The organism is Microcoleus sp. F4-D5 (assembly GCF_036704885.1).
Lineage (GTDB): Bacteria > Cyanobacteriota > Cyanobacteriia > Cyanobacteriales > Microcoleaceae > Microcoleus.
Genome location: NZ_JAUBSX010000036.1, coordinates 1 through 57,671 on the forward strand (window position 1 = coordinate 1; position 57,671 = coordinate 57,671).

General features: G+C 45.9%; 47 protein-coding genes, 1 tRNA gene and 2 pseudogenes (1 of these 50 running past the window's edge). 25 read left to right on the forward strand and 25 right to left on the reverse strand.

Annotation, left to right across the window (positions count from 1 at the left end; genetic code table 11):
* The first annotated feature begins 79 nt into the window (after positions 1–79).
* Complete coding sequence (locus QUA80_RS17830; RefSeq protein ID WP_333426500.1) at positions 80–646, forward strand: DUF981 domain-containing protein; 567 nt, start codon at positions 80–82, stop codon at positions 644–646.
* Positions 647–696: 50 nt separating this feature from the next.
* Here QUA80_RS17830 and QUA80_RS17835 read toward each other — a convergent pair whose 3' ends face one another.
* Positions 697–1,959: a serine hydrolase gene (locus tag QUA80_RS17835; protein ID WP_333426458.1), complete on the reverse strand. Its 1,263-nt coding sequence runs from the start codon at positions 1,957–1,959 to the stop codon at positions 697–699.
* Positions 1,960–2,201: 242 nt separating this feature from the next.
* Positions 2,202–2,657: a helix-turn-helix domain-containing protein gene (locus QUA80_RS17840; RefSeq protein ID WP_333239734.1), complete on the reverse strand. Its 456-nt coding sequence runs from the start codon at positions 2,655–2,657 to the stop codon at positions 2,202–2,204.
* 1,097 nt (positions 2,658–3,754) lie between these two features.
* Between QUA80_RS17840 and gatA the strand changes: the two genes are divergently transcribed.
* Together gatA and QUA80_RS17850 are read left to right on the forward strand one after the other, a co-directional pair.
* Entirely contained in the window at positions 3,755–5,215 is a 1,461-nt protein-coding gene (gene gatA / locus QUA80_RS17845) for an Asp-tRNA(Asn)/Glu-tRNA(Gln) amidotransferase subunit GatA (RefSeq protein WP_333426459.1), read from the forward strand.
* Between the two features lie 118 nt (positions 5,216–5,333).
* On the forward strand, positions 5,334–6,392 hold the full coding sequence (locus tag QUA80_RS17850) for an alpha/beta fold hydrolase (protein ID WP_333426460.1): 1,059 nt from the start codon (positions 5,334–5,336) through the stop codon (positions 6,390–6,392).
* Between the two features lie 108 nt (positions 6,393–6,500).
* On the opposite strand, the gene QUA80_RS17855 is transcribed toward QUA80_RS17850, so the two are convergent.
* Positions 6,501–7,244: a pentapeptide repeat-containing protein gene (locus tag QUA80_RS17855; protein WP_333426461.1), complete on the reverse strand. Its 744-nt coding sequence runs from the start codon at positions 7,242–7,244 to the stop codon at positions 6,501–6,503.
* A gap of 588 nt (positions 7,245–7,832) precedes the next feature.
* Here QUA80_RS17855 and QUA80_RS17860 point away from each other — a divergent pair.
* The 3 genes from QUA80_RS17860 (at position 7,833) to QUA80_RS17870 (ending at position 11,535) form a co-directional block, all read left to right on the forward strand.
* A complete protein-coding gene (locus QUA80_RS17860) occupies positions 7,833–8,483 on the forward strand; it encodes an ATP-binding protein (protein WP_333426462.1) in 651 nt (216 codons plus the stop codon).
* A gap of 297 nt (positions 8,484–8,780) precedes the next feature.
* Complete coding sequence (locus QUA80_RS17865) at positions 8,781–9,119, forward strand: DUF3593 domain-containing protein (RefSeq protein WP_333239724.1); 339 nt, start codon at positions 8,781–8,783, stop codon at positions 9,117–9,119.
* 325 nt (positions 9,120–9,444) lie between these two features.
* Positions 9,445–11,535, forward strand: coding sequence for a serine/threonine-protein kinase (locus QUA80_RS17870; RefSeq protein WP_333426463.1), 2,091 nt, complete (start codon positions 9,445–9,447; stop codon positions 11,533–11,535).
* On the opposite strand, the gene QUA80_RS17875 is transcribed toward QUA80_RS17870, so the two are convergent.
* The 3 genes from QUA80_RS17875 to QUA80_RS17885 are packed head-to-tail and all read right to left on the reverse strand — an operon-like array spanning position 11,512 to position 16,544.
* Complete coding sequence (locus QUA80_RS17875; protein WP_333426464.1) at positions 11,512–13,110, reverse strand: helix-hairpin-helix domain-containing protein; 1,599 nt, start codon at positions 13,108–13,110, stop codon at positions 11,512–11,514. The two genes, QUA80_RS17870 and QUA80_RS17875, sit on opposite strands and share 24 nt — an antisense overlap.
* A complete protein-coding gene (locus tag QUA80_RS17880) occupies positions 13,103–13,882 on the reverse strand; it encodes an LAGLIDADG family homing endonuclease (RefSeq protein ID WP_333426465.1) in 780 nt (259 codons plus the stop codon). The genes QUA80_RS17875 and QUA80_RS17880 overlap by 8 nt, the downstream gene beginning before the upstream one ends.
* Position 13,883: 1 nt before the next feature.
* Complete coding sequence (locus QUA80_RS17885) at positions 13,884–16,544, reverse strand: DNA polymerase III subunit alpha (protein WP_333426466.1); 2,661 nt, start codon at positions 16,542–16,544, stop codon at positions 13,884–13,886.
* A 263-nt stretch (positions 16,545–16,807) separates the two neighbouring features.
* On the opposite strand from QUA80_RS17885, the gene QUA80_RS17890 reads away from it, so the two are divergent.
* Positions 16,808–17,677, forward strand: a complete 870-nt coding sequence (locus QUA80_RS17890; protein ID WP_333426467.1) for a DUF4037 domain-containing protein — start codon at positions 16,808–16,810, stop codon at positions 17,675–17,677.
* An 87-nt stretch (positions 17,678–17,764) separates the two neighbouring features.
* On the opposite strand, the gene QUA80_RS17895 is transcribed toward QUA80_RS17890, so the two are convergent.
* Together QUA80_RS17895 and QUA80_RS17900 are read right to left on the reverse strand one after the other, a co-directional pair.
* Entirely contained in the window at positions 17,765–18,184 is a 420-nt protein-coding gene (locus tag QUA80_RS17895) for a lysozyme inhibitor LprI family protein (protein ID WP_333426468.1), read from the reverse strand.
* Between the two features lie 23 nt (positions 18,185–18,207).
* Positions 18,208–18,516, reverse strand: coding sequence for a DUF2499 domain-containing protein (locus QUA80_RS17900; RefSeq protein ID WP_333426469.1), 309 nt, complete (start codon positions 18,514–18,516; stop codon positions 18,208–18,210).
* Between the two features lie 413 nt (positions 18,517–18,929).
* On the opposite strand from QUA80_RS17900, the gene csaB reads away from it, so the two are divergent.
* The 3 genes from csaB to trmB all read left to right on the forward strand — a co-directional run bounded on the left by csaB (position 18,930) and on the right by trmB (position 21,555).
* Positions 18,930–19,973 (forward strand): polysaccharide pyruvyl transferase CsaB, encoded by a 1,044-nt coding sequence (gene csaB, locus QUA80_RS17905; protein WP_333426470.1) that lies wholly within the window; start codon positions 18,930–18,932, stop codon positions 19,971–19,973.
* A gap of 16 nt (positions 19,974–19,989) precedes the next feature.
* On the forward strand, positions 19,990–20,763 hold the full coding sequence (locus QUA80_RS17910) for a Uma2 family endonuclease (RefSeq protein WP_333426471.1): 774 nt from the start codon (positions 19,990–19,992) through the stop codon (positions 20,761–20,763).
* A gap of 159 nt (positions 20,764–20,922) precedes the next feature.
* A complete protein-coding gene (gene trmB, locus QUA80_RS17915) occupies positions 20,923–21,555 on the forward strand; it encodes a tRNA (guanosine(46)-N7)-methyltransferase TrmB (protein WP_333426472.1) in 633 nt (210 codons plus the stop codon).
* Between the two features lie 150 nt (positions 21,556–21,705).
* Here trmB and QUA80_RS17920 read toward each other — a convergent pair whose 3' ends face one another.
* On the reverse strand, positions 21,706–23,157 hold the full coding sequence (locus QUA80_RS17920; RefSeq protein ID WP_445302257.1) for a dolichyl-phosphate-mannose--protein mannosyltransferase: 1,452 nt from the start codon (positions 23,155–23,157) through the stop codon (positions 21,706–21,708).
* Between the two features lie 186 nt (positions 23,158–23,343).
* Here QUA80_RS17920 and QUA80_RS17925 point away from each other — a divergent pair, with 186 nt between their 5' ends.
* From QUA80_RS17925 to QUA80_RS17935, 3 genes are all read left to right on the forward strand, one after another.
* Positions 23,344–23,493, forward strand: a complete 150-nt coding sequence (locus QUA80_RS17925; protein ID WP_190274399.1) for a hypothetical protein — start codon at positions 23,344–23,346, stop codon at positions 23,491–23,493.
* Complete coding sequence (locus tag QUA80_RS17930; RefSeq protein ID WP_333426474.1) at positions 23,490–26,891, forward strand: CHAT domain-containing protein; 3,402 nt, start codon at positions 23,490–23,492, stop codon at positions 26,889–26,891. The genes QUA80_RS17925 and QUA80_RS17930 overlap by 4 nt, the downstream gene beginning before the upstream one ends.
* A gap of 330 nt (positions 26,892–27,221) precedes the next feature.
* On the forward strand, positions 27,222–30,599 hold the full coding sequence (locus QUA80_RS17935; protein WP_333426475.1) for a tetratricopeptide repeat protein: 3,378 nt from the start codon (positions 27,222–27,224) through the stop codon (positions 30,597–30,599).
* Between the two features lie 142 nt (positions 30,600–30,741).
* On the opposite strand, the gene acsF is transcribed toward QUA80_RS17935, so the two are convergent.
* Positions 30,742–31,818: a magnesium-protoporphyrin IX monomethyl ester (oxidative) cyclase gene (gene acsF, locus QUA80_RS17940; protein WP_015176603.1), complete on the reverse strand. Its 1,077-nt coding sequence runs from the start codon at positions 31,816–31,818 to the stop codon at positions 30,742–30,744.
* A gap of 393 nt (positions 31,819–32,211) precedes the next feature.
* On the opposite strand from acsF, the gene QUA80_RS17945 reads away from it, so the two are divergent.
* Complete coding sequence (locus QUA80_RS17945; protein ID WP_333426476.1) at positions 32,212–32,688, forward strand: TM2 domain-containing protein; 477 nt, start codon at positions 32,212–32,214, stop codon at positions 32,686–32,688.
* Between the two features lie 179 nt (positions 32,689–32,867).
* A complete protein-coding gene (gene rpmF / locus QUA80_RS17950; RefSeq protein WP_015176601.1) occupies positions 32,868–33,041 on the forward strand; it encodes a 50S ribosomal protein L32 in 174 nt (57 codons plus the stop codon).
* A gap of 42 nt (positions 33,042–33,083) precedes the next feature.
* Here rpmF and queA read toward each other — a convergent pair whose 3' ends face one another.
* On the reverse strand, positions 33,084–34,223 hold the full coding sequence (gene queA, locus QUA80_RS17955) for a tRNA preQ1(34) S-adenosylmethionine ribosyltransferase-isomerase QueA (protein ID WP_333426477.1): 1,140 nt from the start codon (positions 34,221–34,223) through the stop codon (positions 33,084–33,086).
* 148 nt (positions 34,224–34,371) lie between these two features.
* Between queA and QUA80_RS17960 the strand changes: the two genes are divergently transcribed.
* Positions 34,372–34,761, forward strand: a complete 390-nt coding sequence (locus QUA80_RS17960) for a hypothetical protein (protein ID WP_333030966.1) — start codon at positions 34,372–34,374, stop codon at positions 34,759–34,761.
* A 198-nt stretch (positions 34,762–34,959) separates the two neighbouring features.
* Here QUA80_RS17960 and QUA80_RS17965 read toward each other — a convergent pair whose 3' ends face one another.
* Positions 34,960–35,574 carry a YraN family protein gene (locus tag QUA80_RS17965; RefSeq protein ID WP_333426478.1) on the reverse strand — a complete coding sequence of 205 codons (615 nt, stop codon included), beginning with the start codon at positions 35,572–35,574 and terminating at the stop codon, positions 34,960–34,962.
* Positions 35,575–35,588: 14 nt separating this feature from the next.
* On the opposite strand from QUA80_RS17965, the gene QUA80_RS17970 reads away from it, so the two are divergent.
* The 3 genes from QUA80_RS17970 (at position 35,589) to QUA80_RS17980 (ending at position 37,944) form a co-directional block, all read left to right on the forward strand.
* Positions 35,589–36,104 carry a pentapeptide repeat-containing protein gene (locus tag QUA80_RS17970; RefSeq protein ID WP_333426479.1) on the forward strand — a complete coding sequence of 172 codons (516 nt, stop codon included), beginning with the start codon at positions 35,589–35,591 and terminating at the stop codon, positions 36,102–36,104.
* 295 nt (positions 36,105–36,399) lie between these two features.
* Positions 36,400–37,404 (forward strand): DMT family transporter, encoded by a 1,005-nt coding sequence (locus QUA80_RS17975; protein ID WP_333426480.1) that lies wholly within the window; start codon positions 36,400–36,402, stop codon positions 37,402–37,404.
* A 21-nt stretch (positions 37,405–37,425) separates the two neighbouring features.
* On the forward strand, positions 37,426–37,944 hold the full coding sequence (locus QUA80_RS17980) for an SET domain-containing methyltransferase (protein ID WP_333426481.1): 519 nt from the start codon (positions 37,426–37,428) through the stop codon (positions 37,942–37,944).
* Positions 37,945–38,475: 531 nt separating this feature from the next.
* Here the strand turns inward: QUA80_RS17980 and dnaG are convergent.
* A complete protein-coding gene (gene dnaG, locus QUA80_RS17985; protein WP_333426501.1) occupies positions 38,476–40,503 on the reverse strand; it encodes a DNA primase in 2,028 nt (675 codons plus the stop codon).
* A gap of 249 nt (positions 40,504–40,752) precedes the next feature.
* Here dnaG and QUA80_RS17990 point away from each other — a divergent pair, with 249 nt between their 5' ends.
* Positions 40,753–41,688 (forward strand): NAD-dependent epimerase/dehydratase family protein, encoded by a 936-nt coding sequence (locus QUA80_RS17990; protein WP_333426482.1) that lies wholly within the window; start codon positions 40,753–40,755, stop codon positions 41,686–41,688.
* 142 nt (positions 41,689–41,830) lie between these two features.
* On the opposite strand, the gene QUA80_RS17995 is transcribed toward QUA80_RS17990, so the two are convergent.
* From QUA80_RS17995 to rpsO, 7 genes and pseudogenes are all read right to left on the reverse strand, one after another.
* A complete protein-coding gene (locus QUA80_RS17995) occupies positions 41,831–42,607 on the reverse strand; it encodes an RNA methyltransferase (RefSeq protein WP_333426483.1) in 777 nt (258 codons plus the stop codon).
* 73 nt (positions 42,608–42,680) lie between these two features.
* Positions 42,681–42,762: transfer RNA gene (locus QUA80_RS18000), tRNA-Leu, on the reverse strand.
* Positions 42,763–43,115: 353 nt separating this feature from the next.
* Positions 43,116–44,119, reverse strand: a pseudogene (locus QUA80_RS18005) (IS630 family transposase).
* 234 nt (positions 44,120–44,353) lie between these two features.
* A pseudogene (locus QUA80_RS18010) lies at positions 44,354–44,914 on the reverse strand (Uma2 family endonuclease).
* A 180-nt stretch (positions 44,915–45,094) separates the two neighbouring features.
* Complete coding sequence (gene aroF / locus QUA80_RS18015; RefSeq protein ID WP_333426484.1) at positions 45,095–46,156, reverse strand: 3-deoxy-7-phosphoheptulonate synthase; 1,062 nt, start codon at positions 46,154–46,156, stop codon at positions 45,095–45,097.
* 206 nt (positions 46,157–46,362) lie between these two features.
* Entirely contained in the window at positions 46,363–46,839 is a 477-nt protein-coding gene (locus QUA80_RS18020; RefSeq protein ID WP_333426485.1) for a PAM68 family protein, read from the reverse strand.
* 95 nt (positions 46,840–46,934) lie between these two features.
* The gene (rpsO, locus tag QUA80_RS18025; RefSeq protein ID WP_172186986.1) at positions 46,935–47,204 is read right to left on the reverse strand and encodes a 30S ribosomal protein S15; all 270 of its coding nucleotides are present in this window, start codon (positions 47,202–47,204) and stop codon (positions 46,935–46,937) included.
* A 506-nt stretch (positions 47,205–47,710) separates the two neighbouring features.
* On the opposite strand from rpsO, the gene QUA80_RS18030 reads away from it, so the two are divergent.
* On the forward strand, positions 47,711–48,283 hold the full coding sequence (locus tag QUA80_RS18030; RefSeq protein ID WP_333426486.1) for a hypothetical protein: 573 nt from the start codon (positions 47,711–47,713) through the stop codon (positions 48,281–48,283).
* A gap of 109 nt (positions 48,284–48,392) precedes the next feature.
* Here QUA80_RS18030 and ruvA read toward each other — a convergent pair whose 3' ends face one another.
* The 4 genes from ruvA to QUA80_RS18050 all read right to left on the reverse strand — a co-directional run bounded on the left by ruvA (position 48,393) and on the right by QUA80_RS18050 (position 52,707).
* Positions 48,393–49,016: a Holliday junction branch migration protein RuvA gene (ruvA, locus tag QUA80_RS18035; protein WP_333426487.1), complete on the reverse strand. Its 624-nt coding sequence runs from the start codon at positions 49,014–49,016 to the stop codon at positions 48,393–48,395.
* Positions 49,017–49,037: 21 nt separating this feature from the next.
* Positions 49,038–49,403 (reverse strand): type II toxin-antitoxin system RelE/ParE family toxin, encoded by a 366-nt coding sequence (locus QUA80_RS18040; protein WP_333426488.1) that lies wholly within the window; start codon positions 49,401–49,403, stop codon positions 49,038–49,040.
* Complete coding sequence (locus QUA80_RS33845; RefSeq protein WP_445302255.1) at positions 49,393–49,860, reverse strand: type II toxin-antitoxin system RelN family antitoxin; 468 nt, start codon at positions 49,858–49,860, stop codon at positions 49,393–49,395. The genes QUA80_RS18040 and QUA80_RS33845 overlap by 11 nt, the downstream gene beginning before the upstream one ends.
* A 204-nt stretch (positions 49,861–50,064) precedes the next feature.
* Positions 50,065–52,707 (reverse strand): AAA-like domain-containing protein, encoded by a 2,643-nt coding sequence (locus tag QUA80_RS18050; protein WP_333426489.1) that lies wholly within the window; start codon positions 52,705–52,707, stop codon positions 50,065–50,067.
* A gap of 960 nt (positions 52,708–53,667) precedes the next feature.
* On the opposite strand from QUA80_RS18050, the gene QUA80_RS18055 reads away from it, so the two are divergent.
* From QUA80_RS18055 to QUA80_RS18070, 4 genes are all read left to right on the forward strand, one after another.
* Complete coding sequence (locus QUA80_RS18055; protein WP_333426490.1) at positions 53,668–53,877, forward strand: hypothetical protein; 210 nt, start codon at positions 53,668–53,670, stop codon at positions 53,875–53,877.
* Between the two features lie 241 nt (positions 53,878–54,118).
* The gene (locus QUA80_RS18060; RefSeq protein WP_333426491.1) at positions 54,119–54,691 is read left to right on the forward strand and encodes a hypothetical protein; all 573 of its coding nucleotides are present in this window, start codon (positions 54,119–54,121) and stop codon (positions 54,689–54,691) included.
* A 232-nt stretch (positions 54,692–54,923) separates the two neighbouring features.
* On the forward strand, positions 54,924–55,640 hold the full coding sequence (locus QUA80_RS18065; RefSeq protein WP_333426492.1) for a GUN4 N-terminal ARM-like repeat domain-containing protein: 717 nt from the start codon (positions 54,924–54,926) through the stop codon (positions 55,638–55,640).
* 203 nt (positions 55,641–55,843) lie between these two features.
* Positions 55,844–56,404, forward strand: a complete 561-nt coding sequence (locus QUA80_RS18070) for a Uma2 family endonuclease (protein ID WP_333426493.1) — start codon at positions 55,844–55,846, stop codon at positions 56,402–56,404.
* 167 nt (positions 56,405–56,571) lie between these two features.
* Here the strand turns inward: QUA80_RS18070 and QUA80_RS18075 are convergent, their stop codons facing one another.
* A protein-coding gene (locus tag QUA80_RS18075) for a dynamin family protein (RefSeq protein WP_333426494.1) crosses the window boundary here: on the reverse strand, positions 56,572–57,671 show its 3' end. It continues 1,504 nt past the right edge of the window; only the last 1,100 of its 2,604 coding nucleotides appear in the window; the start codon falls outside the window, past its right edge — the gene reads right to left on this strand; it ends in the stop codon at positions 56,572–56,574.

The following is a 57,671-nucleotide window of genomic DNA, read 5'->3' on the forward strand; positions in this document are numbered from 1 at the left end:
ATTTCACAGATTCAATTTCTCTATTCCTGACTCACCCTGATTTATACTTTTCCTCTGCCTAAAGTGACAAAACAGGGTTATTAACTACATCAGTTTGATGCCGATCAATATGGTGGCAGGGTTATTTATCCTCGCCTACTATGTCTATTCAGGTATTGACGGCACCGATCGAACACGGTGGATTCCCGGGTTTGGCATGAGTGGCGCGATCGCCCTGACAACAGGCTTGCACATGATCTTCACTTGGTCAGTTACAGGCAGCTTCAACATAGCCTTCGGGGAAATGTCAGTTTTGTTCGGTATCGTCTTCCTTGGTGCTGCTGTTGCCCTAGCTCAAAACTGGGAGTTGCTAACAGTTACGATTTACGCTTTTTTCGCAGGTGCGGCTGCTATTTTGATCGGTTTGCGGATTATCAATCTCGGTCTAACCACGCAGCCAATACTATCAGGTATGGGCTTAATCCTGTCGGGGATCGGTGGCGTCTGCGCGACGCCTGCGCTGTTGATGCCAACTAATCGCACTCTGCGACTGATTGGGGCGATCGTTCTAATAGCAGCGGGTCTGATCTGGGCTTTGACGGCGTGCATGGTATATTGGGAGCATCTCGCTAAATTCTCGAATTGGGTTCCCTACCCCATGCGCTGAAACCTGGCAACTTACCGCGATCGAAAATAAGTCGTTTTCGCAATATTCTCTTAAAAGCCTGGATTCCGGCTAATGTAATCGGCAATTTTAGAAATAGACTGGCGCATTTGTAGATCGCCGCTGCGGGTGTCAATCACAGTCATTACATAGGCCTCGTCGTCAATGCTCATCGCTAAAGTTGTGCCGAGCACAAGGGAATTTTGACCTGTTTTTTCGCCCAACCACTGAGCTTTAGTTCCTTGCAAGGCGGCAAATCCCAGAGCCCGATCGTACTGGCGGTTGAGAGTTTCTATTAATAGTTTAGCACCAGGTGTTTCGCCGTTGTAAATTTGCACCATCATTTCGGTGAGTTCGTTAGCAGTCAGGCGGTTGGGGCCAGAACCGGGGTTGGAAGGCATAATTTTTTCCCCCATTAATTTGAAGTTGACGCGGGTGACTTGGTAGCCGCGATTATCTAAAAATTGATTGATGTAATCGGCTCCCAAATAATCGATCAGTTGATTTGTGGCGGTATTGCTGCTGCGATCGATCATTTCTTCTAACAGTAGCTGTAGCGGGTAATTTTTAGGGGACAAAATCTGCGTCGATGAGTCTTCGGTAAAATTACCGCGATTGACAAATACTTCCTGCTTCAAACTTATTTTCTCTTTTTCCACTTTTTGCATCAGGGCGACAGCAATCGGCAATTTAATTAAGCTGGCAGGACTGACCGGAGGCACATCGCCGCGGAGGTTTACGCACTGTCTAGAAAGGTTGCAAACACCGATCGAAGCTTTCCCAGACAAGCCGCTTTCCCGGGCAACCGCAGCCAAAAAATCTGATTTTGCTTGCTGCACTTGAGAGGTGGCTGCTGTTAAATTTTCGCGGTATTCTTGAGTTTTTGAGGCAGTCAGGGAAGCTAAAAATGAATATTGAGGAACTTCCTGCAAGTTGTTGAGGGCCTGGTGCCAGAAAAATTGAGTTTGCTGCGAAGATTTGAGCGACTGATTTTGCTGCCGTTTAGTTTCTACGGCTCGGTTGGCTAAACGGACTGCTTGCTGTAAGTTGTCGTTAGCTCTCTGTTCTACTAATATTTGAGCTTCCACCGCTTGCAACTGCTGTAGCAGTTGTTCTTGAGGATTGGCGGCGAGGGGAACTAAGCGCGAGAGCAGGGTTGGTTCTGGGGAGGGAGAGGGGGGTTGTTCTAATTCGGTGACTAGCCGATCGCGAATTTTGTAGAGTTCGTCTAGCGAACGCGGGTTAGATGATTGAGAGAATGAATTTGCGATGGTTAACATCTGAACCAGTCCGATGCCGGCTACTACTGCCGCCATTTTGTTTGCGACCGACAAAAAAACATTCAACTCTCGCATATTCAACATCCTCAACACAACCAAATTCAATATAAGCAGCTATTGTTACAGGAGTCAAACGATTTTAGATTTTAGATTTTAGATTGCAGAACAAATCTACAATCTACAAGGTGAAATCGGAAAGTTAGATCGCAGCAAAATAACCAAAATAAAGGGAGCGATCGCACGAAGGCAATCAACCCCCTCTAAATATTGCGAACTATCTACTTTTTGCGCCGCCGCCGCCAGTCAGCACCCAACCGTTTGAGGTAATCCCAGCCGCGTTGAGGCCAGACATGAGCGCTATCGGTCTTTTCGGCAATCCAGCGAGCTACTTTGGGGCCTGTCCAGTCTCCGCCGTCGGGGGCAGATCCTTGCAGCGCTTGTCGCAGTTCTTCTTGCTGTTCTGGATTCAGCAATGATTTTGCAGGAGGGGGCTGACGGTCTCCGCTGCGGTTTCTCACAGAGTCTGGCCCTTCTCGGTTGTAGCGCTGGACAATTTCTTTGGCGTAGTCGTAGTTGAGGCCTACGACTTGGGCTGCTTGTTTGATAGTCCAATTTCGGGAAACTAAGAGTAGCAAGTGCCAGCGGCGCGACTCTGTGGTGTTTTGTGCCTGCCGGTAGCGAATTTTGAGTTCCTCTGCCGTCAGGTGGGATTCTAAGTGAGCTTTAGGTGGCATTCCTCCAACAGGGCATCGGGAACTTCTTACCATATATCTTTGGTTTTGGGGATAATTCCGGATGAAATTTTGATGCTGGGGATCGTTGGGGCAAATGCGTAGCTTTTTTGGTCGCAGATGCACGCAGCTAGTCGCACTTGAGGAAGGACTGCTGTTTTTTTGCAGGTGCGCGCAACAGGAGACCTCGGCGTGGCGGTGAGCGTTCCGAGCTTTTTTGTGAACCCCAGATTTCTGACAGGCTTTTTGACCTCTGGCACAATGGGCGTGGATCGGAAAAGGTCGCTTACTATTTTCTGCGATCGCGCAGCCACCATTAATTCACTCGGATGACTGATAACTTTCAGTCATTTTTGACGAAAAAAGTGCTCTTCATAATCTGACCCTAATTATTAGGGGATGTGCAGCCATAATCTAATATTTTATTATCATGATTTTCTATTTTCAGTTGATTTTTTTATTTTCAGGACGCGATTCATCTCGTCAAAAATCAGCTTTATATACTGCCCAGTATGCTTGTGAAAACAAATCATATCTAACAAAACTGGCAATTATTTGGCAACAAGAATTTTTAGAACAGTCTGAATGTTTCCCGGAATCAAGCAGTCACAATCTGGGATTATTTGATTTTTGATGCCATCTTTTTCTAGAATAAATCCTGGGTGCGTCTAAAAGAAGCTGGTTTCTAATATTTGAAAATTTAGATTACATAATTAGGAATGACTGATTTCTTAATGATTGCGATATTGCATACACATTCTTGGAGGCAGAACCTAGTTATCTAGGGGCCGCATTGCACACCTTACCCCTTACTTATATAAATCTCGCGTCAAACCACTTTTGCATCAGTCCTGATACAGTTGCATTCTTGGTTTTTTCAAATATTAGGTAAAAAACTCGATCGCTATTTTGTGTCCGGCGGGATTTTGGGAATTTAATCTATTGTATATAAAATGACAGATCGCGGGTTAGCTGAACCCTCTTCGAGGCTCGAACTTTCGCCACAAAAATAGCAGACTTTGCCTTCGGGCTGTAAGCAGGTACAATTGCCAGCTATATTAACTGTATTGTCTCAAAGTAGAAATAATAAAGGTAAGAGCATGGCATCCATCCGCGAGTTGCACCGACAACTGGTCAATAAAGAACGCTCTGCTGTGGAAATTACTCAAGAAGCATTAGACCGAATTACCCAGCTAGAGCCTAAGTTGAAAAGCTTTCTGTGCGTGACAGCAGACAGAGCATTGGCGCAGGCCCATAGAGTGGATGCTCAAATCGCAGCCGGAGAGCAAATTGGCCTGTTGGCCGGCATCCCGATCGCCGTTAAAGACAATATGTGCACCGAGGGCGTTCCCACAACCTGTGCATCTCGGATTTTGGAGAATTTTGTGCCTCCCTACGATGCCACAGTCGTCTCGAAACTCCAAGCAGCCGGTGCGGTGATTGTGGGCAAGGCGAACATGGACGAGTTTGCAATGGGGAGCTCGACAGAAACTTCTGCCTATCAAGTTACCGCGAATCCTTGGGACTTGGAGCGCGTGCCCGGAGGGTCTTCTGGCGGTTCTGCAGCAGCAGTGGCCGCCGGAGAATGCGTGGTGAGTTTGGGTTCGGATACTGGGGGCTCGATCCGCCAACCTGCTTCTTTTTGCGGTTTGGTGGGGCTCAAACCCACTTACGGGTTAGTTTCTCGCTACGGTTTGGTGGCCTATGCTTCTTCTCTCGATCAAATCGGGCCCTTTGGCCGGACTGTTGAGGATGCGGCGATTTTGTTGGGGGCCGTCGCAGGTTACGACAAGAGAGATTCTACGAGTCTGAATGTTCCAATTCCTGACTACGCCCAAGCTTTGAGACCCAGTTTGCGACCGAAGGGTCAGATTAGAATTGGTGTAATTAAAGAAACTTTTGGTGTAGGGTTGGACTCGGGGGTTAAAGACGCTGTTACTAAGGCGATCGAACAATTTCAACAATTGGGCGCAGAAATTCAAGTCATTTCTTGTCCCCGGTTCCGCTACGGTTTGCCCACTTACTACATTATTGCTCCCTCAGAAGCTTCGGCGAATTTGGCGCGATATGATGGAGTCAAGTACGGTTTCCGCTCTCCAGACCCCGATAATCTTTTGGATATGTATGCCAAAACCCGCTCTCAGGGGTTCGGTGCGGAAGTTAAACGCCGGATTGCGATCGGCACTTACGTATTGTCCGCGGGATATTACGATGCCTATTATCTAAAAGCTCAAAAAGTTCGGACTTTGATTAAAGAAGACTTTGAAAAAGCTTTTTCTCAAGTTGATGTTTTAGTCTGTCCCACTGCCCCTACTACCGCATTTAAAGCAGGCGAAAAATTTAACGATCCCCTGAGTATGTATTTGTCAGATTTGATGACTATTCCGGTGAATCTTGCTGGTTTGCCAGCTTTGAGTTTGCCTTGCGGATTTGATGATAAAGGAATGCCGGTGGGCATACAACTGATTGGCAATCTTTTGCAAGAATCTCGCCTGTTTCAAGTGGCTCACGCTTACGAACAGTCTACGAATTGGCACTTGCACCACCCGGAATTGGATTGATTTTTGAAAATCGGCGGAATACGGCGGCGGAAGTTAGTAATCGATCTTGGCTAATTGTCTGAATTAATCATTGGCCATTAGCTTTTGACCGATCTCTAATTTCCCGCGTGCTCTATCTATGAACAAGTTGCTAGTATTCCTTTTGTCTAAATCGCTAATAGCTTTTGGGATAGTTTTGGCGGTCGCTTATTCCGCTGCTTGTGTATTCCTCTTTGTAGCCCAAGGTAAGTTTATCTTTTTTCCCGCGCGGGCGATCGAAACTACGCCAGATGATTTTGAGTTGAGATATCAAGATGTTTGGCTGCCAGTTCCAGCTAAAAAAGGCGCGGTGGAAAGCGTGCACGGGTGGTGGATTCCTGCCTCGGAAAATCCCCCCAGCCCCCCCTTAGCAAGGGGTGGATCGAGAAAGGGGGAGGCTGTGCCCTCTGTTAACACCGGAGACTCGGATACCCCCCCCAGCACCCCCTTGCCAAGGGGGGGAGCTAGAGGAGTCGGAACGTCCCCGCAAAGCGAGACACGGGCCGTCGCTGCGGTTCCCCCCCTTAACAAGGGGGGGTTAGGGGGGGTAGTTTTGTACCTGCACGGCAATGCTTCAAATGTGGGAGCAAATGTCGAACACGCTTATCGATTTCATCGGTTAGGTTTGTCGGTATTTGCGATCGATTATCGCGGTTATGGAAAAAGCCAGGGCGATTTTCCGAGTGAATCTCAGGTTTATGAGGATGCTCAACTTGCTTGGGATTATTTGGTGAAACAGCGCGGGATTAACCCGAATCAAATTTATATCTACGGTCATTCTTTGGGAGGGGCGATCGCGATCGATCTGGCAGTGCGCCACCCGGAGGCGGCCGGGTTAATTGTAGAAGGTTCTTTTACTTCGACGCGGGCGATGGTGGATTTCCAAAAAGGCTTGTTTTGGATGTTTCCGATCGATTTTTTGCTGACACAGCGGTTTGATTCTCTTTCAAAAGTCGATCGCCTGCAAACGCCCGTGCTATTTATTCACGGGACTGCTGACAGTGTAGTTCCAGCCCAAATGAGCAAAAAACTGTTTGATGCAGCACCTGAACCCAAACAGCTTTACATAGTTCCTGATGGAGGTCACACTAATGTGGCACAGATCGGGGGCGCAGAATATCTGCAAATAGTGAGCCAATTTTTAGGTTCTTCAAACTAGATAAAAGCTGTTGGCGGTAACAGGTTAAGTTTGATATCTGTACCGCCCGATCGCACTTTTTTCTAACAGTACATATCTGAAACAGAGCTGTTATCGCGACGATACTGCTTAGTAGAACCTTAATACATTCAGCCACCAGTCATTCAAGGCATAGCAGTAATTGCAGTAATTGTTCGTGCTTATCGCTTGTTCTTTGTTAACTTCGCAGCCTCGCCGAGATGTTTTTTGGTTCGGCATCCTGGCACCGCAGAGATTGGCATCTGTGAGATTAGCTTTGTTCAATCTCGCATCCCTCAAGTCTGCCGATCTCAGGTCAGCACCGCTGAGATTTGCACCGCTTAAATCGGCTTCTTTGAGGTCGGCACCCCTGAGATTTGCACCGCTTAAATCGGCATTTCTCAGGTCGGTTCTACTTAGTTTAGCGGCGCTCAAATTACTGCATTTTAAGTTAGCCAACTGGAGGGATGCGTCTGGCAGAAAACTCTCGCTGAGATTGGCATTTTCTAAGTTGGCTCCCCTGATGTCTGCCCTGCTCATGTCGGCTTTGCTGAGGTCGGCGTCGGCCAAAAAGGCGTTTCTCATGTTGGCGTTGTTTAAATTAGCTTCCATTAAGTCAGCCGCTGTCAAGTCGGCATCAACTAAGTCTGCCCTGCTGAGAGTGGCGCGGCTCAAGGAAGCGCCAAACAAATCTGCACGGCTCAAGGAAGCGCCAAATAAGTCGCATCCGGGACATCCTCTGGTTTCTAGCAACCGCTTGACTAGAGACAGGTTTTGAGCTTGTAAGGGAAGTGCCGCGCAAAATGGGAGTAGCAGTATCGCAGCAGTCAGAATTTTCAGTTGGATTTTGGTCATAGTCTGTGTAAGTGCTGTAACTGCCTTCGATCGCCGATTGGTCTGCTGGACTTACGCGCGGGGACTAAAAACCCGGTTTTCTCGTTAATTCCTCGCTGTCAAACCCAATATTCTTAGCAGAAACCGGGTTTTTTGCCTAAGTCCTAGTCTAGTGGATGGACGCGGCTCGACGGTGTAAGGTTCGATCGCTCCCTATCGCGGATATTACTTACGCATTGGGAATGAAAGCCCGCACATCAAGGCTCCCTTGCAGCGAACGGCGAACCGCCGGAGGCGCTGAATGCCAGGGATTGTGCAGCTTGCGACGGCTGCGGCAAGTGGCTGACTCCGACAGCGGATAAGTATTTGTAATCGATGCAATTGAATTTACCTGCAGAGGGCGTGAGTTCTCCGTACAGGCGATCGGTAAATAAGCCAATTGGCTTAGACTCTTAAGACATATTGCTGATGCGCTGCCTTCTCTAAAAAAGATAGCATTTTTGTGTGATCCCCGAAATAATACCGAGCAAGCAAGTATAAAAAAAGTACCAAATGTCTCGGCGGGTGAGAAAATAGGGTACACCTAATAATTTCAGACGAGGAAAATAGATGTCGAACAGCATAGATCAACTTGCAGAAGGTGGCAGGGGGATCAAACTCCTGTGGCAGATTGCAGACGAGCTCAGTTATACCCGGACTATCGACAATCGAAATTGTTTGTCGCTGAGCAAAACTTACGAAGTAGAAGGTCGAAATCGCTCCCAAAATATAAAAAATGCTAGCGTTTTAGATGGGTTAATGAATTTATTAAACACCTGGGATTGGCAGACTGAAACACAGCAGCAAGAAGAGCTGCATGAAAGTTGTGTTCAACACATTAGCCTGCAAGTCAACACAGATGTCAATGCTTTAACTCGAGTTTTGTTGTGGTTTGAGCAGTTGAAAGATTTATCGCTCCCCAACGAGGTTTGGTGTAAGTTTCAGTTGGCGTTGGCTGAAGGTTTCACTAATGCAGTTCGCCACGCTCACAAAAATCTGCCAGTAGAAACTCCTGTTCAACTGGAAATTAGGGTGTTTAACGGACGGTTGGAACTCAAAGTTTGGGATTGCGGGCCGTGTTTTGATTTTGATGCTAAGCTAAAGGAAATTATGGCAGCAGATAGAAATAACGGCTTGGATTTAGAGGTTTTGAACGATGCTTGCTTGATGCCTAGCAGACCAAAAACTTTGGAACCGTCTCTATTTCTAATTGCTGGGTAGCTTTGGGGTGATGGACAATTAACAGATTGGCACGGTGAAAAATGTGTTATGCTAAAAACGGTGTTAGGGGAAAAGTTACGGGTTTTGTCTCGGCGTGGGTGAGGGGTTTTGAATACTGCCAACCTGCTGCTGCTTGGGTTAAGAGCTATGGTATTGGGTGATTCCATAGCAGTTCGATAGAAAGGGGTGCATCTGTCTAATTAAATATTAAAAACTAAACATTAAAAGTTAAAAATTATTCACACTAATTTTTGATGTTTTAATTTATCATAGTATCTGGTCGCTCACCAATTACTAATGATTTCCAAAGAAACTTTATTTGTTCTGTCTCTATTTCCCTACTTGGGATTTCTCTGGTTTTTGACTCGATCGGGAAAAACACCCCGTTTAGCTCTGATGGGATTTTACGGCACTCTCGTTTTTGTAGCGGTGACGATTCCCGCCGCAATTTACGCAAAAGTTGCCTACAACGAGTCACTAGCAAATGTCGATTGGCTGCACGGTTCTGCGGAACTCTTCTTAACACTTGCCAATATTTTATTAGTTTTAGGCTTTAGAGAAGCGGTGATTAAAGCCAAAGCATCCTCACAGAAGGGCGGCGAGGAGCAAGGGTGTCTTTTAGATGGGGGAGAATAGCCGGGATCGTCTCAGTTTGGTATTTACTCTCCGCAGCAATGCTCCCTAATACCCGCAGTTAACAGTTAACTGTTAACATACCAGTTTGCGATCCGCCAACCTGCAAAATTTTAAGAAAGCATTAGAATATATGGAAACTCACCTCAAGCACTTCTAGTGTCCTCACCTTGGTTTCTTGCCGCGGGATCAACCTGAGAGCCTAGATTTTGGGTTGAGAAACCCGGTTTCTCAGGTATTATCGAGAATGGTGCTCTGAGCGTGAGTTGAAACAGACTACAATCTTGCTAAGTTTAGCTTTGGTGGGAATCTCCTGGCCGGAAAAAAGATGAGCTATTGCCTCAATCCCCATTGCCAAAAGCCGCAAAATCCTGACTCAACCAAGTTTTGTCTGGCGTGCGGCTCTAAATTGCTACTGAAAGAGCGTTACCGCGCCATTCAACCTATCGGTGAAGGAACATTTGGCAGAACTTTTTTAGCTGTCGATGAAGATAGGTTGAAAACTCCCTGCGCCATCAAACAATTTTTCCCCCAAGTTCAAGAAAAAGCTGAATTAGAAAAGGCAACTGCACTGTTCAAACAAGAAGCTCACCGACTGTACGAACTCGGAGAACACCCGCAGATTCCAAGTTTGCTGGCTTCTTTTGAACAAGCCAAACGTCTGTATCTTGTGGAAGAGTTAATCGAGGGAAATAATTTGTTTCAGGAGTTGCAGCAGGGGGGAGCTTTTAGCGAGGAACAGATTTGGGAATTGTTGATCAATTTGTTGCCTGTTTTGCAGTTTGTTCACGAGCAGCAGGTGATTCATCGGGATATTAAGCCGGAAAATATTGTGCGGAGAACTCCCCAAACCTTGTGGGCGGCGGCGGGATATGGCACCTCAACTCCTGGTAAAGAAAAACGAGGGGCAAATTTACCTCAATCTTCTGGTGGTATGAAAGGGATAATTGTGGCTGAATCTCCTGCTGTACAGGGGAAGGCCAGGGGGGGTCAGTTTGTGCTAGTAGATTTTGGAGTTGCTAAGCACATTACCGGCCTTTCTGAGGCGCAAACTGGGACGATAACTGGAACTGCTGGCTATGCGCCGATCGAACAAATTCGCAGCGGCAAGGCGTATCCGGCGAGCGACCTTTACAGTTTGGGCGTTACCTGCATTCACTTGCTAACTGGGGCGGTATTGAAGGATTTGTTCGATGCTTTGGAATGCAAATGGATTTGGCGATCGCACTTGGCGCAAAAAGGCATAAAAGTCAGCCAAAAATTAGCAACTATTTTGAATAAATTGCTTAAGGATTCGGTAAAAGATCGATATCAATCCGCTGGTGAAGTGCTGCAAGACTTGATAAAATTTGGACAATATCCCCGCTCTCAAATTTCTTATAATTATCGAACTAAAATAGCTATAAATTCGCCATTAACTAACTCGCAGCCAAATACAGCAACCGCCGTATCGGCCGCGCTGCCCCACAAGATTCATGTTGCGCCATCCGCTAACAACCCGAAATTATTGCCGTCTAATAACTGGCGGTGCGATCGCATTATCCACGGTCATTCAGCCCCGGTTAATGCTGTGGTTATTAATCCTCAAGGTAATATTCTCGCTAGCGCCAGCGACGATAAAACAATTAAGCTATGGGATCTGCAAACAGGTGAATTCATCCATACTTTTTTCGGCCATTCCGCAACTGTTGATGCTGTGGCAATCAGCCCAGACGGGAGAATGATGGTTAGCGGCAGTTTTGACAGAAAAGTTATTGAGTGGAAGCTGGATAAAAAGGCGATGATTCGCGAATTTTACAGCGATTTTGGTTCGCCGTACAGTCATCGCTACGGCCCCGTGTACTCGGTGGCTTTTAGTTGCGACTCGGGAGCGATCGCGAGTGCCAGCGGCGACCAGAGTATTAAATTGTGGAACCAGCGCAACGGAGCATTGGTTCAAAAACTTTCGGGACATTCTGACAAGGTTTTATCTGTTAGTTTTCGCCCTCAAAGTATGATGCTTGCCAGCGGCAGTGCTGACACAACTATCAAGATGTGGCTGGTAGGTATTGGGGAGAGTGTACGGACTTTTGTCGGTCATTCAGATTGGGTTTATGCGATCGCATTTAGTCAAGACGGCAAGATGATTGTCAGTGGAAGTGCCGACGCTACTGTTAAATTGTGGAATGCCGATACAGGGGAATTGATTAATACTTTGAGGGGGCATTCTGATGCGGTGATTTCGGTGGCGATGAGTCCGGATCGCGAAACTATGGCTAGCGGCAGTCGAGACGGTACGGTTAAACTCTGGAACCTGGAAACAGGAGAATGTTTGTGCTCTCTTGCTGGGTGCAATCCGGTGGCTTTTAGTCCTGACGGTCAAACTTTAGTCACCGGTGGAGATGCCGGCGAAGTGTTAGTTTGGCGGGCGTCTGTTTAGTTGGGCGAGATAAGTGACATACTTGTGAAGGCGATCGGTGTCAGTGTCAAGTAAACGACTGGCCCAAGAATGTACATTAAGTTGCGATCGCATTTCTCGAAACACCGCAGCATCCCCGCGATTGTCTAGAGGAAAAACCCAAGCATCAAATCCAGCCGACTTGAGACGGCTAACAGTTCCCTCGCCATCTTGCACCCACAATTGAGGGTGAATGCGAAGGGGTTGACAGGAATATTCACCGACAACAATTCCCCCCACAGAAACGCTAGCATCTTCTCCCCGATTGGAAAGTTCTTGCAAAATAGCTTTGAGGGAATTGAGTTTTTTCCCGTCTTGTACTTGTTGCGGTGTAAGCTTGACAATAACCATTTCTAAAACTTCCACAGGTTTTGTCGATCGTACAACGTTGACTGGTTCCGCCGGCCAAGGGTTGTTTATTTCCGGTTGGGCCCTCTCGACTTCCTCCGTAACTTGTACTGTTTCAACCGGCTTTGCAGTGTCTACAATTATCTGAATTTCCTCCCCATCTTTCTCAATTTTTCCACTAATTAGTAAGATCGCATTCTCTACAATGTAAGGTTTCACTTGTTCGTAAGCCTTGGGGAACACAACAGCTTTTATTTGATGTGTCAAATCTTCTAATTGCAAAATAGCCATCGCATCGCCTTTTTTAGTCACTACCATTTTGATGGCGCTGAGCATGACAATAACTGATACTTTTCCCTTTTTATCTGCTAACTGTTCGAGAGTCACCACATCGGGGTCTGGGTTTACTTGCATGAGAAACTTTAGCGGATGTTCTGATACATAAAAGCCAAGCAATTCTTTTTCTAAACGCAATTTCTCCTGTTTGTCATAATCTTCTACCAATTTAGCTTTTGGTGCAGACTCATAGGTATTGACCGACTTACCGAAGCTATTGGCACCTAACAAGTCAAAGAGATTGCCTTGGCCGCTTTCTCGGTCTCTTTTGCGCTCTTGCGCCCATTTCATCACCGCTTCGAGGTTCTGTACTAATTGCTTGCGGTTGTTTTCAACTTTATCAAAAGCACCGCATTGAATTAAAGCTTCTAGAGCGCGGCGGTTGACAGAATGCAGATTTACGCGATCGCACAAATCAGCCAGCGATTTAAACTTACCCCCTTCTTGCCGCGCCGCCAAAATATTTTCAATTGCCGCTTCTCCCACATTTTTAACAGCAGAAATTCCAAACAAAATTTTATCTTTTGCACCTCCAGTAATCTGTTTGGGCAGCGGTGTAAAAGTAAGTTCAGAACTATTAATATCCGGCGGCTCAACCTCAATACCCAGCTTGAGACAATTGGCAATATATTTCTGTACTTTATCCTGATCGCCCCTGTTAGCAGTCAGCAGTGCAGCCATGTATTCTAGAGGATAATTCGCCTTTAAATAGGCAGTTTGATACGTGATATACGCATAGGCCATTGAATGGGATTTATTAAAACAGTTAGATGCCACCAGACTATTTTCTAGGATAAAGTTATGTTCTCGTTCAACGCCAATGTCATAGACTTCTTGAGTTCCTAGTGATTTTCGACTAATAATTTTAACCATGTTTGTAACTCCTGAGAATAGCCTCTATTTTAGTTTTCTTTCGTTGCAACCCCAATCGGGGATACTGATACACAAAATCATAGAATGCTTGTATATTTTTTCGACTAAAGATTCTCCAATAATAAACTTTTTTTAATTGATGCTCTTGTACAGAACCCATACCTAGGCGCCTTGCTAGTTCGCGGGCAAATTCAAAGGAACCCACAATGCAGACTAAACCGCCACTTCTACCTTTGTTTGCATAAGCACAACCGTCACCGTCAAAATAGCCTAACACATAAGACCCTAAATATTTTAAGTTAGGGAAATAGGTAACTTCCGAAAAAGTTCTTCCTGTTATGATGCCGTAGCCCTGTAAAGAGCTTGCCAGCTTTTCAGAAGAAAAATTTATTCGGTAGTGAGGAGCATAATTTTGAGGCTGAACAATTCTAATCTCACCAGAGTATTGTAGCTCTATGCTGAGCATTTCTGTGAGTTCTTTGTCAACAGATTCAAAAGCTACATAATTAGTTTGAGTAACGCAGCCATCAGCAGCTATCAATCCTAATAAATAAGCTTTAGCTTGAGAGTCAATTACATCAAAATAGCTCTCATTTAAAGTATAGCGGTTTCGCCGCTTAGTATTAATGTCCGCTTCTTTTAAAACCCTTGAAACTGCTCTTTCGCTCACACCAAGGTAGTTAGGAATGTCTCGACACTCCATGCCCTGATTAAAAGCAGAAATGATTTGTTCCTTGTGTTCCGATTTTAGCTGCCTGTAGTCGAGATACATTTTATATATCTGAGCTAGAGTTGATTTGTTTTAAGTCTAATCCTTGTTCAAAGATTTCGTCAATGGGCAGCATTTGACCGCCAACAGTCATAAACTTGTGATCTTTTGTGGCGCGAATTATCGAGCCATCTTCCAGGCAATACTCAAAGACCTCCTGCTGCCCCCGGCGATGCCACTGTGCAATTGACTGTGTATAAATATAACCGTTGCTATCAACACTATAAACAGTACATTCAATTTTTTCCTCAACGATTTTGCCAATAGCCATGGGCCCATATTCCACCGTCAATATCTTCGTGTCATAGCTCAAGCAATATTCCGCGAATTGTAGCATCTGCGCGAACAGTTTATCAGCAATTCTTTGACTGACTCCATTCTTAGTTGCGCCGTCGATAAACGTTTCTTTTTGCTTCTGCATTTCATCAGCTTTCTTCTTGCCCATTGCGCGCCGCAGCAAGTCAGCTTGCCCCAAAGAATAGCCCGCCAAATCTTGAGCCATCCGCATAATTTGCTCTTGAAAGCAAAGCGTTCCGTAAGTCTCTTTTAAAATCGGTTCTAATAGCGGATGATCGTACTCAACTGTTTTACCGTGCTTGCAGTCAATAAACTGAGGAATCAAACCTGCATCCAGCGGCCCGGGTCGGTAAAGTGCCAAAATAGAAGAAATATCATCCAGACAGGAAGGTTTGAGTTTTTTCACTACATCCAGCATTCCAGATGATTCTAACTGAAAAATACCTTCTAAATCTCCTCTTTCTAAAAGTTTATATGTTTTATCTACATCATCGGGTAACTTTTTGATTCTGCCAAAAGTCTCTTGAGCTCGGCGCTCTATATCAGAAGGTAGCATTTCTGGATCGACAATTAGATTTTGGGTTTGCTGAATATAATCAACAGTTTTCTGGAGCGTTGTTAAATTTTTCAATCCCAAAAAGTCCATTTTCAACAGCCCCAAAAATTCCAAATCTTCCATGAAATATTGGGTGATCACAGCGCCATCATTATTCTTTTGCAGCGGTACAATTTCATCCAACGGCTCTGAAGAAATTACCACACCTGCCGCGTGAACGCCATAGGTTTTGTTGGTTCCTTCAATGCGAATTGCCATGTCAATCCACTGACGAACAGGGACTTCTGTTCCTGTTTCTTCATTGATGCAAATTGTCTTTTCATAGTTTTCTTTAAATTCCTGTGCAGGTGTTTCATCGGAAATCATCACTTTAAGTTTTTCCGGTTTCCCCCGGGACACTGGAATTAATTTTGCCATTTCATCGGCTTTTTTGTAGGGAATACCTAACACCCTGGCTACATCTTTCAAGACAGCTTTTGATGTCATTCTGTTGAAAGTAATAATTTGCGCTACGCGGTCGCTACCGTATTTTTCAGTAACGTATTTAATCATGTCGTCTCGCCTTTCTATGCAGAAATCGCTATCAATATCTGGCATAGATTTCCGTTCTGGATTGAGAAATCGCTCGAATAGTAGTCCGTGGTGTACGGGGTCTATATTGGTGATTTTGAGGACGTAGGCAACTAGAGAACCTGCGGCTGAACCGCGTCCTGGCCCTACTGGAATATCGTTGTCTCTAGCATATTTTATGTAGTCCCAAACTACTAAAAAGTATTCCGAAAAGCCCATTTGCTGAAGCATTTTCAGTTCGTATTCTAGTCTTTGTTTGTAAATGGGGGGTATTTCATTTCTGGTGCGGGCTTTGAGCCGTTCTAACAGTCCCAGCCAGGATATTTCTTCTACATAAGTATCGGCTGTATGTTCTGGGGGAATTGGAATTGTGGGAATTCGAGCTTCTCCTGTGAGTTCGTATCTCGATACTTTATTTGCGACCTCTAGGGTATTTTCGATCGCCTCTTTGATTGTTTCATCATCCAAATGGTCTCGAAACAGTTGCGCCATCTCCTCCGCAGACTTAAGATATTCAGTGCCGCTGTAGCGCATCCGCTTGTCTTCTTCAATCAGTTTGTTGGTGTTAATGCACAGCAAAGCATCGTGTGCTTCTACGTCGTTGCAGGAAATATAGTGAGAATCATTGGTGGCAATTATTTTAATGTTGAGTTCGCGGGCAATTTTGACGATTTCAACATTAACAATCCGGTCTTCCGGGGAACCGTGGTCTTGAATTTCTATATAGTAATCTTCCCCAAATACTTCTTTATACCATGTGGCTACTTCACGGGCAGCATCTAGCTTGTTTTGCAGAATCATTTGGGGAACTTCCCCGCCCAAACAAGCACTGGTAACAATTAAACCTTCGGAGTATTGTTTTAGCAGTTCTTTGTTGATGCAGGGTCGGGCAAAAATACCTCTTTCTGGCATTCCCTTTAAATGGGAAATTGTGGTGAGTTTGACGAGGTTTTTATAACCTTGGGTATTTTTAGCTAAAACAACTTGATGGTATTTTCTTCTACCTCTAACTTTTACTTCAATGTCGCCGTTGACGACATACATTTCATTGCCAATAATCGGCTTGATATTTTTATTTCGGCAAACTTTGATTAGTTCGATCGCCCCGTACATCACCCCGTGGTCTGTAAGGGCGATCGCGGGCATCCCCAATTCCACCGCCCGTTCTGCGAGCTGCTGTAGCTGAGACGCCCCATCTAGTAAGCTATAATCGCTGTGAATGTGCAAACCAACGAAAGACATGGCGATTTTAGATTTTAGATTTTAGATTTTAGATTGTACACCATCGGCGTTGGGAAAGATAAAATAAAAAACAAAACTGTATATTACTTCTTTTGGGCTAATTCGTGCTGGGGCGCTGATGCTATCGCGCATCAGTTCGCCTGCGCCCGATTTGTTAAAAATTATCAAATTTAAGTTATAAATTAAAAGTTATGCGCTAAAATGTTGAGTGCTAAAGTTAAGAATTTGCTGTAGCTTTTGTCGGCTCAAAAGCAAGTAATTAAATGCTGCACAATTATCGAATCGAACTCAAAGAAATTCCACCGCTGGCTCAAACTATTGGCGAGCAGTTTAGCAGTTTGCCTCAAGTGGTAGCCGTAGTTTTAGCAGGTTCTCGAACAACTACAGTTACGGATGAGTCGTCGGATTTTGATTTTTACGTATATGTTAAAGAGGAAATTCCAGTTGACATACGGGAGGCGATAGCGAGACAATTTTCCGATCGCATCGCAATCAACAATCAATTTTGGGAACCGGGGGACGAGTGGATAGATATTAACACTGGCTGCGGTATAGATATTATGTACCGCCAGCCCGAATGGATCGAAGAACAACTCGATCGCGTCCTGGTCAAATATCAAGCATCAGTAGGTTATTCAACCTGTTTTTGGTGGAACGTTCTCACCTCAGTATCATTGTATGACAGAGACGGTTGGTTTCAGCAATTGCAAGCAAATGTCGATCGACCTTATCCAGAACAACTCCGTCAAGCCATAATTGCCAAAAATTATCCGATTTTGCGCCACCTGATTTTTTCATTTCGCCACCAGCTAGAATCCGCTGTTTTGCGCCGCGATTCAGTAAGTATTATCCATCGAACAGCCGCTTTTTTAGGCAGTTATTTTGATATTGTTTTTGCTGTTAATTCTATCCCTCATCCGGGCGAAAAACGTCTGGTAGAAAGGGCAACAGCTTTGTGCTCAAAATTGCCTGAAAATTTGGAGAGCCAAATTCACAGTCTAACTAATTCTATTTCGTTACCGGCGGGCGATCGCCAAATTTTACATTGTCTTGATGGACTGGTTGACAGTCTCGATGTATTGTTGATTGAGGCAGGTTTAATTGCTACTAATTCTGTGGCGTTGCAATTCTGAAAGATTGGTGAATTAGATTTTTTTACGAACACAGGCGGGACGCCTGTGCCACAAATACAGGCGTCCCGCCTGCGCCACAAAGAATTTTTACAAATTTGCTTGTTTCAAATAACTTTCCAAATCTTTAATGCGTTCTTGCGTCACTCTAGCCCTGCAATAACCGTAGGTAGAAGCAGCCAAACTACCGCCTTCAAACTGCCCTTTTGCATAATCACAATTTTCATCTCGAAATTTGATCCAAGTACGCTGTGCCACCGTCAATCTCTGCTTTTGTCTACTGCTGATTTTTGCTTGCAGTTGCTGATAGAGTTGATTGAGCTTTTTGTCGGCAGCCTCAAACTCTTGACTAGAACACATATTCATGTCAAGCGTGGTTTGAGGACTTTTGCAGTTAGGTTGTTGGGCGACTTGTACGGGAATATTGCTGGCTTTGCTGGGAAGCAAAAATCCGGCTGTCAACAAAAGCAAACTTGCCGCAAATTTTACGCAAATAGTGCTATTTTTCACTTAATTTCTCCTTTTTTTAATCTTTAAATTTTTTCGGCGGGTTGAGCCGATCGCCAAATCCACCAAGCCGCCGCCCACAGAGTAAAATTGCCGATGAGAGTCATCGCCGCTTGCAGGGTAACGAGCCATTCTAGGGCTGGGGAGTTGTCAAAATAGTGCCATGTACAGGCACACATAGCGCTGACAAGAGCGGGCAGCATTGCGGCGGAAAGGGCCCACCAAGCTCGGTTTTGAGTGACTTCGCCGTAAGTCCAAATTAACCAGATGGCGGCAATCCACTCGACGACGCTAGAGACGTGAATAATCCAGGTGGGAATTGACAAAGCGTGCATTTTTTGTATTGTGAACGAAGATGAAAGATTTATCGATCGGGACTTACGCAACTGTCATATAAAGTATGATGAGTCAGTCGATTTTAGATTTTAGATTTTAGATTTTAGATTTTAGATTTACTCCACAGATAAATCTTGGAGCTTGAGCTTTGGTCTAAAATTTTAGAAGCATCCACGACTTAAGTCGGGGCTTGTACCTGTTTTTGGGCTGGTCATACAATTTTAGATTTGCGATTTGAGATTTTATTAGATTTGCGATTTGAGCTGAATGATGACGTAAAGCCTTGAAGCTTGCTGACAGTAGCATTTTTTTGGTAGTAGGATCAAATCTCAAATATCAAAAAAATCTAAAATCTAAAATCTAAAATCTAAAATCGTTAGATTCCCCATTACAAAGAAAGAAAAGAGTAGAAATGCGAGCAATTTTGTGCGGCTATTACGGTAAAGGCAACGGCGGCGACGAGGCGCTGTTGGCATCGCTACTGCAAATGTTACCAGATGGCGTGACGCCGATCGTCCTGTCTGGCAATCCTGTCGAGACAAATCAGCGGTACGGGGTAGCTGCGCGCGATCGGATGAATGCGTTTCAAGTTCTCGAAGCACTCCGCACCTCCGACGCCCTAATCTGGGGCGGCGGCAGTTTAATCCAAGACGCTACTAGCATAGCTAGCCCTTTCTATTATGGTGGTTTGATGGGAATAGCGCAGCGGATGGGCTTAAAAACTGTTGCCTGGGCCCAGGGAATTGGGCCTTTGAAGCGCGAAATCACTCGCAAGTTATCTCAGCGCTGTTTTGCTGGATGCACCGCCGTCAGCGTGCGGGATAAAGGCTCAGCTACTTTACTTGCAGATTGGCAAATTCCCTTTACTTTAGCGCCCGATCCCGTGTGGGCTTTGGAGAATTCTCCCGTGTCCGGTTTGTGGGATTTACCTGCGCCCAGAGTGGCTGTTTGTTTGCGTTCTCACTCTACACTAACTCCCGCGCGTTTGTCAATCTTAACTCAAGCTTTAGTTGACTTTCAAAAAGCAACTCGCACCTTAATTTTGCTGCTGCCTTTTCAAGCATCTCACGACTTAGAAATTGCCCAACATTTGCACGAAGCGCTGCCCAAAAGGAGCCGCATCCTCAGTTTAGACGATCCGAGAAAATTGAAAGGAGTGTTCCGGGGAGTCGAAATGGCGATCGGGATGCGCTACCACAGTTTAATTATGGCCGCATCCGAAGAATGCCGCTGTTTTGCCCTCAGCTACGATCCCAAAGTCAGCCAGTTAATGGAAGAGCTAGAAATGCCGGGATACTTATTATCAGAATTGCCAGACGATCCTTATTTAATCAGCAAAACCTGGATGGAACACTATGCTAACGGCGACGCCTTATCGCCAGACAGGATAAAATTTATAGTAGAGCGATCGCTCTTTCATCGCGAAGTATTGCAAACCGCGCTCCAGCAGTCTTAGTAAGAGGTAAAATACCGTGACAGCCCCTACAGCAGACTTAAAAATTACCTGGGAAAAATTGCCAGACGACTTCATTTTAGACGAGGAACCAGTGGAAAATATCGACCAACCCTTGCTAGCCGCCGCCTTGCGCGAAATTTTAGAAATCGCAGGGCTAATTGTAACAGGAATATTAGTTGCCCCAAACATGGGAATTTGCGCTACATTAAACGGCAAGCTAGTTATCAAAGCTCCAGATTGGTTTTATGCCCGCAATGTCCAGCCGCTTTCTAGTCAAGAAATTCGCCGCAGTTACACTCCCAACTTAGAAGGGGAAATTCCGGCGATCGTGATGGAATTTTTGTCCGCTACTGCCAACGATGAATATTCTAGTAAACAAACTTATCCACCTGGAAAATGGTTTTTTTACGAACAAGTATTGCGAGTGCCAGTCTATGCACTTTTTGAACCAGCCGCCGGAGTGTTAGAAGTCTACTACTTGGATTCATCAGGAAAGTATGAAGTACAACCACCCGATGCTTTCGGCCGTTATTGGATTTCAGGAGTTGGGTTATTTCTGGGTGTTTGGCAGGGAACAAAAGCCGAAAGAACCGGATATTGGTTGCGGTGGTGGGATGAAAGTGGCGAGATGTTATTGTGGGGAGCAGAAATGGTAGAAAGGGAACGGCAGCAAAGGGATCTCGCTCAACAGCGGGCCGAACAAGAACGAGAACGGGCCGAACAAGAACGAGAACGATCGCAAAGATTGGCCGCACAATTAAGAGCAGCAGGCATTGAACCAGAAGCCTAATGCAATAATGAGCAATTAAAAATAGCCGAGGGAGAATTTTTAATTGCTCATTAATTAAAAAGTATTGAACAACATCGCAAACATCAATATTTATCTGCGTTAATCCGCGTTAATCTGCCTTCATCAGCGGTTCAAAATTACATTCAGGAGACAGCAAAATTGGCAAGAGTAAGAGTGCGGGAACACGTCAATCCCCTATCAATTAGATATCAAGCATCTGCAAATCCCCCGGATTGGACTAAAATCTATGCCGACTTAAATTTACCGCTGCATTTAGATATCGGCTGCGGCAGAGGAAGGTTTTTGTGGCACATGGCGCAAATCCAAACAGACTGGAACTTTCTCGGATTAGAAATTCGGGAACCTCTGGTAGAAGAGGCGAATCTTTGGCGGGACGAAAAAGGCTTGACAAATTTGCACTATTTGTTTTGCAATGCTAATAGTTCCCTTAAACCAATTTTAGAAACTTTACCCGCAGGTATTTTGCAGCGAGTTAGCATTCAGTTTCCCGATCCCTGGTTCAAGAAAAAGCACCACAAACGTCGGGTGGTGCAGCAGGAATTAGTCAACGAATTGGCAACTTATCTAGCAGTTGGCGGTGAAGTTTTTATTCAGTCAGATATTGAGGAAGTAGAAAGGGAAATGTGCGATCGCTTTTCATCTCATCCCAGTTTTAAACGTCAAAACGGTGACAACTGGCTAGCCGAAAATCCCCTACCTGTTCCTACTGAAAGAGAAATCGCTACTCTCAAACGCGGCGAACCAGTTTATCGAGCACTCTATCAAAAATAATGCTCGCTTTTGCAAACTCACCTTTGTCATAAAGGTTATAACTTACATCTTGCACCTTGGTTAGGAACAGGCTTTCCGACCTGTTCCACAAAACTTAATTTTCTCGCTTCACGGGCCGGAGAACCCGTTAATAAAAGAATTATTTCTAACTTACACCCAAGACGCCAGCCACATCCGAATATTGAATTCCCACTGCGATAAAGGCAGTCCCAAATAGATAGGCATCCAGAAAATAAAAGCACTCAAAACCAGAAAAATAATTGTTACCCCCATCCCTCGGAGTCGAGTTTGAGGGCTGTGCAGCCACCTGTCAACCCACCACGCCAATGCTAAAGCTGCAAACACAGAACAGCCCATATAATGGTACAAAAATATGCAGCGAGTCACCTTCATCCAAGGCAGCAAATTAGCAGCCCAATTAACTATTAAATATAACGCCAGCCACATTTGGGCAGTCGGCGGAAATAAAATCGGCCGCTGCTGTTCTATCGTGTCAGCAGAAGCCTCGCTGCGCGTTTGCAGCCACACCGAAATCCGGTGAACTAAAACTCCTATTACTAGCAGTAAAGCTAAGGTTGACAGCCACCAAAGGAAGGGATTTCCCATTGCGTGAACGTCAAAAATTACCTCTGTTGCACCTTCAGGCAAAGGCGGCAAAACGGGATCTGGTTGTGCATTGTTGCTAGCTTTTTTGAAGAAGTAAACTATCGGGCGCAGCATCAACGGCCAACCGTACCACGCGGAACAGTAAGGATGCACGTCGGGGCCGCTTTTAATCCGCTGGTGATAAGTCAAAATTTCCGTTTGCATCTGCCAGAAATTGGGAGTTGGATTAAAGTACAGGTGAGGAATCCAAGAGATGCTGTAAACTATAATAGGAATAATAGCTAGACTCAAGCAGAGTTCTATAAAATTGAGTTTCGTCAGTTTTTGTACGGGACTTTCGGCAGGAATTAGAGGTGAATCTACCTCGCGGCTTTGTTCTTCATTTCCTCTGTTACCCTGGATAAAACGAATTGCCCAAGCACAGATTAAAATTATATAAGTACCGAAAAGAAACCACAATCCGTTCCATTTGATAGCCGCAGATGCGCCGAAGCCAGTACCGGCGAGAACCAGCAAAAGCCAGCGCTTTTTGCCTTCTGCTTCTACGGATTTTAAAATAAATAACTGACCTAAAATTCCCAACAAAACTAGATAAATGTTGTTCAGCGCGTAGCGAGACTCAACTAAAAACAGACCGTCGCAGGCGATAAATAAAGCAGCAATAAAAGCAAAGGTGCGGCGCGGAACTAGCTGATAAGCCAGCGCTCCTACAACTAGCGGAATAAAGGAACCCGTGAGAGCATTCAGCCAGCGGTAATCCCAAGGGGAAAGCAGGGAACCAGCCATACTGTTGACGGCGGTTTTTCCGAAGGGAAGGTGAGTTCCGATCCAAATGCCGATCGCAATTATGTACTGGCTCAGAGGCGGGTGGGCGTTGAAAAAAGGAGTTTTTGTGAGATAATTGTTGGCAAATTTAGCGTAATAAACCTCGTCAAATACTAAAGTGTTAAATCGCTCTAGTTCCCAAAAGCGTAAAGTTAAGGACAAGAGGAGCACACCTAGCATTCCTATGGAGAAAATAACGTTCGATCGGTTAAATTGTTTTTTCTTGATTTTCATAAAACAGCAGCAAATAATAGATCCTAAATTTGAGTGCAATCGCTAATTTTAAATGTCTGAGTTGAGAGTAACGTAAAATAGGACTTGTGCAGAAACCGAATTTTTCATGAGGAACCGGGTTTTTTGGAAAAAGCCAGTTTCTTAAACCCGGTTTCTAATAATGCTTGGAGAGTGCAGCGAGAAGCAGTAGCGACTATTGTTTCACCAAATGCTCTCCATCTAATTGGCAAGCCGGAAGGAAAAGCGCGCATCACAATGTGCGATAGATTATGATAGCAGCTAATCAGGTATTTTTTGAGCGAGTGTTTATGAATCTCATACTTTCGACTTGGGGGCGTTGGGGCTTAGCTGTAGGTGCGACTATCCTGATGGGATCTGCCGCCGCGCCAAATCCCCAGACATTTGAAAGTTTTGCTGATTTCTGTACCAACAAAGAGAATTTGACCCCTGAAGCCAGACATACGGTGGAGGTGTTGCTATCAAAAGCGAAAACACAAGAGTGCGATCGCGCTCAAAAAACACTGACTAATCTCACAGAACTTTCCCTAATTCGCAATCAAATAGTCGATATCAAACCATTATCAAAATTCACCAATCTGAGAAAGCTTAACCTCAGTTTAAATCAAATAACAGATGTGCAACCCTTATCGGGACTGACTAATCTGAGATCTCTCGTCCTCAATTTCAATCAAATCTCAGACGTGAAACCATTATCGGGACTGACTAATCTGACAGAGCTTTTCCTCGAAGCCAATCAAATCGCAGATGTAAAACCTTTAGCTGGATTGACTAATCTAACAGGGCTGTCCATCGCATCTAATCAAATTGTAGATGTGACACCTTTATCGAGAATGACTGAGTTAAATTTTCTTTATTTGAGTGGCAATAAAATCGCAGATGTCAAACCATTATCGGGATTGACCAATCTGATACTGCTTTTCCTCGCATCAAATCAAATCGCAGATGTCAAACCTTTAGCGGGATTGACAAATCTGACCGCCCTAGACCTCAGTAGCAATCAAATCGCAGATATCAAACCTTTAGCGGGATTGGTAAATCTGACAACCCTCGATCTCAGTAGAAATCAAATCCCGGATGGGGAAGCCGATCGATTAATTCAGAAAAACAAACAACTATTAAATCAAAAAACAGATGAAGCCGAGCGATTGATTCAGGAAGCTAGGGGATTATTCGCTCAAGAAACAGCAGCATCTTACCAGGAAGCCTTGCAAAAGTTTGATGCAGCGCGTTCGCTTTATCAAATGCTTAGAAATTGGGAGAAGGAAGCTTACACGCTGCATCAAATGGGCTTCATTACTAATAGATTAGGAGACAGACAGCAAGCCCTGAACTACTACAAGCAAGCCCTTTCTTGGAATCAGACAGCAGCCGATCGCCCTAAACAAGCCGTCATCCTCAACAATATCGGCGCTGTATACTATGCTTTGGGAGAGAAACAGCAAGCCATCGACTACTATAACCAAGTCCTTTCCCTAATTCGGGAAATGGCCGATCGCCCTGAAGCAAGTATCAACCTCAGCAACATCTCGAACCTACCCGCAAACAGCGACACACCTTTGGACGATCGCACTGCGGAAGCCACCACACTCAACAACATCGGCTTAGCCTACAGCGATTTGGGAGAAAAACAGAAAGCAAAAGAGTATTTCAACCAAGCCCTTCCCTTATTCCGCGCTGTGGGCGATCGGGCTAAGGAAGCAACTACCCTCACCAATATTGGCTTAGTCTATTCAGATTTGGGAGAAAAACAAACAGCCCTCGACTACTACAAACAAGCCCTCGATTTGAGACAAAAAGCGGGCGATCGGCGTGGAGAAGCCCTCACCCTCAACAATACAGGTACTACTTACTCAGAATTGGGAAAACTGCAGAAAGCAGAAGAATATTTCAACCAAGCCCTGCCGCTGTTTCGCGCTGTGGGCGATCGTCCTGGAGAAGCTCTCACCCTCTACAATATCGCTAATATAAAACGCGATCGAGGCAATTTAATCGCAGCCCTCACTGACATTGAAACCTCCATTAAAATCATCGAAAACCTCCGCACCAAAATCACCAACCACGAGCTCCGCATCTCATACTTTGCCACCGTGCAGGACTATTACCAGTTCTACATTGACCTGTTAATGCAACTGCACAAAACGCAACCAAATTCGGGTTATGATACTAAAGCCTTTCAAGCTAGCGAACGCTCCCGCGCCCGCAGCCTCCTCGAACTTCTTCAAGAAGCAAACGCCGATATTCGCCAAGGTGTCGCCCCGGAATTATTGCAGCAAGAACGCAATTTACAACAGCAACTCGATGCCTTAGAAACACGGCGAATCGAAACTACAAGCAGCCCCAATTCAACCCCCGCACAAAAAGCAGAATTAGATCAAAAACGCCAAACTTTACTAGCACAATATCAGGACATTCAAGCCCAAATCCGCTCCACCAGTCCCCGGTACGCCGCCCTCACCCAACCGCAACCTTTAACCCTGGCACAGATTCAACAACAAATCCTCGATGAGAATACAATTTTACTCCAGTATTCTTTAGGGAAAGAGCGCAGCTATCTGTGGGCTGTGACTAAAACCAGTATCACCAGTTATGAATTGCCTGCTAGGGCCGACATCGAAAAAGCCGCCCGCAATTTCCGCGATGCTGTGACTAACCCGCGCTACCGAAAAATTCCCGATCGAGTTGCTGAAGCTAACAACACGCTCAGTCAAATTATTTTACAGCCCGTAGCAGCACAACTCGCTCAAAAACGCCTGCTGATAGTTGGCGATGGCATTCTCAATTACCTCCCCTTTGCCGCCCTCTCAATCCCTGAAACACCCGGTAAAAATCGGAATCAGCCTTTAATTGCAGACCGTGAAATTGTGCTGCTGCCTTCCGCTTCCACCTTGGGAATCTTAAGAAAAAACTACAATGACAGACAACCCCCAACTCGGACTTTAGCAATGCTCGCCGATCCAGTTTTTAGCGCTGACGATCGACGAGTCAGAACCCAGTCTAATAGCGCCAATCCCCAAGCAATAGAATCAGTAAATCTCGGTTTAAGCCGCTCTAGCCGCGACAATAACATACAGTTGAACCGTTTAAAATTCACTCGCCAAGAAGCTCAAATCATTCAAGCGTTAGTTCCTGCCACTTCTCGCACCGCATCTTTGGATTTTGCCGCCAGCCGCGCCGCAGCAACCAGTCACAATTTAAGCCAATATAAAATCATTCATTTTGCCACTCACGGTTTAGCGAATAGCACTAACCCGGAACTATCAGGAATCATCTTGTCACTGGTAGATGAAAAGGGCAACCCTTTAAACGGATTTCTGCGACTTACTGATATTTTCAATCTCAAATTAGCAGCAGATTTAGTAGTGTTAAGTGCCTGTCAAACCGGAATGGGGCAGATCGTTCAAGGCGAGGGGATGGTAGGATTGACACGGGGATTTATGTATGCAGGGGCTCAGCGAGTCGTGGTGAGTTTGTGGAATGTGGACGATGAAGGAACAGCTACGCTAATGTCTAGTTTCTATCAGGGAATGCTGCAAAAAGGGTTAACGCCAGCGGCAGCATTGAGGGCCGCACAACTGGAAATGTGGAAGCAGGAAGAGTGGCGTTCTCCTTATTATTGGGCGGCTTTTACGCTTCAGGGGGAATGGCGATAAATTTTAGGAAAAACAGCTATGATATCAAGTCGGATTAATTGCTGATAAAACCTATACGGGCATCGGGCTGGTCATGAACAACAGCCAACAGTCAACAGTCAACTGTCTTCCTTCTTCCTTCTTCTACTAAAGTGTTAAATCGCTCTAGTTCCCAAAAGCGGAGAGTTAAGGATAGGAGGAACACCCCGAGCATTCCCAGGGCAAAAACAAAAATTGATTTGTGGGATTGTTTTTTGTTGGGGTTAATAAAACATCAGAAAATAGTAGATGCTAGGTTTGGGAGCGTTAATTTAAAAATACTGAGTTGAGAATAGCGTAAAAATTACAATTATGACTTTTAACCTTCGCCGAGGCAAATCCGATGCGGCCGATCGCGCTTGGAGAATGCGGCACTACGTGCAGCGGCTGGATCGCACAATATGCCCCCGATGTAATCGGCACGCAGGAAGGGAAAGCGCACCTGATAAGCTGCGATCGACTATGATACCGGTTAACAAGGTCTTCTTTGAGCAGGTATTTATGAATATCACGCTTTGGGTTTGGGGGAGTTACGGACTCGCTTTAAGTGCTCTGATTTTGCTAGGAGTCCCGGCGGTGGCTGCACCCAGCGCGATTAAAATTAGTCAAGGAGTATCGCAGCAGGGAGGGAGAAACCCGACTGCTGCTGCTGAAAGAGCTTTGAGAGAAGGAGGGCAACTTTACCAGCAAGGGACGGCGGAATCTTTAAGAAAAGCGATCGCTAAATATGAAGAATCATTAAAGCTGTATCGAGAAGCGGGCGATCGCGCTGGGGAGGCTACCACCCTCCACACCATCGCCAAAGTATACTCAGATTTGGGAGAAAAACAGAAAGCTTTAGATTATTACAGCCAGTCTCTTCCCCTGAGTCGGACAGTAGGCGATCGTTCAGGGGAAACTGTCACCCTCACCAACATCGGCAGAGTCTACTCACTTTTAGGAGAAAAACAGAAAGCCCTAGACTATTACAATCAGTCCCTTTCTTTGAGCCGGGTAATAGGCGATCGCCAAAAAGAAGCCTACAACCTTGTAGGTATTGGCATGATCTACGCAGAATTTGGAGAACAGCAGAAAGCGCTAGAGTATTACAATCAGTCCTTTTCCTTGAGCCAGGAAATAGGCGATCGCCGTTGGCAAGCTTTCACCTTGATCGTCGTTGGCAATGTCTATTCAGGTTTGGGAGAGAAACAGAAAGCCCTAGATTATTACAACCAATCTCTTCCCATCAGTCGAGAAACAGGCGATCGCTCTGTTGAAGCCTTCGCCCTGATTTGTGCTGGTAGAGTCTACTCAGAATTGGGAGAGAAACAAACAGCCTTAGACTTTTACAACCAGTCCCTTAAATTGTTCCGGGCTATAGGTGACCGCGAACAAGAAGCTCGTACCCTTAACTACATAGGTATTGTCTATTCAGAAGTGGGAGAAAAACAGAAGGCCATAGAGCATTACGGCCAGTCTCTTCCCATCAGCCAAGCTGTGGGCGATCGCTCTGGGCAAGCTGTTACTCTAATCAGCATTGGCCATGTCTACTCAGAATTGGGAGACCAACAGAAAGCTTTAGAGTATTACAGCCAGTCCCTGGCAATTTTCCAGACTCTAGGCGATCGCTCCTCAGCAGCAACCACTCTCACCAGCATTGGCATTGCCTACTTAGAATTAGGAAACAAAGAGAAAGCCTTAGAATATTTTAACCAATCCCTTATCCTCAAGCGAATAGTAGGCGATCGCTCTGGAGAAGCTCGCACCCTCACTGGCATTGGTAACATATACGCAGAATTAGAAGACCAACAAAAAGCCCTAAACTATTACAATCACTCTCTTTCTTTGAGCCGGGAAGCACGCGATCGGCAAAAAGAAGCCTACAGCCTTATAGGTATCGGCAGGAGCTACGCAGAATTAGGAAACCAAGAGAAAGCCTTAGAGTATTTCAATCAATCCCTTCCTCTGAGTCAAGCCACCCTCGATCGCTCCTTAGAAGCTCTTACCCTCTATAGTATTGCTACTATCAAACGTGACTATGGTAATCTTAACGAAGCTCTCACTGAGATTGAAGCCTCCCTCAAAATCATCGAAAACCTCCGCACCAAAATTGCCAGCCCAGAACTCCGCACCTCATACTTTGCCACCGTACAAAACTATTACCAGTTCTACATTGATCTGTTAATGCAACTGCACAAAACGCAACCCAAATCTGGTTATGATACCAAAGCCTTTGAAGCCAGCGAACGTTCCCGTGCCCGTAGCCTCCTCGAACTTCTTCAAGAAGCAAATGCCGATATTCGCCAAGGTGTCGCCCCAGATTTACTGCAAAAAGAACGCAGCTTACAACAACAACTCGACGCAATGGAAAAACGCCGAGTCGAAGTTCTAAGTCGCCCCAATGCTACCCCCGAACAACAAGCAGAATTAGACCAAAAACGGCAAACTTTACTAGGACAATATCAAGACATTCAAGCTCAAATTCGCGCCACCAGCCCCCGGTACGCAGCCCTCACCCAACCGCAACCTCTAACGCTTGCACAAATTCAACAACAAATCCTCGATGATCAGACAATTTTACTCCAGTATTCTCTAGGGAAAGATCGTAGCTATCTCTGGGCTGTCACCAAAACCAGCATCACCACTTATGAATTACCAAAAGCTGCCGACATCGAGACAAATGCCAGAAAATTCCGCGATGCTGTCACAGCTCCAAGTTCCAGAGACAACCCCAATCAAATCGCCCAAGCCAACGATGCTATCAGTCAAATGATCTTACAGCCCGTTGCTGCCCAACTCGGTCAAAAGCGCCTGCTCATAGTTGGCGATGGCCTTCTCAATTACCTCCCCTTTGCTGCCCTTTCCCTCCCCGGAAAATCAGGTGAAAATGCGAATCCGCCTTTAATAGTAGACCATGAAATAGTGCTGCTGCCTTCCGCTTCCACCTTGGGAATCTTAAGAGAAAACTACAGTGACCGACAACCTCCTAATCGGACTTTAGCAATACTGGCAGATCCAGTTTTTAGCGCTAAGGATGAACGAGTTAAAAACGCTTCTTCAGTCACCACTCAGCAAGCGGTAGAATCAGCAAATCCTGGTTTAAGTCGAGCCAGAGACGATAAGACCGGACAGTTTGACCGTTTAAATTTTAGTCGCCAAGAATCTCAGATTATTCAAGCGTTATTCCCGGCTAATTCTCGCACTGAATTTTTGGATTTTGAAGCCAGTCGTGCCACAGCAACTAGCCCAAATTTAAGCCAATATAAAATCATTCATTTTGCCACTCACGGTTTAGCGAATAGCACTCACCCGGAACTATCAGGAATCATCTTGTCACTGGTAGATGAAAAGGGCAACCCTTTAAACGGATTCCTGCGACTTACTGATATTTTCAATCTCAAATTAGCAGCAGATTTAGTAGTGTTAAGTGCCTGTCAAACCGGAATGGGGCAGAACATTCAAGGCGAGGGTATCGTAGGATTGACACGGGGATTTATGTATGCGGGGGCTCAGCGAGTGGTGGTGAGTTTGTGGAATGTGGATGATGAAGGAACAGCTACGCTAATGTCGAGTTTCTATCAGGGAATGCTGAAAAAAGGGTTAACGCCAGCGGCGGCTTTAAGGGCGGCGCAACTGGAAATGTTGAAGCAGGAAGAGTGGCGTTCTCCTTATTATTGGGCGGCTTTTACGCTTCAGGGGGAATGGCGATAAATTTTATGAAAAAAACCAGCATTAATTCCTATTCCGGGCGACTGTAAGTCTGGCGAGAACTTTTTGCGGTTAATCTGGATACCAAAAAAAAGCGGCTCCGCTTGTCGCAGAACCGCCGTCACAGAGGATGAAAAATCAAAAATTAACGGACTGCACCCTCAACTGAAGGTGATTCAATCGTCTTCATGAAGTACAGCTTCGCTAATTGCCAGCCGTTCGACAGATACAAAGGCAATTTTTGGAAGAATTGCAAGAATTTCGGAGTATTAGAAGCAACAATTGCGGTCAACTTCTGATTGTTCTTGAGGCAAATATCCAGCCGATCGTAAAATTCTGGATTGTTCACGTCCAGCATCACGGGGAATACGCGACCTGCGGTTTCGTTGGTCTTTTTGATGACTTCAATGTCGTATTCGCGAGCATCGAGTCCGAGCGATCGATAAAAACCGGCGCGCTGGATATCATTGAGATACATTGTCGCGAACACTGACAGCAAGAAGAAACGGCACCAAAGCTTAGCGCGCCAATCATTCAACATCTGAGGCTGAGCTCTCATCACCGCATCAAAGAAATCTCCGTGGCGGTTTTCATCCTGGCACCAATTTTCAAAGAATCGGAAAATCGGATAAATCTGGTCTTCAGGATGCGCTTTTAAGTGCTGATAAATCGTGATGTAGCGCCAATAACCAATCTTTTCCGACAAGTAAGTCGCGTAGAAAATAAACTTCGGCTTAAAGAATGTGTAACTGCGGCTCTTTGTCAAGAAACCCAAATCCAGGGACAAATTAAAGTCGGACAGGGCTTTGTTGAGGAATCCTGCGTGCCGCGCTTCGTCCCGCGACATCAGGTTGAAACCCTCGGCGAGCACTGGATTTTTGTCTTTGAGCCTGCGTCCCAATTCTTTGTAAAGCAAGAACCCAGAAAACTCAGCGGTGCATGAACGTTCCAGGAATTCAATGAACAACTGGCGCTTTTCCCCGTCGATGTGTTCCCAAGATTGATCGAACTCGGCATCCCGCACGAAGTGGTTTTTGTTGTAGTCAACGCGGAACTCTTGGATAATTGCTTCTAGTTCGGCTTCATTTACGGAGATGTCCATTTTGGCCATCTCGTCAAAATCTGTTGTGTAAAATCTCGGCGTGAGAATAGTTTCTTTGGCTGGGGCTTTCACTCCCGGCCGCAGTTCTTCAAAAGTGGGTTTTTTGAGGGAATCTACCATATGTTTATTGGATTTCTGCTTATAACTACTCGCTTGTTTCAATTGTCGGGTACTGCGGGCGATCGTCGCTCGTGTATGTCCGGCCAGCGCTGGCGGCGCGATCGGTTTGGCGCTGCGTGTGGAATCCAGGTCAAAGCTGCTGTAATTTCCACGCCCTCCAGTTTACCAAGCTCTCGCCCGCGGAAATATGTTGCTGGCGTTAAGAATTGCTACGCAAAATTACTCATGGGCTTCGAGAGAGAAGGTATTGAGAAACAAAATTCTGCCTTTTGTCAGTTTATAGGATACTGCACAAATAAATTCACCTGTCAAGCTGTTTAAACACCAAATAGAAAGTACAAAATGTAGAGAGGGACTCCAATAGTTAGAATAACCAGGCAGGACGGTCAGAAAATGAGCAATTTAGGTGTTAGTTACCTTTTATGGGCAGCTTGTTTTTTCGGCCCATTCGGACTCCACCGCCTCTATAACGGCAAGATTGGTACGGGTTTGCTGTGGCTGTTTACCTTTGGATTGTTTGGGTTCGGGCAATTGTTTGACTTGCTGCTACTCCCGAACATGGTGGACGAACACAATGCCAGTCTCAGGGGCAAACTCGGGGTATCTCGCGAAGGTATACCGCTATATCCCATCAGCGGGGCGATCGCCGCGACATACCCCAAGCAAACTCCCGACCAGTTAGGGGTTAAACTCCTGAAGGCAGCTTACACCAAGAACGGAAGATTATCTGTCACCCAAGGGGTGATGGCAACCGGCGCTACTTTTGCCGAAGTGGAAGAAGCTTTCACGGCAATGCTCAAAACGGGTTATGTCAGTATCGAGAACGATTCAGTAACTGGTGTCGTGCTCTACCACTTTCACGAACTTTAGCTGCTGCGGGTGCGTCAGAATTGGGTATTTTGTCTGTTGTTCCAGAAGCTAATCGCTGACGCACCCTACTACTTGATATTGCTTGCCGAGCAGTTGTTGCGGTTTTTCGAGTAAGCATTGGGCAAAATCGGCTAGAATGTTTGTTTGTCTATATAAGCAAGCAGAAAGTATTTAGCGTCATGGCAGTCCCCAAGAAGAAAACCTCCAAATCTAAGAAAAATATGCGTAAGGCCACATGGAAGCGCAAAGCTGCAGTGGCAGCTCAGAAAGCTCTGTCTCTGGGCAAATCAGTTTTGACTGGGCGTTCCAACAGCTTCGTGTATCCCGGCAATGAAGAAGAGGAGGAAGAATAGAAACGGAATACCGGGCATGGGGCGAACCCGATGCCCGATCGATCAATCCTTTTTTGCTGTTGGTAAAATCAGCATGGCATCGCCAAAGGAATAAAAGCGGTACTGATGCTCGATCGCTTCTCGGTACAAATCCAACAGCCGAGGCCTTCCAATCATCGCACTTACCATCATCATCAAAGTAGAGCGGGGCAAGTGAAAATTGGTAATCATCCCCTCTACAACCCGCCACTTGTAACCAGGGTATATAAACAAATTTGTCTGGCCGCAAAAAGGCTGCAAGGAAAAATCGCCGCTCGCGGCTGCCGCTCCCTCTAAAGCTCGCACTGCTGTTGTACCCACGGCAAAGATCCGCCCGCCTCTGGCTTGAGTTTCGCGGATTTTCTCGACAGTGGCGGCGGGAACTTCCACCCATTCGCCGTGCATTTTGTGAGCCGTTACGTCTGCCACCTCCACCGGGCGAAACGTCCCTACTCCAACGTGCAGGGTGATAAAAGTTTTTTCGATTCCCCGCTGCTGCAAGCGACTGAACAACTCTTCGGTGAAGTGCAGGCCTGCTGTCGGGGCCGCCACCGCCCCGAGCCGATCGGCATACACAGTCTGGTACTGTTCCGCTGAAGCTTGGGAATTGTCGATGTAGGGCGGCAGGGGTACGTGACCGTATTCGTCCAAAAACTTCACCAGACTCGCATCTGTGGGGATGTCAAACTCCAGCAGCCGTCCCCCTGTTGCCTCGTCCCTCTCTATAACTGTCGCAGTCAATCGACGACGATCGAGCACCTCCGCTTCGGGAACGCAACAGCAAGGATCGGCAGCAGAATCCTCACAGGGTCGGGCGATCGGCTCAAACTCAATTTGCGATCCCAACTTTAAGCGTTTCCCCGGTTTAACCAAAGCCAGCCAGCAGTTGTGCTGCCGTTCTTCCATCAACAATATCTCCACAGCCGGGCCGTTGGGTTTGCGCCCGTAGAGCCTCGCCGGCAGGACGCGGGTGTTGTTGAGTACCAGCAAGTCTCCCGGTTCCAGCAAATCTGGCAAATCCCGGAACATCCGGTGTTGCTGGCTGCTGAGAGAATCTACAGCCAGCAAGCGAGAGCTATCCCTCGGCACTGCGGGATTTTGGGCAATGCGCGAGGGCGGAAGTTCGTAGTCGTAGCCGTCCAAAGACCAGTCAATCTCTGTCATCGAGTGAATTCCTATCAAGTCAATCTGTCAACTAGGTAACAAATTGGGTAAAAACCCCCATCCAAAGTCGGGTGCTTTTCCCCTTGTGGTAGCGGGTATAGCCCGCGAGGATAGAGGTGTAGCATCAGCTTTGCTCAAAGGATTAGTTATGGAATACCTCTACTACATCGCCAATACTAGCCTCACTCTGAGAGTCGTGGATTACCTGCGCGCGGCTAGTCATGTTCCCTTGCAATTTATCACTGTTATTCACCAAATTGACGGCTGGGTAGTGAAGGTGAAAATGAGCCAATATTTAACTCCAGAAATGCACGGGGATTTTCGGGCTTTTATGAACGAACTCGGGATTCCTTACGATCCGGAAATTCGCTTGCAAATGGCACTTTGGAGTTTGGAAACCGGACAGTCGCCGCTGAGCGTGATGCGCCGCTACCAGGTGGCAGTGGTTTGTCACGGCAGCCCTGACCGCAAGGAAATTGAAGCGTTTCGCCAGCAGTTTGTCAAGGGCCTGGGATATTGCCCGGAAACTCTTGCGTAGACTGCTACTGATGTAAATTAAGTGTTATGACACAGGGGGAAAGGGAGAAAAGGAGAGAGAGAGAGAAGATTGAACGCTTTTTTCACGTCGGCTAAAGATGAAGAGAGAAATGCGCGACTCTCTAGGGAAATTAATAATTAAAAACTACCTACTGGCATTGATTTGTGATTTTATCCTCTAATTTTTAATTATATATTTTTAATTGCTAAAAGCAGATCGAATGTATTGTTGCAGGGTGAGCAGGTAGTTTCCTGCAACGGCGGATTGAGAGTTGGCTGCTGTTAATGGTGGTAATATTTTTTTAGTGTTAGGTCGTGAAGGTTCGCACCTGACCAAGGCGACATCAAAGCGACAAGAATTATTTGCTAAATCTGGACGAGTGCTTAAAAATATTTCGGCTGTTTGCCAAAGTTTGGCTTGTTTTGTTGTGCTAACAGCCAGCATTCCACCAGCATCCCAATTTCCCGGGCGGCGAGTTTTTACCTCGACAAATGCTAGTGTTGGGGCTCGATCGTTGGGAAGAACTCGGTTTTTTGCACTTTCTTCATCTCTTCCGAGTGCGATGATGTCAATCTCTCCCCACCGACAGTGCCACTGGCGGTGCAAGATTTCCCAACCTTGCTGCTGCAACCACTCGGCGACTAAGTTTTCTCCCAATGTGCCGATATCCCGAGAGTTTGGGGATTGGCGGGAATTGGAGTCAGCCGTGGCGATCCTCTTCGAGGGCTTCGCTAACGGGCCATTCCCTACGGGATAGCTACGCTTGACGCGCTTTCTGGTAGAATTCAAGTCAGAACTGTCACAACTGCCCATTAGCTTGAACTTGTATGATGATTTCTCGAATTCGCCAACATATTTATACTTTCTTGCTGAGTTTTGTTATTTTAGCAGTAATTGCCGCTGGGGCGATCGCCATTAATCCCGCACCTGCTTTCGCTTTGGATCGCGACAAAGAAATCCTAGTCGGCGCTGATTTTAGTGGGAAAGTTCTGACTGACGACAGTTTTAATAAAGCCAATCTTCGCAACAGCAATTTTACTGATGCAGATTTGCGCGGCGTCAGCTTTTTTGCGGCAAATATGGAAGAGGCAAATTTACAAGGCGCTAATTTGACGGGTGCTACTTTAGATTTAGCTCGCATGATGAAAGCAAATTTAACTAATGCGATCCTTGAGGGTGCTTTCGCTTACAATACCAGACTCGAAGGAGCTGTCATTGACGGTGCTGATTTTACAGACACACTGCTGCGAGACGATATGATAGAAAAACTTTGTCAAGTGGCAAAAGGTACTAATCCCGTGACGGGTAGAGATACTCGCGAAACTCTTTTTTGCGATTATTAAAAGGGTAATTAAACGGCACTTACCGCGCGTGCGGGTTAAGTTCCATGTAAACTATCTGGCAGTAGGGCGATCGCGATCGATCCACTGACCGATACATGACTAAAATATCAGCGAAACCCCCAGCAAATCCAAGGCTTTCTGCTGTAAAGGAGTTGTCGTCAGGTCGAAACTAACTGAAACACCCGCTAGTTTAGGCGGCAGTCGATTTTAAAATATTGAGATTTCCTCCTTTAGTCAACCTCTTTACGGTTAACTCACAAAATTTAGTTCAATTGCTAGTGGATTAGGCTGCTCAATGACTACAGAATTAAATAGTGGTTCTCAAAGATCGCCCAGCAATCTCCATGCTTGGGGTATAACAGTGTTGCTTCTCGTCACCCTCATCTGGGGTACGAGCTATCCGGTTCTCAAGGGAACTCTCAGCAGTCTTTCTCCTTCTGCAATATTTGCAACTCGCTTCGTAATAGCGGCGTTGCCGTTTACGCCCTATTTACGCTTCCTTAATTTTTCCCTGCTACGGGATGGACTATTGTTGGGATTGGTAATTTTTACTACTCTCAACCTGCAAACATTTGCCCTTGAGACTACCTCGGCCAATCATGCTGCATTCATTGCCAGTTTCAATGTCATCCTAGTTCCTCTGCTGGGGCAACTGATGGGTCGGCAGGTATTCCTAAAAACTTTCCTCGCCGCAGGACTTGCCATCTGTGGCGTTGGAGTGATGTGTTGGGAAAGCGAACAGCTAGTGCTCGGCGATTTCTTGATGTTAGGCAACGCTTTCCTCTACTCAATTTACATTCTGAAGCTTGAGTCCATCACGTTGCGGCACCCCACTTTGCCACTCGCCGCGATCCAGCTTTGGGTGATAGCGATAGTGTCTTTAATTTGGGCCGCTCCAGACCTGGTTGCACAACAGGAAGCAATTAGCGCGAACCTTGGTGTTCTGTTATATCTGGGTTTGTTTGATACTGCTGCCACGATTGTCCTCCAAGTAGTGGCTCAACGATGGGTTAACGCTTATGAGACGGCGCTAATGTATACGCTCGAGCCAATTTTTGGCGCGGTTTTCTCGTTTCTACTGTTGGGAGAGAAACTGGGAGTACGCGGTCTGATTGGCGCAGCTTTTGTACTGGTGGCAATGGTTTTTGGTCAAAGCAAGTCTCAGGATGCTGAGCAAAATGGCGAAATCCAGGTTAACGAGTCGATCGGCCCTGCGCTGTCAGATTCGGATACTGAGCCAATTAATGTTCCTGTGTCGCTTCCGAGCGCTAACCTCGTGGAATTAGAATTAGATTTGTAATTGGTATTAAGAGTGAGGAAAATGGGTTTCGATATTTTCATTCAGCAAACAGAGAAAGGTAGAGGCGTTTTTGCCAGCCGATGCTTCCGCAAAGGTGAGACTGTGGTGGTTGGACGCCCAGTCGAGATTCTACCAGAAAGAACTACTCACTCTTTTCAGATGGATTTTGACCTGCATATAGAATTAGATGAACCGGGAGTATTGATCAATCATTCTTGTAGCCCAAATACAGGGGTGAGGAATAATCAATTCGGAGCCTACGATTTCGTGGCATTGGTTGATATTCCTTCTGGGAGCGAACTTACCTGGGACTACGAGACAACGGAGTATATTTCTATTGCCATTCCAGAATGTTGTTGCGGCTCTCCTGAATGTCGATCGAAGACTCTTGGATTCAAATTTCTGCCTGACGAAATCAGGAAAAAGTATGGTGAGTTTATCGCCGATTACCTCAAGGTAACTCAGCCTGAAATGGAACTTCCCCCGCGTCCTCTTAAAGTTCCTAGTATTCCCCCCATCAGTAGGGCGATCGGGCTTTAGCCGCCGGATACATGACTGAAATGTCAGCGAAACCCCCAGCAAATCGAAGGCTTTCTGCTGTAAAGGAGTTGCCGCCGTCTGGTCGAAACTAACTGAAACACGCGCTAGTATAGGCTGCACTCGATTTTTCGCGATCGTCGATAAATTAGTCAGTAACATCCGAAAACTTTGAACGGGAAACTTCTCCAAAGTATGCTTTGTGGAAGCTTTCCCTTTCGCCGGAGTGGCAGACAAAACCTGGACAACCACCGCACCAGACTCCCTAGGATCTAATATCGATTCCGGTTGCACCGGAATGATGGGGAGTGGGGAGTGGGGAGTGGGGAGTCGTCCGTTGGGGAATGTGGAATTATTGACCTTGACTTTATCATTCCCATGCAACCGGAAACGATCTAACCACTCGTCATCCTCGAACAACAACGGTGCTAAGGGCGATCGCATATCCCATCTAAGTTTGCTTCCATTTCCATCTTCTGGCTGTTTCCTTCGTACCTGATTTTGGTTCGTAGTAGGGACTAAAGTCCTTAACTCCTAGAAATTCCCACTCCAAGGTACGGATGTTAAATCGTAAAAATTAACTTGACGCAGCCGCTCTAATTCCTTGAGCCATTCTTGTTCGGCACAGAATTGTTTGTGATATTCTATAGCCTCTTCGCCACTGCTAGCGGTCTTGGCTTTTTGCCACATATTGAGTGCAATCCGACGGCGCTTCATGCTAATTATTTGCTCGATACAGGCGAGGGCAGATCTAATTACTAGAGGGGCGCGATAAACGTTTCTTTCTGAGAACTCGTTTAAGTGAAATAAATGTGAGATTTGATGGAGTTGATTGGGATATTCAATGAAGCTATCTTGCAATTTTAATATTAACTCAGAAGGCGCTACTTGTAAAGACATTTTGTGCAATATTTCTGCATTCACAATCTGGTGCCACAAAAATCTGTGGTGAGAAAGGCTAAACTGCACGTCTCTAGCTTCTATTGCTTCTCTGACATCTTGGCGGTATTCGGGACAGTGTAAGTAAATCTGCAATAATTGCGCTTCTGCTTCTTCTAAAAGACTGCGGGCAACGGCAGATAAGCTTGATTTTGAGCTTGTATTTTCGCTGCCTGGACGCTGCTTTTTATATTGTTTGTTCGGCTTCAGCTTGTTTCTAATTAACAGGGGCATTGTTAAAGATTCGTCTTGACTCTGCCGCTTTGCCCAATCGCTGACTACTTGATTGAGCAAGTTCTCTGCGAGCATTTTGGTGAGTCTATAATCTCCTTTGCTGAGAATTTCGGCGCACTTTTGCAGGTAATGTGCTAGCTGATTGTCATCAGTGATATTGGTTAATAAATTAATAATTTTTTTTGTAACTTGCTGGGAAGTATCGGCTTGCTTCAAATCTTGATTGACAATCATTTGTTGCAGTTGCCAGTCGATCCACAGCGGAGCATTTTCGAGCAATTCTCGATATTGTTCTGGGGAGTATGTTTTGAGGTATTCGTCGGCATCTTTGCCGTCGGGAATATTGAGAACGCGCAGTTGCACTTCTCCTTGATAAGCGAGTTTTTCTATTTCTCCAATAGCGCGTTCTGCTGCTTGAGTTCCTGCTTTGTCGGCGTCGAAGTTGAGGATAATTTGTTTGGAGTCAGTGTAGCGCAATAACTGGCGTACTTGGTTTAAACTTAGGGCTGTGCCGAGGGAAGCGACGGCGTTGGAGATGCCGGCTGCCTGAAGTGCGATCGCATCAAAGTACCCCTCTACAACCACTGCGCGATCGGCTTTGCTAATGGCTGTTTTTGCTGTATCTAAGGCGAATAAAGTTTTGCCTTTGTCGAACAGTTCTGTTTCGGGAGAATTGAGGTATTTCGGCTGTTCGTCGCCGAGAGCTCTGCCGCCGAAACCGATGACTCTGCCTTGAGTGTCGCGTATGGGAATCATAATCCGATTGCGGAAGCGATCGTAATAGCCGCTGCCGCCATTTTTGCGCGGTACAATTAATCCAGCTTGTTCTACTAATTGCGCCGGATAGTTTTTCTGTTCTACCAAATAAGTGTAAAGTGCTTCCCAACCTTGGGGAGCATAACCTAATTGAAATTTTTGGATAGTTTCTTCGCTCAGGTGGCGTTCGGATTTGAGATATGCTAAGGGTTCTTCTCCTTGGGTTTGTCGCAAAGCGTGTTCGTAAAACTTGGCTGTTAGTGCTGAGATTTCATACAGTTGTTCCCGCAGAGAAATTTGGCGCTGCAATTCTTGTCGGTGTTCCGGTTCAACTGTTTTGACGGGGACTTGATAATTTTTAGCTAATTCTAATACTACTTCGCTGAAAGGGCGTTTCTCTAATTCCATGAGGAACTTAAAAGCATTGCCGCCGGCACCGCAGCCGAAACAATAATACATTTGTTTGGCTGGGCTGACTGTAAAACTGGGAGATTTTTCGTCGTGAAAGGGACACAAACCTACGAATTCTTTGCCGCGTTTACGCAACACGACGCGACCGGAAATGACATCTACTATGTCGGCTCTTTGTTTGACTTCTTCGATTGTTTCTGGATGAAGCCGGGGAACTTGCATATGGCTATTTAAGGCAAATTGAAAGTATGTTTTTTTGAGCGATTCCCTGCGGGATAGCTTCGCTTCACGCACAATTCGATCGTCCGGTCTGCCGAAACCGGGTTTTTTACGAAAATACTGGATTTGAGTCTTTGATACTGGTAAAAAACCCGGTTTCTCTGGTATTTACCCGTAAGTGCTATTTGAGTAAAGCTAGGGCATAACTTTATTGTAAGATATTTACACTAACTGTAAGGAGCATCGAAAATAATGCGAATTTTAATGATGGGCGGTACTCGGTTTATCGGGGTTTATCTTACTAAGATTTTAGCAGCACAAGGGCATGAAGTCGTGTTGTTTAACCGGGGCAACAAGCCTGTACCGGTTTCGGGCGTGAAACAGATTCAGGGCGATCGCACAAATGTCGAACAACTGCAAGAAAAGTTATCGACGGTCGAGTTTGACGCCGTTTTTGACAACAACGGCCGCGAACTGAGCGATACAAAGCCTTTAGCTGAAATATTTAAAGGGCGGGTGCAGCACTTTGTTTACATGAGCTCTGCGGGGGTTTATTTGAAGTCGGATCAAATGCCTCATATCGAAGGGGACGCTACCGATCCTAAAAGCCGGCATTTAGGTAAATGCGAAACCGAAACTTACTTGGCCGAGTCCGGTTTGCCTTGGACTTCGATTCGCCCGACTTACATTTACGGGCCACAAAATTATAACGATTTAGAGGCTTGGTTTTTCGATCGCATTGCGCGCGATCGACCGATTCCGATTCCCGGTAACGGAATGCACTTCACGCAGTTGGGGCACTGTCAGGATTTGGCTAAAGCAATGGCGGCGGTTTTGGGCAACGAAAAGGCGATCGGGCAAATTTACAACGTTTCGGGCGATCGATTTGTCACCTTTGACGGTTTAGCCCGCGCCTGCATTCAAGCGGCAGGCAAATCGCCCGATGCGATTAAGATTGTACATTACGATCCGAAACAATTTGACTTTGGCAAAAAGAAAGCTTTCCCGATGCGATTGCAGCACTTTTTCGCCTCAGTTAATAAAGCTGTAAACGAACTTAACTGGCAGCCGGAATTTGACTTACTTTCGGGATTGAAAGATTCTTTTCACAATGATTATCTCGTTTCAGGACGTGACAAAGCTGAGATAGATTTTTCTGTCGATGATGAGATTTTGAAATCCGTTTAAAGTAAAATTAAAGTAAGGTGCAGACTACGCACCTTACCAAGGTGAAGGGATAAAAATAGCAAAAATAGCAATGCAATTAATGATTTGAAGTTACAGATATCGATCTAACTGCCCCAACAGATAATGACCGATCGCCAATTGACTAATGACTTCTTTGGCGTTGAGCTTCGTACAAGATGAGGGCTGCGGCGATCGACACATTTAAAGATTCTACGCCGCGACTCAGGGGAATTTGGATTTGCCGATCGGCCAAACTCCTCAATTCTTCCGACAACCCAGAACCTTCGTTCCCCAAAACTATCAGAGTCGGCACTCGCAAATCTACTTCCCAATAACTTAAACTGGCCCCAGCGACGGTTGCTAAAATTTGCATTCCTCGATTTTTATAATCCCAGACTTCGGCGGTTAAATCTGGAGTGACTGCCATTGGCAGCTTAAACCAAGTTCCTGCTGAGGCGCGCAGCACTTTGGGATGGTCTAAATCGGCGCTGTCTGCGCTTAGCAGCAAGCCGTCGGCATTAGCAGCCGCAGCCGTGCGGACGATCGCCCCCAAGTTGCCGGGATCTTGGATTGTTTCTAGGGCTATTCCTAAAGTTGAGAATTTTGCGGGCTCTGTTGCGGTGCGGGGTGCGGTGGCGACAATGCCGTCGGGTTGGACTGTAGTGGCGATCGACTCTAACACTTTGGCACTTACTAACTCGGTGCGATCGGCTAAATTAGCAACTTCCTCCCAAAGCTTTCCGCGATCTTCCAGCCATTCGGGAGTGCAGCAAACCGTTGCTAGCGGGTACTTGGCAGCGCAAGCTTCCTCCAGCAAGTGCGTCCCTTCGAGTAAAAATAACTGTTGTTCCCTGCGTCCCTTCGAGCTGTGCAGCTTGCGGATTTCTTTAACTAGGGGGTTTTGAATACTTGTCAGCATTGTTTAATTCAGCAGAGCGAATGGGGTTATTGCCTTTACCGGGTTAACCCCAAACTTCCTTCTGCCTTTGGAATGCGGAACCCGGGACTTGAACCCGGAAGGCTTGCACCACATGAACCTGAATCATGCGCGTCTACCAATTCCGCCAGTTCCGCATAGGTCACGAATTACTACTGTGCCCTATCTTTGGGAAACTGTCAAGTGTTTTGGAGAATTTATTTTTTTGTGGGCTGCGAGTCATAGGGAGAACTTTGAGCTCCCCCCTATCCACCCTGCTGAGGAATAAAAAATAAATAACTTATATAGCGCTTTTCATAAAGATGAGGTATTTACTAATTAATTAACAATTCCTCAATCCCCCAATCCCCCAATCCCCCAATATAAAATCTAAAATCTAAACTTGTACCTCATCTATCTGAAAAAGGCTATATCTAGTCCGGGTACTTACCCATAATTAAGCAGCAACTGGAACTTGAGGCCACCAGTCAAAGTTTGTTAAACCCAGAATTCAATCTTGCTGTTGGAGTAATTGTTTGCAACACTCAAATAAAACCTCTTCTAATTCATCAAGGTTTTCAAATGTTCGATTAGCAAGAGGCTCATTTGTAAGCGGCCAAAGTCTTTCTGCGCCTTTGTATTTCTGGAGAGCGAGAAGGCATTTCAACAATGTGAATACCTTTTGGGACTTCAAGTTTCCCAGCAGTATACCAAAGAGATCGATCCAAAGCTAGTACAACTTGCTTATTTTCCCCAAGCTTAAAATGTTGAGCTTGCATCCGCTAAAACCTGATTAAAAATTTCGGTATTTACAAAGGGTAGAATCCACGCCTTAGTTTCTCCCGACTGCGGATGAACTTTCGCCGTATAACCATAACCATTGAAATCGCCAATTAACGTTTGCTACGGGTACTGTCCATTCATCTACCAACATCCTTCTAATTATTGGTTTAAGCCCGACTCTATGTTCATCCATTGTCCAAACTTCTACATCGGCGTCGGCGTACTTTTCTTGAACTTGAGTCACCGTTTTTGCTAGTTTTTTTTCCATTGTTCCTGTTCCGTAAAGTCTGCTTCCTGATGAGAGGGTCCAGCGACTCTCAAACGTAGTCTCATTGCCTTCAAATACTCCCAGCCTCGTTGTCTACTAACTGAACGTCCTAATAATTCACTCATCCAATTTGCAACTTTCTGTCCGTTCCAAAGCCCACCAACAGTTGGAGGTGATTGTAGCGCTTGCCATAGTTGTGCTTGTTGCATATCATTCAAAAGTGTATCGGCACCTTGATGTTCATGCCTTTTATCTCCAAGTGATTTTTGACCAATGCGGTTATACCCCCAAACTAGTTCATAAATCCAACTGAGACTGTAACCAGTTATTTGTGAAACCTCTCGGCTACTTCTGCCAGATGCTAATAACCAGATAGTTTGGTAATGACTTTTTTCAACAGGGTATGAAGCTTGACGGTAACGCTGTTCTAGTTCTCGTAACGATAGATGTGGTTCAATGCTAATACGTTTTGGCCTGGGTCAGATAGGATGTTTTTTATAAAGGGTATACTTAGCTATTTTACTATGGTTGTACTACCGGACACGATCTAACGGGTAAGCGCAAAAAAACCATAGTACCTGGTAAATACTATGGTTTTTTTGCATTGCGTGACAGTCAATATTCCCACCGCCGCGAGTTAAAGTTTTCCCGCTGTCACGCACCCTACGACTGATATCTTGCACAGAGTACGATCGCCCTCAATCAATCAATTCCGCTTCTTCAAAAATCTGTCTAGCCGTCAACTCCAAACCAGGCAGCAACTCATCCACAATCGGTGTACGATCCGTATAAACTTGACTAGAACCATCGGGGAAAAAGCTTTTTATTAAAATAGCTTCTGGATCTATCACCCAAACTCGCGGAACGCCCGCCGCCAAATAATCTTTCGCCTTCTCTTCAAATTCCTGCATCGTTCTCTCGGGAGAGATAATCTCGATCGCCAGTTCCGGAATTGCGGGACAAGCTTCGTTTAGCCGCCAACTTTTCGGCAGACGCGCATAAGAAATGTACGTTAAATAGGGAACAGGCGCTCAATCTTTATCCTGACGTTTTAACAAAATTGCCCATTCTGGAAGCACTCGCCCGCGTCCTTTACACCATACACGAATCAGGCGACACAAAGTAAACTGTAAAGTCGAATGAAAATATTTTGGAGACACTTTGGGGACTGCTTCACCATCTACAAACTCACAATATACATCTGGGTCGGGCAAAGCTAGAAATTCTGCTAAAGTGAGTTTGGTTCCCATGCCTACCATGACTCCCAGCCCTCTCGCTAATTAACTCAAATATCAATTATACAAAATTTCGCAACATTCCTAGAAGTACGATCGCCCCTGGGCCTTTATTCCAAAAACCAAATAACAAAATCCCCGACTTCTTTAAGAAGTCGGGGATTTAACAGCAATCGCATTTTAGGTTAGGCCTTTCGCCTGTTTTTATGCCAAAACTGGCACCGGCTGCGGCCAGCGTTTCATGACTTTACCAATTACTGCCAATTCTTCCATCAACTGGTCAAACTGATCCGGTGTTAAAGATTGCGGCCCGTCAGACAAAGCTTTTTTGGGATTCGGGTGTACTTCTATCATCAGCGAATCTGTACCGGAGGCGATCGAAGCAAACGCCATTGACGGTACAAACTGCGCCCAACCGGTGCCGTGACTCGGGTCAACCATAATCGGTAAGTGAGTCAGAGTCCGCAATACTGGTACTGCCGACAAATCTAGCGTATTGCGCGTATATTGCCTGTCATACCCGCGAATGCCGCGCTCGCACAAAATCACGTTCGGATTGCCAGAAGCCATGATATACTCAGCAGCCATCAACCATTCTTCAATGGTGGCGGAGATGCCGCGCTTCAGCAAAACAGGTTTGTCTTGAGCTCCGACTTTCTTCAACAGCGAGAAATTCTGCATATTTCTCGCCCCGACTTGGATTACGTCGGCTACTTCTACGATCGCACTTAAGTCGGCCGCATCCATAACTTCGGTGATAATTCCCAAACCGCTGGCTTCCCGGGCCGCCGCCAGCAATCCCAAAGCACTCTCGCCGTGGCCTTGGAAAGCGTAGGGGGAAGTTCTCGGTTTGTACGCGCCACCACGGAGAAATTGAGCTCCAGCAGCTTTGACGCGCATTGCCGTTTCGACAATCATTTCTTCGTTTTCGACGGAGCAAGGGCCTGCTACGATCGCGATCGGGTGGTGCAAGCCGATCGTCACAGTTCCTAAAGGAGTAGAAACTTTTACTGCGCTGGGTTCTCCTTGGCGGTACTCCAGAGAAGCGCGTTTGTAGGGTTTTTCGACGCGCAGCACTTCCTCAATCCAGGTGCTCATTTCGCGCAGTTGCAGAGGTTCGAGTTCGGCAGTTTCGCCTACCAAACCCATAACAACTTTGTAACGGCCGACGATTTTTTCTGGTGTCAAACCCCAGCTAGTGCGGAGTTCTTCGTCTAGGCGATCGATCTCGGCTTCTGGAGTGCCGGCTTTCATTACAATAATCATATTTTTTTTGCCTTTTTAGTTGGGCTAGACACGGATTATGAGACGGATGCACTGAGCAAAATAGATGCAATGGCGATCGAGAATCTATTTATATCAGTATTTTTAGCATTGTTGTGGGGCGGGTTCTTGTTCCCTCCCCAAATACAAATTCTAGATGGTTAACAGCTTAGTTTTTAGCTAATGACTAATAACTAATAACTCAATGACTAATTTTTTGGCTTGGCGGCGCGCCACGCTTCTCGCATCCTGCCAAAATTGGTATTAAATTCTTCCCACCCCAGAGTGCTTCCTGAAACTTCTTCATCCCAGGAAGCCGAGAGGACTCCGTAACTCAATCCCAGAACCCCTAGACCAAAACAGCCCATGCTTACCAGCAATACTGCTGTATTGGGCAGATCGAACAAGCCGTTGCTGACTACCAAATAGCTGACAAAAAATGTCGAAATTCCCAGGAGGGTCGGTATGCCGCAGAATACCGCTATGCGGGATATCATGCGTTTGCTAACTGCTTCTGGGATGGATTGCGCCTGTTTTCCGGTTTTGTTAGCTTTGGGCTGCTTGTCGGCAGAATCAGACTCTAAGGCTGCGTTGTTTGCTTGGGGTTCTGGGGGCTTTTTAGGCGTTTTTTTACGATTTGTTGCCGGTTCAAAGGGCAAGCGCTGGCGGGGTGGTTCGGAGGACATATTTTATCTCTGACCTGAAATCTCGAACATTTTTCAATAACTCTTGGTGTTTGTCCAAGATTAAAGAATATTGTCGCAAATTTTGGCTTTGGTGTTTAGCCGCGAATGCCTAGACGGGCAATCAATGCTTTGTAGCGATCGGCATTTTGCTTTTGGATGTAGGCCAGCAGGCGCTTGCGGCGGCTGATCATCATCATCAAACCGCGCCGGGAGGCGAAGTCTTTTTGGTTGATTTTCAGGTGGGCGCTGAGTTTGGTGATGCGATCGGTCAGCATCGCGACTTGGACATCTGCTGAACCGGTATCGGTTTCATGGGTTTGGTAATCGCCCATGATTTCTAGTTTGCGCTGTTGTGTAAGTGGCATGAATTGATTTTAGTTTTTTTTGTACGATTGTCACAATCTGCAATTGTACCACAGGGAATGGACAAGGGTGCAGGGTGCGAGATGAAATTTTTGCTGCAAAAGTTCGCAGACCGAGTTTCAATCCCCTTACGGGGAAAAGTGAATTGCGACAATTCTTAAAGCTGATTAATTGCCCTCAAGATATTACTGAGAGTTTTAATCCCCTTGCGGGGAAAAGTAAATTGCGACATTGAAACCAGCGAGCGCCAACAGTACCACATTCTTTAGCGTCAGCAACGGCGCGCACTCTCTCTGTCTGGCATCCGCAAACAACCCCGAGAGTTGCGATGACCCCTATAATAATGTCGAAAGATATTTCTATAATGGTTGGTAGATAAAGGCCCAGTCCCCTGCATAAATGCTTTTTATGGCACCCACCAAACGTAATAAAATTCTGGCCGCTGTGGTGGGTGGCCGCTGGCGCGATCGACACAGCAAAGGCAAAATAAGAAAAACCCCGGCACAAAATGGCAAAGACACCCGGTCTAAAGACCTTCCCCAAGTTACTGTCTCAAAAAGAGGTAGACCTCATTGTGGCAAATGACGAGTACACCAAGAACCCAGGCGATGTACTCTTTCGCTACTACGGAGACTTCGGATACAACACCCCCGAGCCAACCACACCCCCAAAGGCCGACGCGCCCATCCGTCGCGGAGCCCCCGGCAAAGAGACCCCGCCACCAAGCCCCTGGATGCTCGCTTGGGGGAAGACCTTACAAGACCGTGGGTTCTTCGATGAGATGCCCAATCAATACCGCGTCACGGATTGGTTCGGCAGCCTTTCGGCCCAGTTCAAATGGCACATCGACAACCACCGACACGGAGAGAGAATCCTCGCCATAAGCCTCTCCAACAACCGCGTCATTGGCTTTCGCAAAGATGCCAGTAGCCCTGTCTTTGAACTCGAACAACATGCAGGAGACGCCTATTTAATCGCTGGTCCAATCCGCTGGAGTTGGGAACACTGCGTGCTGCCAAGAGGCAAAGACAAGAGCGGAGGGAGAAGTTTTGTGGTGAGCTTTAAGCGCCCCGCGCAATAATCAGCCACGCCCCCTTCCTTCACTTCAATTAAAGAGTTTTAATCCACTTGCGGGGAAAAGTGAATTGCGACACCCTCTATCTACAGCAATTTCACGGGCTTTCAAGTTGTTATCGGCTCAAATAGGCGATCGCCTCACGTATCCAATCATCGGCATCACCTTTGGCGGACAAACTGCTGTCTTGACTGAGGGTTTGCAGCGCTTGCAAGACTTCAGCCGCAGTGTATCCCATCGCCAGCAGGATCATCTCGACTTCTTCTTGAATAGCTGGGGGGACTCCGGCGGCGACTGAAGTTGTCAAACCTGCTTGCTGGCGCCATTCCGAGAGTTTGCTTTTGAGTTCGAGGGCGAGACGTTCTGCGGTTTTTGTACCCACGCCGGGGGTTTTGGCGAGGATGCGGGTGTTGCCGCCGACGATCGCCTGGACTAAATCTTGCAATCCTAAAGTATCCAGAAGTGCGATCGCCAATTGAGCACCCACACCGCTAACACTCGTCAACTGCCGAAACAAATCGCGTTCTGCAGCGCTGCCAAAACCGTACAATACGATTTGGTCTTCCTTAACTTGCTGGTGGGTAAAAATTTGGGCGACTTCGCCGGATGCTGGCAATTGACCGGTCACGCGGGGCAAAATTTGGATTTCATAGCCGATTTGATTGACTTCCAGAGTCAATATGACGCGGTTGCTGCCTTTGGCGATATCGGCTACTGTGCCTTTGAGATAGCTAATCATAAAATTAATAATAATACACCGCTATTCGTTTTCATCAAACTCGGCGATGATGCTGCGGATTTCGTTGAGGCTGATATCTGTTCGATCTGATTTTGAGTAAATGGTTAACAAAAGTACGCTGACGGGCGATTCAATCTGATAAATCATGCGATACCCTGCACTTTTCCCTTTTTGGATGTTGCTGTTTTTCACCCGGACTTTTAAGATGATATAATCTTCGCCCATTCCGGGAATGCGATCGCCAATAAAATTGCCAGCCTGTATTTGTTCAATTACGGGCTGAGTATCTAGCCGGATTTGGCGATACTTTTTGGATAATTCACGCAAATTTCGTTTATACTCAGGCGTTAAATCGATTTGAACTAGATGATCGGATTCATTCGACATCGATGCCCTCCCACATTTGAGAAAGAGGTATTCGCTGTCGGGTTTTAGCTTCCTGCAACGCTCTTCTGAGACTAGCTTTTACTTCTTCAACTGGAGTATCGTCTAGATATTCTTCAGCTTCATATATAGGTTCGGAAAGGAGAATAATTCGTAGGAGAGCCGAAATACCGAGCGTTAAAGGTCGATCGAGCAATAATTGACCTTTTTCGGCATCGATTCTCTCCCACAGTTCAGAGATTGGTCGGGTTTGTCCGGCTTTGGCTTGCTGCAACGCTCTTTTGAGACTAGCTTTTACTTCTTCAACTGGAGTATCGTCGGGGTCGTCTTCACCTTCATCTGTAGGTTCCTGAAAGAGGACGATGATTCGCACGGGGCCCGGAGTGTCTAGTGTTAAAGGTCGATCGAGAATTAATTGACCTTTTTCGTCGATCGTTCCTGTGACTTCTAAGGCTTTCATGTGTTTTTCCTTAATTTTTTTGAGTTAATACTATTATTATATAAGGCAGCCCGATCAATTTTGTTTTTTTCATATCGTTTCCGGTTGCATCGGAATAATAAAATCGAGTCAACAGTTAACACTCAACCATTCAGTTTTTCGACCCGCCCGTCAACAGTCAACAGTCAACAGTCAACAATAATTCCGGTGCAACCGGAATTGATATCAAGTCAAAATAAGCTGCTGTTTAACCAACGACAAATCCGTTTTACCAAAATTCATAACCAAAGCCACATTAAAATTTTCCAAGGATTTGACAAACCACATAATTTCATTAGAAGCTTTACCTTCATAGTGATTGAACAAAATAGAAAATCGCTTTTCCAACTCGGGTTTAACTTTGCCCGAAAGCAGTACAAGTTTCAGCAGCAAACCCATTGTCCTGCTGGCGCCGAGGTTGTACACCAAATCGTAAAAAACGTAGTGGCTGGGATGTTGGGAATTTTCCACTACTAAGAAGTTGAACAACTGGTGGCAAGTACGAACTAACAATGGATTGTTGAATTTCACCGAGTCATTTTCTCGCAATGTATTTTTGATTTGTTTGTACAAACGGTCGTTAAATTGACGCCCCCCGTATTCTGGTTCTACCGACGATATTAAATATTCATATAAGTCCACTTTAAATGAACCGTAAGATGGAGTTTGTCGGGCATCTCTCAGGAAAAATTGAGCCGCTTCTTTGTAGCTGCGCTCGCCCGTTACTTTTCCGGCAAATTCCCTGACAGCTAAGTGCAGTTCTGCATCGTTCAAAAGTGTGGGATTAGCCGCCCGCTGCACAATTCCTATTTCTGTATTTCTCGGCTCAACCATATAGTTCAAATATTGAGACAAATGTGTTTCAAATTGTCGCTGTCTTTGAAATGCCAGTTTTTGGATGGTTTGTTGGTCTTCCTCAATGCTGTCCTTGCTCAGCAGAGAATGGCCGTACAAATAAGGATACCGACAGATCAATTCGCCCAAAGGAGAATCTGTATCTTGTTTCTGCTCTTCCGCCTCTGTATCTAAGGCTTTTACTAAGCGCTCTAGGGTCTGGAATTCTTCACTTTTAGTAAAAAAAGCTATTTGTTCTTGCAAGCGCTTGACTATGTAAAATTCCATCCCAAATCGGGGAGAAGTCTGCTTAAATAAAGCTACCAACTTGGCGATCGCGAATTGGTGTTGTGAATGCAATTGCCAGCGGTTGATCGGGATGTAGCAGCAGCGGTGGAGGATATATTTAAAGTGCTGATCCGATCGCTTGACGGACACTATACTGTACAAAGTTGCTTCAATCTCTCGATCGGGATAGCCCATGCCGTCGATAAATAGCTTTCGGAACCGCTCGATCACCTGTACGGGCGATTCTGTTTCTACGCAGGAGACGATGTGATCGTACAATCTCTGTTCGTTGCTGCCAGTTGGAACCGTCTCTAAGGGTGGGGTGAGAATGCTGCTGTCTGCGCCGGTGTCTGCGCTGTCTGCAACTTGGGCGACAACGACTGTCGGTTTTTCCCCAAAAGTTCGATCGGGATTCAAGAACCAATAGTGTTCTTGGCTTAATTTTTTGTCCGCAGCCCAATCCAAAGCTGACTGCAAAGTTTCCCCTGTCAATAACAGCGATTCATCTTCGCGGTCGGAAGCCAGCCATGCTGCTAGCGCGGAGCGGTACGGAGCCAATTTTCCCAGCTCTTTTTCCACCCAGAACTGATTAAAAACTGACTGATAAATTAAATTGCCAACTATTAATTTACCCTGAGATTTAACAACCAGTCCTGACTGTTGCAATTCGATTTGTTCGGGAGAGTAATTGGCAGGTACTCCCGGCGCTTCCGTTTTTTTCGGGTCGGGGGGTTGCAAAATTTGCTGGTAAAGCGTTAACAGCCGGGTGAGGTCACAGCGGCTGTGGAAAATGCGATCGCGAATTGCTGTCAAATGTTGGGGTTCGTCTCGTTCTTCCCAATTTTTAATAATTCTCTGTTTCAGGAGTTTTTCAATCTGTTGGGATTCGGAATTTCTGCCAATAAAAGGCCCGTATTCAAGTACCAACTGGCAAACTTTTTGAGTCAGAAACGGTTGCCCTCCCGTCCAAGCTAATATTTCTTGGAGCACTTTTTGGGGGCGAAAAGCTTTGAGTGCCAATCCTTTTGCTAGCGGCCAACTTTCCTCTAGTTGAAATCGACTTAGATTAATCTCCCGTCCTATATTAAAAGGGTTGCAGCTTCGATCTCGGATCGATTCTGAGGGGGCTGCTACTCCCAGAACAGCAAAAGTCAGGCGATCGTATTCCGGTTGCTCTGCCCGCTTGGAGTAACAAGCCCGGATCAGCGCAAAAAAATCGCTGGTACTGAAATTTAGACGGCTGGTGCTGTCAATGTCATCTATGAAAATTACCAGGTTTTGCCGAATTGACTTGACCAGAACTTTTTCGATAAATATCTCTAATCGCTGCACTGGCGACAGCAGTTCGCGATCGTTCCACCACTTGATGGCATCAAACCTGTTTGTGAGGTGCAAACTGCTTGCCATGCGGTACATGATTGCCGCGTACCACTTGTGAGGGGAGATATCTGGGCTGCTGATGCTTCTCAAGTTGATGGCGGCAAAAACTGTACCTTCTGCTTGCAACCTTTTGGCAGTTTGCACTAGCAGGCTGGACTTTCCCATTTGCGGCGAACTCAACACGTAGCAGAATTGTCCGGCTTTGAGTCCTTCGTAGAGTTCGCTGTCGGCCGATCGCCTGACATAGGTGGGGGCACCGGCAGGCAAATATCCTCCGACTTGATATTGGTAGCTTGAGTTGACTTCTGCTGTCATCTGGGAATTCATCAAGATGCTTCGCCCCTCTGCTATGCGATCGAAAGGTTATAAATTGCAATTATTGCCAGCTTACTATGGTTGAAAATTTTTGTTTGTCTTTCTTTATTGTCCACTAATTCACTTTTCTCTTTCTCAATCTTTACCGTATCTTTGCAACCTTTCCCGCCATATCCTGCGATCGAGCGATCCTACCCCACACCCCTTGTTATTGACATTCGTTTAGATAAGTATGTTAATTTTCACTCGCTCTGATTACCAACGCCAAAATGCCATTTAATTCACAATTTTTTACAATTTTACTTTAAAATTCACCCGATGGTATGATGTTGCCAGGGAAACTCATAACCGCAGTGTCGTCAAACTCCTGCCTGGAGATCCGGCTGCCTTCTGCCGGAGGAAAAGGCTCAGCAATGGCTGTCAATAAAAAACCCCAGCGTTTTGCTGAGGACTGCTTGAGTGGGAGATATCGTTAATCTGCGTTTTTTTAGTTGACTTAGATTGCATGGAATTCCATGCTGCTGACACTCCCCGGACTTCCGCAAGCGCGGGGATTCTTAAGGACAAATTTTTCGGGATAAATCCACAAAAAATTTAATTCTTAAAGGCATTGTCAGTACCCGGGAAACCACTGGCTCAACTATTATAAAAGTTAAGTCTGTGGCTAATTGTAGAAGATGCGCCCTGATGGCTTAACTACCCGATGGATTAGCACCCTGATGGCTTAACTCCCTGATGGATCGACGCCCTGATGACTTTCGCTCCACTACCCAAAAAATTCGGGTTGGTGGATGATCGTGGACGTTAGTAAAACGTCACTTCCGGCGTTTCCGATCGCAAGCGGGTGTGCCTGTCTAAATTGATTATGGCAGGCAGATTTCTCAGAAGACAAGTGGGCTATTGCATCAACCCACTTCTGACAGATCGGGTTTGCCAAAAAGAGTCAATCTACGCAAATCAGGGTCATCGAACATGAAAAACAGCATCTTAGTATTAGGGGTATTTGCCTCGGCTGGCATCGGCTTTTTGTATGCAGGTAGTGCCAGCGCTTGTGCGATCGTCCCACAACCTTCATCAGCCAGGAGTTTGACGGCTTGGGAGAGTTGTCCCGACTTTAACTACACTGGAACGAATGAAGATGGGGAGCAAGAAGAGGTAAAAACGGGTAAAGGTAGGAAATAATTGGCGCTGTCAGTGGTTGTGTTTGTTGTCGTAACCGCCTTGCATCGAGGCGGTTAAAACTCGATCCTAAAGTCACTCTACCTAATCCCGGGGGTTGGAGTCAGTTTCCAAGAACGGTAAATGGGAAAATAAACAGGTAAGGCGAGTCTGTCGGTGGAGTTTCCCCGCCTCTCAACTTCCTTACCTTCTGAGGTTCGGGATTTGGATCGGGCACAATCGTATTTCATCTCGTAAAAACCCAATGGAAAATATTCTCGAAACTACTCGCAGGCAGCGGGTATTGACAAGAACCCAGGAACGGCGTCAGGCAACACCCAAAGAAAAACAGTTAATTCACTTGCTAGCCAATATGGCTTGCAGTTTGATTAAATACGACTACAAACACGCAACGGGGAAGGGAGTTATCCCGCCTTCGGAACGCAAGCGTTTAGCGGAATGGCACTACCTGCGAGTTCAGCAAATTCGCCGGATCGAACGCTCGTTGGAGCCCGTAGCAACCCTTAAGCGCGTGTACTACAAGAGCATCCTCAGTCCGAGGGATCTGAAGTCTTTAAAACTTCTGTGGTTTGAGGAGGACAAAAACCGCGTCAAACGGGTCGATCCTGAGTTGGATGACATCCTCAGCGAAGCTTTGGATCGGGGAGATACTTTAAAACAGCTATTTCACTCGATCGAAGTCAAAGAACGCACCTTTTCTGCAACTCCTCGCCCCGGCGCCGTACCGCTTTGGGTCAAAGAGTGGGAAGACTCGGAATATGACATAAACTTTTTTCCGCCTTCCTTCTCTGCATGGGTTTCTATCGTGGACGACTAGGTTCAAGAAAAACTCTTTTAAATGGCATCGATCGTAAAATTCAGATGGTAGACTTACTTGCTATTGCTGCCATTGGCGAAGACAGTGCCGGCCTGAGGCTTAACTAGCCGGCCTGGCGCGCAGTCATCCGAGTACAGAGAAGTGAATCGGAGTCAGTACCATTGTACAATGGGGGAAAACCAGGGCTTCAGCTAATAGCTGATAGCTGATAGCTGATAGCTGATAGTTTCTCATGACTGACTCGATTTCTACTTCTCCATTAGACTCGGCGGCCGATACAGCCGAACTCCGCTCTCAGTTGAGGTCGGGTTCGGAAAAAACTCAACTGCAACTGCTGCAACAACAAATAGCAGATTCCGGTTGGGATGTATTGATGGAATTTTTATTAGAACGCCAGTCAGAGGCACCGACTCCGGTAATGGGCAAGGCTTACCAAATTCTTTACACTGCTAATTCTCCGAGAGTGGCGGAGTTTTTGCAAGCGCATTTTCCGACAGGGGTGGTGCCGCTGCGATCGGAGGCTAACATCGATTACACTCCGCTGCAACAGTTGCTAGCCTTGCAAGAGTTTCAAGAAGCAGATATATTGACTTTGACCAAGCTTTGTGGGTTGGCGAGCGAGGCTGCTGTACAGAGAAAGTGGCTGTATTTTACGGAAGTTGAAAATTTGCCGGTAGCAGATTTGCAAACAATTAATACCCTGTGGAAAGTTCATTCCGAAGGCAAATTTGGCTTTTCGGTGCAGCGGGAAATTTGGCTGAGTTCGGGCAAGAATTGGGATAAGTTGTGGCCGCTAATTGGGTGGAAGAAGGGAAATAATTGGACGCGGTATCCGCAAGAGTTTATTTGGGATTTGAGCGCGCCTAGGGGTCATTTGCCGCTGTCAAATCAGTTGCGAGGAGTGCAGCCGTTTGCAGCTTTGATGTCTCATCGAGCTTGGTTGAAATGAAGGGTTTGGGATTTTTTGAAGAAGGTGGGGCGGGCCCGATGGCAGGCCCCATAGTTTTGAGCGGGGAAATCGGGTTTTAAGATTTAACCGCAGAGAGCACAGAGGTAGAGGAATGAAGAGAATAGGGGCGATCGCACTTCTAGGAATGTTGGGAAATTTTGTATAATTGATATATGAATTAATTAGCGAGAGGGCTGGGAGTCATGGTAGGCATCGGAACCAAACTCACTTTAGCAGAATTTCTAGCTTTGCCCGACCCAGATGTATATTGTGAGTTTGTAGATGGTGAAGCAGTCCCCAAAGTGTCTCCAAAATTTTTTCATTCCAGTTTACAGGGAGCTTTGTGTCGCCTGATTCGTGTATGGTGTAAAGGACGCGGGCGAGTGCTTCCCGAATGGGCAATTTTGTTAAAACGTCAGGATAAAGATTGGGTACCTGTTCCCGATTTAACCTACATTTCTTATGAACGTCTGCCAAAAAGTTGGCGGCGAAATGAAGCTTGTCCCGCAATTCCTGAACTGGCGATCGAGATTATATCGCCGGATCAAAGTATGAAAGAATTTGAAGAGAAGGCGAAAGATTATTTGGCGGCGGGTGTGACGCGAGTTTGGGTAATCGATCCAGAAGCTATTTTAATAAGAAGCTTTTTACCCGATGGTTCGAGTCAAGTTTATACGGATAATACACCGATTGTGGATGAGTTGCTGCCTGGTTTGGAGTTGACGGCTAGACAGATTTTTGAAGAAGCGGAATTGATTGATTGAGTGATTGAGGGCGATCGCACTCTGTGCAAGATATCAGTGGTAGGGTGCGTGACAGCGGGAAAACTTTAACTCGCGGCGGTGGGACTATTGACTGTCACGCACCGCGACAAAACAATAGTATTTACAAGGTACTATGGTTTTTTTGCGCTTACCCGTTACTCATTGAATTAGCGATCGCTCTGATTTAAAATAGCCTCAATTTGATTTTGTACCTGTTCGAGTTCTCGACGTTTGTCAGCCAGCCAAACTTTTTGGGCTTCGCATTCTGCTCGCTCTCGATCGCACTTTTCCTGCTGTTCTAATAAATTCTCCCACAGCGACGTTGCTTGCGCGATCGCACCGCTAGCTGCTTCATTTCGCTCGTCAAATACTGCTTTAATTCTTTCTTTTATCTTCTCAAGAATCGACTCCTTAGATTCCTTAAATTTCTGCAACCCTAACTCACAAACTTTTTGCTTAATCTGGTTATGAATTCCATCTACATCTAGCATCCCCAGCCCAAACGATCCACCTGATGCAGCAGCTAACCCTGCTAAAATAACTGGAATGATACCAACTCCTGCAAACGCCAGCAATGCAGCCGCGACGGCTCCACCAAGACCTAAACCACCCAAAAAACCTCCAGCACCTCCAATATCTGAGTTGATTGATGAAGCGATATCTAGTCCATCGATACCAATTCCACCCAGATTTCTTGCGGCGAAGTTATTGAATTGAGTAACAAGGCTAGTGCTAAGTTGCAGATCCAACTGTTGAAAATCTTGTCGAATTGCAGAAATCTCTTCATTAATTTTGCTGTCTAAAATTGCTATTTTTTGTGTCAATATAAACTGCATTTTTTGGGCGCTCCAGTCATCAATATCTTGTGTTAATTCATTCACAAATTGATTGGCATAATCTAGGATTAACTGGTTTTGGCTAAAAATCTGATTGTGCTCTGAAGTCCATTCCTTCCTTTTTGTAGTGATGCGATCTTCCAATCCTTCTTGCCACTCACGAAAAGACCGATCGACTTCCTTAGAAGATTGTTTTCTCAGTTCTCCTGCTAATAGTCTAATCTTAACATCGCGGCCGCTTGCTTCCGCCATCTGTTCAAATATTTTCTGTTTATCTCCTTGAGAAACTGTCAAATTTCCTTCTAACATTTCCCTATATTGACTCAATTTATCGCAGCCAGTATTAATAATTTGCTTAATTCCGGCTGCGGATTGGTTAAGTGCAATCGCGCCCCGTTTTTCTATCAAAAACTGTTCGAGAGATTTGGTAA

What these genes read in the sequence shown, in the direction of transcription:
- ruvA (WP_333426487.1), bottom strand. Translation starts at nt 49,016, where the DNA reads ATGATTAGCTATCTCAAAGGCACAGTAGCCGATATCGCCAAAGGCAGC.
- QUA80_RS18070 (WP_333426493.1), top strand. Translation starts at nt 55,844, where the DNA reads ATGGTAGGCATCGGAACCAAACTCACTTTAGCAGAATTTCTAGCTTTG.
- aroF (WP_333426484.1), bottom strand. Translation starts at nt 46,156, where the DNA reads ATGATTATTGTAATGAAAGCCGGCACTCCAGAAGCCGAGATCGATCGC.
- QUA80_RS17900 (WP_333426469.1), bottom strand. Translation starts at nt 18,516, where the DNA reads ATGCACGCTTTGTCAATTCCCACCTGGATTATTCACGTCTCTAGCGTC.
- QUA80_RS18050 (WP_333426489.1), bottom strand. Translation starts at nt 52,707, where the DNA reads ATGAATTCCCAGATGACAGCAGAAGTCAACTCAAGCTACCAATATCAA.
- QUA80_RS17960 (WP_333030966.1), top strand. Translation starts at nt 34,372, where the DNA reads ATGGAATACCTCTACTACATCGCCAATACTAGCCTCACTCTGAGAGTC.
- QUA80_RS17970 (WP_333426479.1), top strand. Translation starts at nt 35,589, where the DNA reads ATGATGATTTCTCGAATTCGCCAACATATTTATACTTTCTTGCTGAGT.
- rpmF (WP_015176601.1), top strand. Translation starts at nt 32,868, where the DNA reads ATGGCAGTCCCCAAGAAGAAAACCTCCAAATCTAAGAAAAATATGCGT.
- QUA80_RS17875 (WP_333426464.1), bottom strand. Translation starts at nt 13,110, where the DNA reads ATGGTTAAAATTATTAGTCGAAAATCACTAGGAACTCAAGAAGTCTAT.
- csaB (WP_333426470.1), top strand. Translation starts at nt 18,930, where the DNA reads ATGCGAGCAATTTTGTGCGGCTATTACGGTAAAGGCAACGGCGGCGAC.
- QUA80_RS18020 (WP_333426485.1), bottom strand. Translation starts at nt 46,839, where the DNA reads ATGTCCTCCGAACCACCCCGCCAGCGCTTGCCCTTTGAACCGGCAACA.
- QUA80_RS17860 (WP_333426462.1), top strand. Translation starts at nt 7,833, where the DNA reads ATGTCGAACAGCATAGATCAACTTGCAGAAGGTGGCAGGGGGATCAAA.
- QUA80_RS17990 (WP_333426482.1), top strand. Translation starts at nt 40,753, where the DNA reads ATGCGAATTTTAATGATGGGCGGTACTCGGTTTATCGGGGTTTATCTT.
- QUA80_RS18060 (WP_333426491.1), top strand. Translation starts at nt 54,119, where the DNA reads ATGGAAAATATTCTCGAAACTACTCGCAGGCAGCGGGTATTGACAAGA.
- QUA80_RS18030 (WP_333426486.1), top strand. Translation starts at nt 47,711, where the DNA reads ATGGCAAAGACACCCGGTCTAAAGACCTTCCCCAAGTTACTGTCTCAA.
- dnaG (WP_333426501.1), bottom strand. Translation starts at nt 40,503, where the DNA reads ATGCAAGTTCCCCGGCTTCATCCAGAAACAATCGAAGAAGTCAAACAA.
- gatA (WP_333426459.1), top strand. Translation starts at nt 3,755, where the DNA reads ATGGCATCCATCCGCGAGTTGCACCGACAACTGGTCAATAAAGAACGC.
- QUA80_RS18040 (WP_333426488.1), bottom strand. Translation starts at nt 49,403, where the DNA reads ATGTCGAATGAATCCGATCATCTAGTTCAAATCGATTTAACGCCTGAG.
- QUA80_RS17890 (WP_333426467.1), top strand. Translation starts at nt 16,808, where the DNA reads ATGCTGCACAATTATCGAATCGAACTCAAAGAAATTCCACCGCTGGCT.
- QUA80_RS17880 (WP_333426465.1), bottom strand. Translation starts at nt 13,882, where the DNA reads ATGTATCTCGACTACAGGCAGCTAAAATCGGAACACAAGGAACAAATC.
- QUA80_RS17965 (WP_333426478.1), bottom strand. Translation starts at nt 35,574, where the DNA reads ATGGGCAGTTGTGACAGTTCTGACTTGAATTCTACCAGAAAGCGCGTC.
- QUA80_RS17855 (WP_333426461.1), bottom strand. Translation starts at nt 7,244, where the DNA reads ATGACCAAAATCCAACTGAAAATTCTGACTGCTGCGATACTGCTACTC.
- QUA80_RS17935 (WP_333426475.1), top strand. Translation starts at nt 27,222, where the DNA reads ATGACTTTTAACCTTCGCCGAGGCAAATCCGATGCGGCCGATCGCGCT.
- QUA80_RS18055 (WP_333426490.1), top strand. Translation starts at nt 53,668, where the DNA reads ATGAAAAACAGCATCTTAGTATTAGGGGTATTTGCCTCGGCTGGCATC.
- queA (WP_333426477.1), bottom strand. Translation starts at nt 34,223, where the DNA reads ATGACAGAGATTGACTGGTCTTTGGACGGCTACGACTACGAACTTCCG.
- QUA80_RS33845 (WP_445302255.1), bottom strand. Translation starts at nt 49,860, where the DNA reads ATGAAAGCCTTAGAAGTCACAGGAACGATCGACGAAAAAGGTCAATTA.
- QUA80_RS17840 (WP_333239734.1), bottom strand. Translation starts at nt 2,657, where the DNA reads ATGCCACCTAAAGCTCACTTAGAATCCCACCTGACGGCAGAGGAACTC.
- acsF (WP_015176603.1), bottom strand. Translation starts at nt 31,818, where the DNA reads ATGGTAGATTCCCTCAAAAAACCCACTTTTGAAGAACTGCGGCCGGGA.
- QUA80_RS17930 (WP_333426474.1), top strand. Translation starts at nt 23,490, where the DNA reads ATGATAGCAGCTAATCAGGTATTTTTTGAGCGAGTGTTTATGAATCTC.
- QUA80_RS17850 (WP_333426460.1), top strand. Translation starts at nt 5,334, where the DNA reads ATGAACAAGTTGCTAGTATTCCTTTTGTCTAAATCGCTAATAGCTTTT.
- QUA80_RS17995 (WP_333426483.1), bottom strand. Translation starts at nt 42,607, where the DNA reads ATGCTGACAAGTATTCAAAACCCCCTAGTTAAAGAAATCCGCAAGCTG.
- QUA80_RS17980 (WP_333426481.1), top strand. Translation starts at nt 37,426, where the DNA reads ATGGGTTTCGATATTTTCATTCAGCAAACAGAGAAAGGTAGAGGCGTT.
- QUA80_RS17865 (WP_333239724.1), top strand. Translation starts at nt 8,781, where the DNA reads ATGATTTCCAAAGAAACTTTATTTGTTCTGTCTCTATTTCCCTACTTG.
- QUA80_RS17870 (WP_333426463.1), top strand. Translation starts at nt 9,445, where the DNA reads ATGAGCTATTGCCTCAATCCCCATTGCCAAAAGCCGCAAAATCCTGAC.
- QUA80_RS17885 (WP_333426466.1), bottom strand. Translation starts at nt 16,544, where the DNA reads ATGTCTTTCGTTGGTTTGCACATTCACAGCGATTATAGCTTACTAGAT.
- QUA80_RS17975 (WP_333426480.1), top strand. Translation starts at nt 36,400, where the DNA reads ATGACTACAGAATTAAATAGTGGTTCTCAAAGATCGCCCAGCAATCTC.
- QUA80_RS18065 (WP_333426492.1), top strand. Translation starts at nt 54,924, where the DNA reads ATGACTGACTCGATTTCTACTTCTCCATTAGACTCGGCGGCCGATACA.
- rpsO (WP_172186986.1), bottom strand. Translation starts at nt 47,204, where the DNA reads ATGCCACTTACACAACAGCGCAAACTAGAAATCATGGGCGATTACCAA.
- QUA80_RS17835 (WP_333426458.1), bottom strand. Translation starts at nt 1,959, where the DNA reads ATGGCGGCAGTAGTAGCCGGCATCGGACTGGTTCAGATGTTAACCATC.
- QUA80_RS17945 (WP_333426476.1), top strand. Translation starts at nt 32,212, where the DNA reads ATGAGCAATTTAGGTGTTAGTTACCTTTTATGGGCAGCTTGTTTTTTC.